We start from the raw sequence: 49,129 nt of genomic DNA, 5'->3' as shown, positions 1-49,129 counted from the left end.
GCCTCAAAACCCACAGCCCCTACGACCAGGCAACCGCCTGGTCGCACCGATCAAACGACCTCGCTGCTTGACAACAAACGTCCAGGGATGTCTGATCCCAGGGCCAGTCCAGCAGCCGCGCGCCCAGGACCGCGGTCTCCAGGGTGAAGCGCTGGGTGGGGTCGTCGGGTGAGAAGCCGGTCAGCCGGCGGATGCGTTCCAGCCGGTACGTCACCGCCCGCGGGCTGATCCGCAGCCTCCGGGCCGCCGCCGCCTGGTTGCCGTGCGCGGCGAAGACCGCCTCCAGCGTCTCGACCAGTGGCTCGTGCCCGCCCCTCGCCTGGAGCAGCGGGCTCAGCACACTGGTCACCAGGTCCTCGATCGCGCCGCGATCGCGCAGCAGCACGGGGAAGACCAGCAGGTCGGCGGCCTTGACCACGTCGAGCGTGAGCCGGAGCGCGTCGGCCAGCTCCAGCGCCCCGGCCGCCTCCCGGAAGGAGGTCACGACGCCGCCCGGCCCGCGGTGCGGCCGTCCCACGCCGACCCGCCATCCGGCCGGGAAGCGGGCGCGTACGTGATGGGTGAACTCCCCCACGGCGGCGGGCAGCGTGGCGGGCACGACGCACACCAGCAGCCCCTCGCGCACGGCCACCAGCACGTTGTGCGAGCCGAACCGGGCGATCAGGTCGCGCTCGATGCGGTCCTGGTCCCCGTCGCGCAGCCCGCGGGCGGCGGCCACCACGTACGACTCGGCCAGCCGGAGCCCGAAGTGCTCGGCCCGCTCGGCCAGCCGCTCGGCCCGTCCCTGGAGCAGGTCGTCGACGAACTCCCTGCGGGCCGTCTCCTCGCCCCTGATGGCGGCGAGCTGGGCCAGCTCGTACCCCTCCATGAGCGCCGAGACGGCCCTGCGCAGCGCGGGCAGCACGTGCGGCAGGCCCTCGGCGGCGGCGAGCGCGCCGTCCACCAGCGTCCGCAGCGGGACGCCCTGCTCGGCGGCGCGCGTGCCGTCGGCGCGGCAGACGTCGAGCGCCTCCCGCGAGGGCGGACGGCCGGAGGCCGCCCCCGCCAGCACCTGACGATGCCCGCCGAGCAGGTCGGCGGGCATCCTGGAGAGCACCATCACACTCCTACGTCACGCCTGTCGAAGGACAGGATCGCGGTGAGCGCGAGCACTGCCGTCGCTCCCGCCAGCACAAGGTAGTCCCCGACCGGCAGGCCCTCATAGAGCGGCCGGCCCTCGGCGTAGTAGTGGAACGGCGAGACCCACTTCAGCCAGGCGATGGCGTCCACGCCGCGGCCGAGCGTGACGACGATGTACCCGGCCGCCACCCACACGCCGACGACGGACGAGGCGATCATCCTGCGCCCGGTCACCGCGCCGACGGTCAGGGCCACGGTCCCGAAGAACAGCGCGAGCAGCAGCACCCCGACGTGCGCGGCCAGGATGCGGTCGAACGGCACCCCGATCTCCGCCGCGTCGCCGGCCGCCCACGCCACGGCCAGCGTCACGGCGGACACCGCCAGCAGCGCCAGCGCCAGCGCGCAGAAGCGCTGGAGCACCAGCCGCTTGCGGTCCACCGGCAGCGTGACGACCAGCTCCAGCGTCCCGGCCTCCTCCGGCTGGGCGATCGCCCGGTTGGCCGTCATCGTGGCGAGCACGACGAACAACATCGGGACGAAGAGCTGGTAGACGACCGTCTGCAGGAAGTTGACGCCGAGGGCCAGGTCCGGCATGCCGCCCATGAGGTCCCTGAGCGGGCCGGGGTACTTGGCCAGGGCCTGCTGGTTGAACGTCCTCGGGTCCTGGCTGACGCTGCGGAAGATGCTGATGTAGAGGGCCATGAACGCGCTGATGCCGACGGTCCACCAGATCAGGGCCCGCCGGTGGTCACGCAGACTCTTGGCGATCATGGTGCCGTTCCTCCTCGCTGTAGTAGGTCAGGAAGATCTCTTCGAGGTCAGGCTCGGCGCTGACCAGGTGCACCACGGTGAACCGGGCGGCGGCCTTGAGCAGGGCGTCCGGGCGGCCGTCGATCGTGCACCGGACGCTGGCGCCCTCCACGCGCAGGTCGCGCACCCCCGGCAGGCCCTCGAACGCCGACGGCGGCACGGGGGCGTCGAAGTGCAGCTCCATCCGCCGTACGGCCTTCTCGCGCAGCGCGGCCACGTTCTCCACGGCCACCAGACGGCCCCGGCGCACGATGCCGACCCGGTCGGAGACGCTCTCCACCTCGGCCAGCACGTGCGAGGACATGAGGACGGTCCGGCCGGACGCGCGCACCTCCCGGACCATGGCCAGGAACTCCTGCTGGACGAGCGGGTCGAGCCCGCTGGTCGGCTCGTCGAGGATGACGAACTCCGGCTCGTGCATGAACGCCTGGATCAGCCCGACCTTCTGCTTGTTGCCCTTGGAGAGCTTGCGCATCGGCACCGACAGGTCGGCGTCGAAGCGTTCGGCCAGCTCCTCGATGCGGCTGCTCGGCACCCCGCCGCGGACCCCGCCGAGGAAGCTCAGGTAGTCGCGGGCCCGGTCGCGTCCTTCGAGCGCCAGCTCGCCCGGCAGGTAGCCGATGCGGGCGCGGGTGGCGGCGGCGCGCGGGTCCTGGCCGAGCACGCGGACCGTGCCGCGGGTGGGCCTGATCACGTCGAGGAGCAGCCTGATGGTGGTGGTCTTGCCGGCGCCGTTGGGCCCGAGGTAGCCGAAGATCTCGCCGGGCCGGATCTCCAGCGTGAGGTCTTCGAGCCCGCGCCGCCCGCCGTAGTACTTGGTCAGCCCTTCGGCCTGAACCACTGCTGTCATGCCGGAATCGTCCCGCCGGGGCGCCGCCGGGGTCATTGGCCGATGTCGGCAGCGTCCCGCCCGGTTCCCTTCCGGGACACGGCAACGGGACACGGCAACGGGACACGGCGCAGGCGACGGCGCAGGACACGGCGACCGGAAATGGGGCAGGGTGAGGTGCGTGGAGACGGCGTTCGTACTCGGTGGCGGTGGGGTGCTCGGTGCTCACGAGGTGGGCATGCTTCAGGCGCTCGACGACTTCGGCATCCGGCCCGACCTGGTCGTCGGCACGTCGGTGGGCGCGCTCAACGGCGCGCTCATCGCCGCCGACCCCGCGCGGGCGGTCGCCCGGCTGACCTCGTTGTGGCGGTCCGACGTCGTCCGTACGGCGTTCGCCGGGTCGTGGGTGACCAGGCTGTCCACGCTGGCCAGGACCGGCACCCACCTGCATCCCAACGGTCCCCTGCGGGAGGTGCTGGCCGGGACGGTGCGCACGGAGCTGATCGAGGAGCTTTCGGTGCCGTTCCAGTGCGTGGCGGCCTCGGTCGAGCGGGCCGCGGCCCACTGGTTCACCAGCGGGCCGTTGGTGGAGGCGGTGCTGGCGTCGTGCGCGGTGCCGGGGCTGCTGCCGCCCGTGAAGATCGGCGGGGAGCACTTCTTCGACGGCGGGCTGGTGCACAGCATCCCCGTCGGCCGGGCCGTGCAGCTCGGGGCCAGGCGGGTCTACGTGCTGCACGTCGGCCGGATCGAGCGTCCGCTGACCGCGCCGCGGCGGTTCTGGGAGGTGGGGATGGTGGCGTTCGAGATCGCGCGGCGTTACCGGTTCGCCGAGGAGATGGCCACGTTGCCGCCGGGGGTGGAGGTGCACGTGATGCCCGCGGGGGTCGCCGAGCCGCTGTCATCTCTGCGCTACCGGGACCTGTCCCAGATCTCCACCTACATCGACCGGGCGTACGAGGCTTCTTCCCGCTATCTGCGGACAGAAGGAGGATGAAGACCCGACCTCAGGGAGGCTGACCTAGGGAGGCTGCTGTTGCTCCCCCCGCGTATCGTGCGCCGGATCGTCCTGGCTCCGCTCGTGATCGTGGTCACCGTGTTCATGCTGGTGACGCTGCCGTTGTGGCTCCTGGTCACGTTCGGCGCCTCCTTGCGCCTGCCACCGCCCCAGCGCAGGGGGCTGCGGTTCGTCTGGTTCGGGGCGGCCTGGCTGACGCTGGAGTCGGCGGTCCTCATCGCCTGCCTCGGGCTGTGGCTGTCGGGGGCGTTCGGGCGGGCCCGGCGCCAGGAGCGGCACTACGCGCTGATCCGCTGGTTCCTGTCGAAGGTGTACGCGGCGGCCGTGCGGATCTTCCGGTTGACCCTGGTCGTCGAGGAGCCGCCGCCGACCCCGCAGGAGCGCGCCGCCCGGCTGAGCCGCCCGATCGTGGTGCTCTCCCGGCACGCCGGGCCGGGCGACTCCTTCCTGCTGATCTATCACCTGCTGTCCCGGTACGAACGCCGCCCCCGGATCGTCATGAAAGCCGCCCTCCAGTACGACCCGTCGCTCGACGTCGTGATCAACCGCCTGCCGAACGCCTTCGTGCCGCGCCGGTCCGGCCGCGAACGGGTGATCGAGGAGATCCGGCGGCTGTCGGCGACCATGGACGAGCGCGACGCGCTGGTGATCTTCCCGGAGGGCGGCAACTTCACCCCGCGCCGGCGGCGGCTGGCGATCCGGCGGCTGGAGGAGAAGGGGCTGGCCGAGGAGGCGGAGCGGGCGCGCGGCATGGACCACCTGCTGCCGCCCCGGCCGGGCGGGGCCATCGCCGCGATCACCGCCTGCCCGGAGGCCGACGTGATCTTCGTCGCGCACACCGGCCTGGACGACCTCGTCACGATCGGCGACGTGTGGCGCAGGCTGCCGTACGCGGCGCGGATCACGGCCAAGTGGTGGCGGGTGCCGGCGGCCGAGGTGCCCCGGGACCGGGAGAGCCAGGTCCGCTGGCTGTACTCCCAGTGGGAGGAGATCGACGCCTGGATCACCACCCAGCGGTCGGCGCGGGATCAGGAGACGCCGGGTCAGCAGACGCCGGGTCAGGAGGCACCGGATCAGGAGGCACCGGGTCAGGGTGAGGGGGCGCCCGGCGGCAGGTAGGGGACCGGGGCGGGGCCGTCGCGCAGCAGGCCCAGGAGGGCGTCGGTGTCGAGGTGCTCCTCGATCAGGTCGCCCAGGGCGTCGAGGCGGGCCTCGCGCAGGCGGGCGAAGTCGGTGTCCGGCGCGGGGACGAAGGCGCGCCCGGCCCGGTCGGCGACGTCGGCCAGGAACGCCCGCCGGAAGGCGTCGTTCTCCAGGGCGCCGTGCCAGGTGGTGCCCCACACGTCGCCGGCGCGGCAGCCGTCCAGGAAGGGCTCGCCGCCCTCGACCGTCGCCCGGCCGTGGTGGATCTCGTACGCGCTGACCGGCTCCCCGTAGGCCCGCCCGACCGGCCGTCCGAGCCGCTTGTCCGGCGCGAACTCGACCCGCACCGGCAGCAGCCCGAGCCCGTCCACCCGGCCCGCCCGCGACTCCACCTCGTCCACGATCTCCCGGCCGAGCATCTGGAACCCGCCGCAGATCCCCAGGACGGGCCCGCGCCGGGCGAGGAGGGCGTCGGCCAGGCCGGTACGCCGCAGCCAGGCCAGGTCCTCGACCGTGGCCCGCGAGCCCGGCAGCACGACCAGGTCGGCGTCGTCCAGCTCGACCGGGTCGGTCACGAAGCGCACCACCACGCCGGGCTCGGCGGCCAGCGCGTCAAGGTCGGTGAAGTTGGAGATCCGGGGCAGCCGGACGACCGCCACGCGCAGCGTCTGCCTGCCCAGCGGCCGGCCGGTCGCGACCCGGCGGGAGTCCAGGGCGAGGGAGTCCTCGACGTCCAGCCAGAGGCCGTCGAGCCAGGGCAGCACGCCGTACACCGACCGGCCGGTGAGCTTCCTGATCATGTCGAGGCCGGGTTCGAGCAGCTCGCGGGCGCCCCGGAACTTGTTGACCACGAACCCGGAGACGAGGGCCTGGTCGGCCGCGTCCAGCAGCGCGACCGTGCCGTGGAAGGCGGCGAACACGCCGCCCCTGTCGATGTCGCCGACCACGACGACGGGCAGCCCGGCGGCCCTGGCCAGGCCCATGTTCGCGATGTCGCCGCGGCGCAGGTTGATCTCGGCGGGGCTGCCGGCGCCCTCGCAGATCACCACGTCGTACTGGGCGCGCAGCCGTTCCAGGCAGGCCAGGGCGGTGGTCCGCAGGAGGTCCTTCAGGGCGCCGTACTCCATGGCGTCCACGTCGGCGACGGGCTCGCCCAGGAGCACGACCTGGCTGCGGCGGTCGCTGCCCGGTTTGAGCAGGACGGGGTTCATGTCGGCGACCGGTTCGAGCCCGGCGGCCTGGGCCTGCATGGCCTGGGCGCGGCCGATCTCGGCGCCGCCGGCGGTGACGTAGGAGTTCAGCGACATGTTCTGGGCCTTGAAGGGCGCGACGCGCACGCCCTGGCGGGCCAGCCAGCGGCAGATCCCGGCGGTCACCACGCTCTTGCCCGCGTCGGACGTGGTACCGGCGACCAGCATCGCCCCCGAGACCTGCGCTGCGTTCATGCAGATCACCGTACATGAACCCCAAACTGCGAAATTTCCCAGAAAACGGCCATTTACGAATCGTGTGACTTCTGCCACTCTGGCTAGAACGTTCGCCTAGAACAGCATTCTAGATTTTCCTACTGGAAGGGTGAGCATGGTCAGGACGTTGGGATCGCCGCGCGCCGGCGCCATCGACGCGCAGACCCGGGCGCCGTTCGGCTGGGCGCCGCTGGTCGTGCTCTTCATCGTCGGGCTCGTGGACCGGATCGAGTACAACCTGCTGTCGGGGGTGCTGCCGCTCGTCCAGAAGGAGTGGGGCTTCAGCGACACCGCCGCGGGCTCGATCCCCACCGCGGCGGCGCTGGCCGCCGCGATCGTCTCCCTGCCCGCGGGCTTCCTCGCCGACCGGTTCAGCCGTACGCGGATCATCGCGGTGGTCGTCCTGCTGTGGGCCGTCGCCACGCTCGGGTCGGGCCTGGCCACCGGCTTCGTGATGTTCTACCTGATGCGGGTGCTGCTCGCGGCGGCCGAGAACATCGACAACCCGGCGGCCGGCAGCCTGCTCGCCGACTACTACCCGCCGGTCAGCCGGGCCAAGGCGTACGGGCTGACCCGCGTCACGACCTACCTCGGCGGCGTCGGCACGCTGCTGGGCGGCGTGCTGGCGGAGATGTACTCGTGGCGCACCGCGTTCCTGGTCATGGTGGTGCCCGGCGTGCTCACGGCGGTGCTGTGCTGGTTCCTGCGCGAGCCGGGCCGCGGCGACCTGGACCGGATGGTGGCCGGAGCCCCCGTCGGGTCGTCCGCCGGGGCGGCCCGGCCCGCGACGCCGAAGGCGCCCTTCTGGCAGCAGTTCGGGCAGGTCATCCGCATCCCGACACTGCTGTTCGTGTGCGCCGGGCTGGGCCTGCTCACCCTCGGCCTGGCCGGCGTCTTCTACTGGCTGCCCACCCTCATGGTCCGCGAGTACGGCGTCGGCGTCGGCGCCGCCGGCTCGCTGAGCGGCCTGATCACCATCGCGGGAACGCTGGCCGGCACCCTGGTCGGCTCCTGGCTGGGCCGCAGGTGGCACGGCACCCGCAAGGGCGGCAGGCTGCTGGCCGGCGGCGGCGGCATCACGGCGGGCGCGGCGGTGCTGGCCGGGGCGCTCGCCATGGACTCGATCGGCCCGATGACGGCGCTGGTCCTGCTGGCCTGCTCGCTGATGTCGATCGCGATCCCGAACATGACGGCCTGCGTGGCCGACGTCGTCCCGGCCGCCGCGCGCGGCCTCGGCTTCGCCGTCCTGCAACTGCTCATCACGGCGGCCGGCGCGTTCGGCTCGCTCGTCGTCGGCATCGCCTCCGACCGGTTCGGCTCGCTGATCGGCGGCATGTACCTGCTGGTCGTCCCCATGATCGTGGGCGGCCTCCTGACGCTCGGCGCCCGCGCCTCCTTCGAGCGCGACGCCGGCCGGGTCATGGACGCCGCCCGCGCGGGCTAGGGCAGGCAGACGGTCAGCGCGCCCGGGGCCACCTCGGCTTTCAGCTTGGTGGTGGCCTCGCGGTCGCCCCCGTCCAGCTCGTACGTCAGCGGCGACCCGAACCGGGCCGACACCTTGCGCGCCCGGGTGATGCGCACGAACGGCGAGTCCTCCGACCGCCCGGCGGCCATCTTGCCCATCACCCTGGCCCACTGGATCGGCCCCTTGGCCGTGGACAGCCCGACCTCCAGCCAGCCGTCGTCCGGCCGGGCGTCGTCGAACGCCTCGACCCCGCCGGCGATCGTGCCCACGTTGCCGAGCAGCAGGCAGCTCGCCTCCCCCTCGAACCAGGTGGCCCCGTCCACCTTGACCTTCATCGGCACCAGGGGCCCGCCCACGTGCCGGACGGCGGCCTTGACGTAGCTCAGCCTGCCGAACTTCCGCTTGGCCTTGCCGTCGGCCTCGGCGATCATCTCGGCCTCGAACCCGGCGCCGGCCATGACCGCGAAGTGCTCGCCGTTGAGCAGCCCGAGGTCCAGCTCGGCGCGGCGGCCCTCGAAGCCGATCCGTACGGACTCCTCCAGGTCGGTGGGGATGCCCAGGTTGCCGGCGAACAGGTTGGCGGTCCCGGCGGGCAGGATCGCCATCGGCACGCCGGAGCCGGCCATGGCGTCGGCGCACCGTTGCACCATGCCGTCACCGCCCCAGACGAACACCAGCTCCGCGCCCGCTTCGAGGGCCTTGCGCACCTTCTTGGGCGCCTTCTTGCTCTTGGGCACCTCGTGCCAGATCAGCTCGCCGACGTCCCGCTCGGTGAGCAGCACGCGCAGCCGGTCCAGCCCGGCGCCGAGGATCTTCTTCTGATGTGCGACAACTGCGATAGTGGGGGACACTCCTTCCGCACTACCCGTGGTTTGCGGGGTTATGAATGGGTTTCGCGCGGGTAGCGGTGGCCGAATGCGCATCCAGGACTGGTTCCTCACCGACGAGGAACGCGACAACCGGGCGACCGGGCTCGACGCCTGGTCCAGCGGCAACGACGTACGACCGCTCATCCACGGCGCCACGTACTTCGCGGAGCTGAACAGCCGCCTGGAGGCGCTGCGCGAGGACGACCTGCTGCTGTTCGCCGACTGGCGGGGCGACCCCGACGAGCGGCTGACCGACGACGGACCCACGGTGGGCGCGGCCCTCGGCGCCGCGGCCGAGCGCGGCGCCATCGTCAGGGGCCTCATCTGGCGCTCCCACCTGGACCGCCTGCGCTTCAGCGCGGCCGAGAACCGGCACCTGGGCGAGAGGATCGAGAACGCGCACGGGCAGGCGATGCTCGACACGCGGACCAAGCCGGGCGGCTCGCACCACCAGAAGTTCGTCATCCTCCGGCACGACCGCGACCCCTCGGCGGACGTGGCCTTCGTCGGCGGCATCGACCTGTGCCACAGCCGCCGCGACGACGCCGACCACCTGGGCGACCCGCAAGCCTGCCCGATGCCCGACGTGTACGGCCCCCGCCCGCCCTGGCACGACATCCAGCTCGCCATCCACGGCCCGGCGGTCGCCGAGGTGGAGAAGACGTTCTGCGAACGCTGGGAGGACCCGGCCCCCGAGACCAGGGACCCGCTGCGCCGCCTGCGCGACCATGTGAGCAAGCTGGACGACGCTCCCCCGCTGCCCGACCCGGGCCCGCCGCCCCCGCGCGCCGGCACGCACCACGTGCAGCTCCTGCGCACCTACCCGGCCCGGCACAGCGCGTACCCGTTCGCGCCGGACGGGGAGCGCAGCATCGCCCACGCCTACCACAAGGTGCTCGGCAGGGCCCGGTCGCTGGTGTACCTGGAGGACCAGTACCTGTGGTCCACGGACGTGATCGAGCCGTTCGCGCGGGCGCTGGAGCGCGAGCCGGAGCTGCGGATGATCATCGTGGTCCCGCGCCACCCCGACCAGGACGGCTGGCTGGCCGGCCCCGCGAGCCTGATCGGCCGGGTCGAGGCGCTGAACCGGCTGATGAGGGCAGGCGGCGACCGGGTCGCGATCTACGACCTGGAGAACCACCAGGGCACCCCCGTCTACGTGCACGCCAAGGTGTGCGTGGTGGACGACGTGTGGGCCTCGGTCGGGTCGGACAACGTCAACCTGCGCTCGTGGACCTACGACTCGGAGCTGAGCTGCGCCGTCCTGGACGAGCGGGAGGACCCGAGGCCGCCGCACGGCGCCCTGAGGTTCGCCCGCGACCTGCGCCTGGCGCTCATGGCCGAGCACCTGGACGAGAAGTCGGAGGCCCGGCTGGACGAGCTGTGCGACCCGGTCGCCGCGTTCGACGCGTTCGCCGGGTCGGCGGCCCGGCTGGAGGACTGGCACTCGGCCGGCTGCCGGGGTCCCCGCCCGTCCGGCCGGTTACGCCCCCACCCGGCCCCCACGCTGTCCCGGGTCCGCAAGGCGATGGCCATGCCGCTCTACCGGTTCGCCGTCGACCCCGACGGCCGGCCGCCGGAGCTGCGGAGATCGCGGAGGTTCTGATGAAGACGTTCCTGCTCCACAGGCTGGGACCGCGGCTGACGGTCGCGGCGTTCGCCGTCGCGCTCCTCATGATCCCGTTCTCCCTGCTGCTCGTCGTGGCCAAGATGCCGCTCAACGGCCTGGACTCCGGAGTGGCCCGCGAACTGCACGAGTACGCGCTCGCCCATCCCGGCGTGACCAGGGTGCTCATCGTCTGGACCGACCTGTTCGGCCCGTGGCCGTGGCGGATCGCGGTGGCCGCGTTCACGGTCTGGCTGCTGGTGCACGGCAGGCGCAGGCTGGCGCTGTGGGCCATCACGACCGTGACCGCGGGTGGCCTGATCGGGCTCGGCCTCAAGATCCTCGTCGCGCGGGTGCGTCCGCACCTGCCGGACCCCGTCGCGCTGGCGCCCGGCGACTCCTTCCCCTCCGGCCACGCGGTCAACGTGACCCTCGGGGCCGGGGTCGTCACCCTGCTCCTGCTGCCGATGTTGCCCCGGTGGGGGCGGCGGCTCGCCTGGGTGCTGGCCTGGTTCGTGGTGGTCTCGGTGGGCTTCACCAGGATCGCCCTCGGCGTGCACTGGGTGAGCGACGTCGTGGCGGGGATCGTGCTGGGCGTGGCGGTGATCGCCGCGACCGCGGCGGCGTTCGAGACGTGGCGGCGCGACACGGGCCGCCGGCCCACCGCGCCGCTGACCGAAGGTATGGAACCCGAACCGGTGAAGGTGCCCGATGAGCAAAGCTGAGCATGTCCGGTACTACGCGTTGTCGCTGGTGTTACCTCTGGTGCTGATGGGCGCCGTCACGTACGGCATGGGGCTGCTGATCGTCGGCGTCCCCCAGCCCGGCGACGTGGCCGTGAGCAAGGAGTTCGCCTCGATCCGCACGTCGCTGTGGAACACGCTCACCGACTACGGCACCAGCCTGTCGGACACGCCGTACGTCGTGGCGTTCACGGCAGTGGCGGTGATCCTGTTCCGGCTGGTCTACAAGCGCTGGCGGGAGTCGATCTTCATGATCGCCGCGGTCTGGGGCCAGTCGCTGGTCTTCCTGGCCACCACCGAGCCCGTCGGCCGCAGCCGTCCGCCGGTGCACCACCTCGACCCCGCGCCGCCGACGTCCAGCTTCCCCTCGGGACACGTCAGCGCCGCCGTCGCGTTCTACTGCGGGCTGGCGCTGGTGCTGACGACGCACGTACGCAACCGGGCCCTGCAGGTGGTGATCTGGACGATCGGGATCGCGGCCCCGCTGATCGTCGCCTTCTCCCGGCTCTACCGCGGCATGCACTTCTTCTCGGACGTGACGTGGGGGCTGCTGCTCGGGGTGTTCTGCGTGGTGGTGGCCGCGCGGTCGATCCTCTACCGGACGTGGGACAGGCGGCCGGCGGCCGAGCGGGACGACCACCGGTCTCCCGCCTCCGTCCGGGACTAGAAGACCGGCGGTGGCGGGCGGGCTCGCGGCGCGCCCGCCACCGGCCGGGTCAGACGAAGGCCCCGAACCCGGTCACGGCCCGGCCGACGATCAGGGTGTTGATCTCCCTGGTCCCCTCGTAGGAGTAGATCGCCTCGGCGTCGGCGACGAACCTGGCGATGTCGTGGTCCAGCAGGATGCCGTTGCCCGCCAGCAGCTCGCGCGCCCAGCCGACGACCTGGCGCATCTGCGACGTGCAGTACGCCTTGGCCAGCGCGGAGTTCTCGTCCCGGTAGATCCCGGCGTCCTGGAGCTGCGCCAGCCGGACGACCATGCCGAAGCAGGCGGTGGCGTTGCCCAGCATCCTGACCAGCAGGTCCTGCACGAGCTGGAACGAGCCGATCGGGCGGCCGAACTGCTCGCGCTCCTTGCTGTAGGTCAGGGCGATCTCGTACGCGGCGATCATGATGCCGACCGCCTGCCAGGCGACCCCGCTGCGGCTGCGGCGCAGGACCCTGGCGGTGTCCCGGAAGGAGCCGGCCTCCTGCAGCCGGTCGGACTCGGGGACGCGGCAGCCGCGCAGCGTGATGTCGGCGTTCTGGACCGTGCGCAGGGCCATCTTGTTCTCCATCTTCGTGGCGGTGAACCCGGGGGCGCCCTTCTCCACCACGAAGCCCTTGACGTGGCCGTCGTCGGCGTCGCGCGCCCACACGACGACGAGGTCGGCGAACGTGCCGTTGCCGATCCAGCGTTTGGCGCCGTCGAGCACCCACGTGTCGCCCTCGCGCCTGGCCGTCGTGCGCAGGCCGCCGGCCACGTCGGAGCCGCCGGTCGGCTCGGTCAGCGCGAACGCGCCGATCTTCTCCATCCTGCTCATCCCGGGCAGCCAGCGCCGGCGCTGCTCGGCCGAGCCGCACTCGGCGATGCTGCCCATGGCCAGCCCGGTGTGCACGCCGAAGAACGTGGCCATGGACGCGTCGGCGTGCGCCATCTCCAGGGCGAGGAAGCCGCTGAGCAGGCCGCTCGGCCTGGGCCCCGGGCACTCGGGATGGGCCAGGCCCGCGATGCCGAGGTCGGCGTAGCCCTTCACCAGCTCGACGGGGAACTCCGCGCGCACCCAGCAGTCGTTGGCGACGGGCACGACCTTCTCCCGCAGGAACGCGCGCACCCGCAGCAGGAGCTCGCGCTCGTCGGCCGAGAGCAGGTTCTCGAACTCGTAGAAGTCCCCGGTCAGCAGTTCGGACATGACCTCGCGTCCTTCCTCGGGCCGGCGCGGCGGGCTCTGTGGTGCGCCCTACCCCTCCCGCCGCAGGCCACACGGACGGTCCGGCCCGGTACGCCGCGCGCTTACCATACGGCCCATGACCACCCACGGATTCACGCTCACCGCGGAGGGCCCGTTCGACTTCGGCTCGGCGCTGCGCTTCGTCGAGGACTGGCCGGCCACCAGCGCGCTGCCCTCCGACGGCCGGACGCTGCGCTTCGCCTACTGCGCCGAGTCCGACTGGCTGCCGATCGGGGTGAGCGTGACCGCCGCCCCCGGCGGCGTCGCCGTCACCACCACCCGCGCCCCCGGCCCGGCGATCCGGGGCGAGGTCGCCCGCATCTTCTCCCTCGACGTGGACGCCACCGGATTCGCCGCGCTCGGCGAGGCCGACCCGGTGCTCGGCGACGTGCAGCGGGATCGTCCGGGGCTGCGGCCGGTGTGCTTCTGGAGCCCGTGGGAGGCGGCCTGCTGGGCGGTGATCGTGCAACGCTCGTCGATGCTCGTCGCCTCGCGGATCAAGCAGCGCATCGCCGACCGGTACGGCGCGACCGTCACCGTGGACGGGCAGGCGTACCAGGCGTTCCCGCCGCCCGTGAGCCTGGTGGACGCGGGCGGGCTCGGGCTGCCCGTCCAGAAGGAGGAGTGGTTGCGCGGTCTGGCCAGGGCGGCGCTCGACGGCGTGCTCACCACCAAGCACCTGCGCTCGCTCGCCCCCGAGGACGCCCTGGCCGAGCTGCGCGCTGCCCGGCGTGGGGCCGTTCTCGGCCGGTCTGATCCTGATCCGCGGGGCGGGCGCGCCCGACGCGTTCCCCGGCGACGAGCCCCGGCTGTTCGGCATCCTGCGCGAGGCGTACGGGCTGCCCGAGGACGCCCCGGCGGGCGCCTACCGCAAGATCGCCGAGTCGTGGCGGCCCTACCGCTCGTGGGCCTCGTTCCTGTTCCGCGCCACCGGTTACCGGGCAGCCCAAGACTGAGCCCGCGCGTCCGAAGATCCTTAGAGTGGTCGCCATGACGGACGACGCCGACATCCGGGCCGGCGACCACGACCGCGACCAGGTGGCCGACCGGCTGCGGCAGGCGGTCGCCGAAGGCCGTGCGCTACCGCCACGCCCTCTGATCTCTCACAGGGACGTCAGGGCGGCCAGTTCGCGCCACTCGGGCAGGGGCACCTCGCCGGGGCGGTCGGTGAGCACCTGGAGGCACACGTGGTCGGCGCCCGCGTCGAGGTGGGCCCGTACGCGCTTCTCGATCGCCGCCGCGTCGCCGTGGGCCACGATCGCGTCCACCAGCCTGTCGCTGCCGTGCTCGATCTCGTCCTCGCCGAAGCCGAGCCTGCGCAGGCTGGCGGCCTGGTGGGGGGCCGCGGTGCGGTAGAAGGAGACGTGCTCGGTGGCCAGCTCGCGGGCCCTGGCCGGGTCGGGGTGCAGCACGACGGCCTGCTCGACGGCCAGCAGGGCGCCGGGCCCCATGGCCTCCCTGGCCTGCGCGGTGTGCTCGACCGGCACGAAGTACGTGTGGGAGCCGAGCGTGCGCCGGGCCGCCAGGTCCAGCATCTTCGGGCCGAGCGCGGCCAGCATGCGGTGCGGCGCGCGTTCCGGGGCCGGTGAGCTCAGCGGGATGGCGTCCATGGCGTCGAGGTAGCTGCCCATCGTGGACACCGCCCGGCCGCGGCTGGGGATCGCGTAGCCGTCCATCTGGATCGACTCGTCGGTGACGCGGTGGCCGCCGAGGCCCAGGACGTACCGGCCGGGGTGGGCCTCGTTGAGCGCCCGTTCCGCGGCGGCCATCGCGATCGGGTCGCGCAGGGCGATGTTGGCGATGCCGGCGGCCACCGTGATCCGCCTGGTCGCCGAGAGCAGCAGCCACGACTGGCTCACCGAGTCGCGGCCGAACCCCTCTCCGAACCACACCGCGCCGTAACCCAGCTCCTCGATCTCGGCCGCGGCCTCGCGAAACTCCCCGGCGGGGCGCTCGTCCAGGGCGAACGTCCACAGGCCCACCTTGCCCAGGCGGGGGCCGTCGTCGTGGTGGGGGTTGTCGGTCATGGGTCACCGTCCCGTCTATGCGGAGAACTTCTCCGGTTACGTCGGGGACTATAATCGGAGATGTTCTCCGATTCAACCCGCGGGAGTGTCCAGTGCCGGCACGGGCGATGCGCGCCGACGCGCGCCGCAACTACGACCAACTGGTGGCGGCGGCCATCGCCGTGGTCGCCGAAGAGGGGCCGGACGCCTCACTGAACGAGATCGCCAGGCGGGCCGGCGTCGGGGCGGGCACGCTCTACCGGCACTTCCCCACGCGCGAGGCGCTGCTCGTGGCCGTGTTCGAGGGGCGGCTGGCCCGCCTGTGCGCGCGGGCGGAGGAGGCGGGCGAGGAGCTGCCGCCCGGCGAGGCGCTGGTGGCCTGGCTGCGGTCGCTGGTCGCGCACGCCATGACCGACCGGGGGCTCGGCGCGCGGATGATGCTCGCCCAGGACGGCGCGGGGCTCGACTGCTGGGCGAGGTTGCGCGCCGCCGCCTCGCGGTTGCTGCGGCCCGCGCAGGAGGCGGGGGCCGTACGCGGGGACGTCGAGGTGGCCGACCTGGTGGAGCTGGCCGCGGGCATCGCCCAGGCCACCCCCGACCCGGCCCGCGCCGACCGCCTTCTCACCCTCACCCTGGACGGCCTGCGCCCCCGCCCCTGACCCCGCCCGGCCGGCCTCCGCCCGCCCGGTGAACCGCCGCCGCGAACGCGGACATCCCGGCGGTCCAGGCGGCTTCGACGTCGGCGCCGGGCGGGAAGCGTCCGTCGAGTTCGAGCATCACCAGCCCGTGGGCCAGCCCCCAGACGGCACGCGCGGCGGCCTCGCCACGCACGATCCGGACCAGCGGCGACGCGGCCCGCTCCTCGACCCCGGCGGGCAGCAGGTCGCGCGGCAGCGGCCCGGCGCTCATCAGGCGGTACAGATGCGGATGAGCCAGCGCGTACGCCCGGTAGGCCCGCCCGAGCACCACCAGCCCCCCACCGTCCGAGCCACCCCCTCCCCCGTCACGCTCGGCGCGTTCGAGGACGGCGGCCAGCTCGGCGAGGGCGATGGCGATGAGCCCGGCCTCCACGGCCGACTTGTCGGGAAAGTGCTTGTAGAGCGACGGCGCGCGGATCCCGAGCCGCGCGGCCAGCGCACGCATGGTCAGCGCCTCCGCCCCGCCCGCCTCGACCAGCTCGCGCGCCGCCGCCACGATCTGCCCGGCGCGCGGCGACAGGTCAGCCACGCGCGCTCCTCGGCCCGTGACCGAGGAACCGGGCGACGGCGACGTAGGTCAGCCAGGCCAGCCCCGCGGTGAAGACCGGCACCCAGCCCAGCGGCGAGAGCGAGCATCCGACCAGCACGGCCAGCGGGATCCACGGACGGTGGGCGAGGTCGTGCGCCACCGCGGGCCCGCCGAACCTGGTCGCGTACGGCGCCAGCGCGAACAACGCCGAGCTGACCGGCGTGGCGCCCCCGTGCTTGGCCACCTCGAAGACGAGGAACGCGAGGCAGAAGACGGCGAGCACGGCCCACCCGGAACGGCCGGCCACCCGCCTGGCGGTCATTGCGGTCACGATGCCCTCCTCGGCTAACATTGTTAGCTACACTCTAGGCTAACGACGTTAGCCTGTCCAGGGAGCAATAGGGTGGAACCATGATCGATCGGGAGGTGGCCGTTCTCATCGGCCTGCAGGCCTCCGGCAAGTCCACCTTCTACCGGCGCTGCCTGGCCGCCACGCACGCGCACGTGAGCAAGGACGACTTCCCCAACGCGCGCCGCCGTCAGCACCGCCAGCTCCGGCTGATCCGCGAGGCGCTGGAGGAGGACCGGAACGTGGCCGTGGACAACACCAACGCCTCGCCCGAGGAGTGGCAGCCGCTCATCGTGGCCGGCCGCGAGCACGGCGCGCGGGTGGTGGCCTACTGGTTCCCGCCCAACGTGAAGGCCTCGCTCCAGCGCAACGCCGAGCGCCTGGGCCGGGCGCGGGTCCCGGAGGTGGGCCTCTTCGCCACGCTCAGGCGACTGCGCCGCCCACGCGCCTCCGACGGCTTCGACGCGGTGTACGCCGTGGAGTTCGACGGCCGCGGCGGCTTCCTGGTCCGCAAGCAGGAAGGCTGAGCGGACGCGGTCCGTCCCGTCAGGGGCGGCGGGTGAAGGGCGCCCTGGCGAAGCGATAGGCGATCTTGGCAGGGGTCAGCCGGCGTACGTGGGCGCCGTTGCGCGCCCGGCCGACCACCCGCTCGGCCAGCCACGGCGCCACGGTCTCCACCGGGTCGGCGAGGATCGCGAAGATCCTGGCCGCCCGCGCCCGCTCGGCCTCCGAGTAGCCGTGCGTGAGCAGGTCGGTGACCACCATGCCGGGGCTGAGCAGGCCCGCCGTCACCCCCTCGGGAACCTCCTCGGCCAGCGCCCGGGTCAGGTACGTCACGGCCCGCTTGGTGGCGCCGTAGACGCCGAGTCCGGGCACCGTGCGGCCGTCGCCGCCCAGCCCCTCCATGTTCCACACGTGGCCGCCGCCCTGCGCCGCCATGCCCGCCACCGCGACCGCGCAGCCGTTGACCGTGCCCAGCAGGTTGACCTCCAGCACCGCGCGGGCCTCGTCGGCGGGCAGCCGCCACAGCGGGAGCCGGTCGTGGGAGATCCCGGCGTTGTTGACCCAGATGTCCACCCGGCCGTGCCGCCGTACGGCCTCGTCCCAGAGGTCCTGGAGGCGGGCGCGGTCGGCGACGTCGGCCACGACGGCGGGCACGCCGAGCTCGGCCCCCGCCGCGGCCACGCGCCCGGGGCCGGTGCCGCACACCGTGACCCGGTGGCCCAGGGCGGTCAGCGAGCGGGCGAGGCCGAACCCGAGGCCGCGGGTGCCGCCCGTGATCACGATCGAACGGGACGCGCTCATGCCTCGTGCTCCTTCCTGGCCGCCACGGTCGCCTCGATCGCGTCCGCGAGGAACCTGCCGACGACCTCCTGCTCCGCCGGGGTGAACGCGTCGATCGCCGCGGTGAGGCGACGGGCCAGCGGGGCGAAGAACGTGCCCGCCAGCTCGACGGCCTGCTCGTTCATGACGACCTCGACCTTGCGGCGGTCGCCCGCGTCGCGCCGCCGTACGACGTGGCCGGCCTGCTCCAGCCGGCCGAGGAGGGCCGTCGTGGCGGGGGCGCTGAGGTTGAGCGCCGCCCCCAGGCCGCCCGGAGAGAGCGGGCGGCCGGCGAGGTGCGCGTCGAGGATGACCACCAGGGCGTTCATGTCGGTCCTGTGCAGCCGGTGCCCGACGGCGAAGCCCTCCACGAACCGGTCGCTCTCCACGTTTAGCCGGCGGATGAGGACCATCAGGTCGTACGCCGTCATGTCACCCCTTATATTTCTATCGTGGAACTATTCCATCATAGAAAGAAAACGTTGGCCGCGCTCCGTCCTGAGACGGTACTGGTCGCGGGGGTGGTCGCGAGCGCCGTCCTGACCGGCCTGATCTGGTTCCTCGGCCGGCGGCTGGACGACGTCGTGCTGCTGCCCGACCAGGGCGCGTCCTGGTACTACTGGAAGCTGCCCGAGCCCACCGTGTGGACCAGGCTGTCGGCCTGGGCGGGTTACGCCGCCCACCAGATCGTGTCCTGGTGGCTGATCCACTACGCCCAGACCCGGGTCCGCCGCTACTCCGCCGGCCTCCACCCGGTCAACGTCGTCGCGCTGGCGGTCAACACCGGGTTCGTCGCCCTGCACACGGCGCAGACCCACCTGTTCTACGACGGCCTGGCCCAGGACGTGTCGATCTACAGCTCCCAGGGCTCGGTCATCCTCCTGCTGGTGGTCGTCCTGATCATGGAGAACCGGCGGCGCGGCCTGTTCCTGGGCAGGCCCGCGCCCATCAAGCGGGAGATCGTCGACTTCGCCCGCCGCTACCACGGCTACCTGTTCAGCTGGGCGGCGGTCTACACGTTCTGGTACCACCCGGCCGAGTCCACGCCCGGCCACCTGATCGGCTTCTTCTACATGTTCCTGCTGCTGCTCCAGGGCAGCCTGTTCCTCACCAGGGCGCACACCAACCGCTACTGGACGGTGACGCTGGAGCTGGCCGTCGTGGTCCACGGCACCCTGGTGGCCGTCATGACCTCGGGCCCGGACGGGTTGTGGCCGATGTTCCTGTTCGGCTTCCTCGGCGTCTTCGTGATCACCCAGATGCACGGCCTGGGCCTGTCGCGCGCCGCCCGCTGGGCGCTGACCGGCTGCTACGCGGCGGCCCTGCTCGTCGTCTACGCCCTGCGCGGCGACCTCGCCGGCACCAACGAGGCGATCAGGATCCCGGCCATCGAATACCTCCTGGTCGGCGTGCTGGCCCTGCTCGCCTGGGGAGCCGGCCGCCTGTGGGCGCTCAGAGCGGGAGCGGGATCCGGTCGAGGAACCAGTACAGGCTGACCGCCACGATGGACAGCGACACCGCGGCCACCGCCCAGCGGGCCGCGGCCGTCCGCCGCAGGAGCACCAGCAGCGGGAAGAGCACGGCGATGATCGCGAGCTGGGTCACCTCGATCCCGACGTTGAAGCTCAGCAGCGACAGCAGCAGCTCCCACGACCCGCTCTCGCGGATGTCGAGCGCGCCCGCGAACCCCAGCCCGTGCATCAGGCCGAAGGCGAGGACGACGGGCAGCCGCCAGGCGCCCGGCCGGTCGCGCCCCAGGAGGTTCGCGAGCGCGACGACGACGATCGAGGCGGCGATGACCGGCTCGACGACCGCCGCGGGCACGTCCACCACACCCATCGCGGCCAGCAGGAACGTGATGCTGTGGGCGACGGTGAAGGCGGAGGCGGTGACCACGACGTCGCGCACGCCGCGGGCGCCGATGATCAGGGTGAGCAGGAAGAAGACGTGGTCCAGCCCGAGGACGAGGTGCTCGACGCCGAGCAGGAAGAACTCGCCGATCTGGCCGGCCGCCGCGCGTTCCGCCACGCGCAGGGCCGGGCTGCCCGCGGTCAGGACGGCCGAGCCCCGGTTGCCGTCGAGGTCGTAGCGCAGAAGCGTCTGGGTGCTGTGGACGAACGTCTCGGCGTCGGGGAACAGGGCGCTGGAGATCGTGTGCTCGCCACCGTCCCCCGGCGGGCAGGCGTAGGCCAGGGTCAGCGTCGCGAAGGCGGCCTTGCCGCGCGGGTGCACGTCCGCCCCGCCCGCCTGCCGGGGGACGCACGGCCGGCCGGCGCGGGCGACGGCGAAGCGGCGGGTGACGTAGCCGAACACGGCGTCGCGGTTGACCGCGAGCTGCCGCAGCTGCTCGGAGCGCTCCTTGGCCTCGTACGCCTCGGCGTAGAGCCAGGCGGACTTCATCAGCAGGTCGTACTCCAGGTCGAGCACGACTCTGACCTCCGTGGCCGTGCCGGTCACCTCGGCGTGGGCCTTCGTGGTGGCGTCGTGCGCCGCCGCCGGGGCGGGGTGCAGCAGGTCGGCCAGCGCTCCGCAGAGGATGACGGCGAGGACGACGGCGTACGGCCAGCGCCTGCGAGGCATGTCTTGTCTCTCCAGGTTCGGGGGGAAGGGCGCCGCCCCGGGCGCGGGCCCGGGGCGGCGGAGGGGACGGATCAGCGGTTGAACCAGCGGTACATGGGCGAGTCCCGGTCCCACTTGCCGGGACGTCCGTGCTCGTCCTTGGTGACGAACACGCTGGGCTCGGAGGCGGTGACGCCGCCGCCCGCCGAGCGTGCCGTGACGAACCAGGCGTAGGCCGTGTCGTCCTTGAGGTGCCTCCAGGTGACCGAGGCGACCTGGCCCGAGGCGGCGGTGCTCCTGGCGATGATCTTCGTGGGCTTGTAGAGCGCCAGGGAGTCGGTCTTGAAGCTCGTCGTCCGGGTGGTGAGGTCGACGGGCAGGACCATGTTGTCCTCGCGCCCGTCGTAGCGGCGCAGCGGGTCGAACTCGCCGGCGCCGAAGTCGCCGAGCAGCGGGGAGTAGGTGTCCACGCTCAGCTCGGCCCGCTTGACGTCGAACTGCAGCAGCCGGAAGTAGCTCGCCCCGAACTGGAGCTGGTCCTCCGGCTTGTAGCCGCCGATCTCGGTGAGCCCGAGCCGGTCGGCCGAGACCGTGTAGAACTGGTAGTCGGCCAGCAGCTCGACCACGCCGTTGCCGACCTGGCCGACCTTCGGCTTCACGTTGGTGCCCACGCCGTGCTCGTGACCGGCCAGGATGAGGAAGACGTTCGGGTTCTTCTCGACCACCGTCTTGTAGAGCATCGAGCCGTCGGGGGCGGAGAAGGCGGCGCCGCGGCCGTCGGGGTTGGTGCTCGGCACGAGGTAGTCGTGGGAGAGCAGGATGCCGTTGCGGCCGGGGAACTTCTTGAAGATCGAGTCGGCCCACTCGGCCTCCTCCCTGGTCACGCCGTACGACAGGCCGACGACCACGAAGTCCAGGCCGCCCGCGGAGAACAGGTCGTAGTGGTTCTGGTTGTCGCCCTCCTTCCACGGGCCGCCGTACTTGGCGTGCCGCCAGCCCTGGGAGGCGTCCTGGTAGCGGGACGGGCCGTAGTACTTGTTGTAGATCGCCTCCGGGCCGTCCTCGGTGCCCGACTGGTTGTCGTGGTTGCCGGCGATGACGCCGTTCGGGATGTCGGCCTCGTCCAGCACGCGCTGCTGCTTCGACGACACCTCGAACTCGCCGACGACCTCGCGCTGAGTGGCCTCGTCGGCGGGCTTGCGGATGTTGTTCTCGATGATGTCGCCGGTGTGGGCGACGTAGGAGATCTTGCGCTGGTCCTTGTTGGTGGTGATCCAGTTGACGATCCCGGCGTAGGCCGACTCCCACACCGCGCGCTCCTGCGCGCTCTCCTGCTCCACCGCGCCCTCGGAGATGTACTGGGTGTCGGTGAAGTGCACGATCGAGAAGTCGTACGTGGCGGGGTCGGCGAAGCCGTTCGGGTCGCCGGGGTCGATGTCGTCGGCGAACGGGTCCTCGCCGGTCACCATGACGTGCACCTGCTGCCGGTCCACGTACTCGGGGCCGACGACGGCCGTCAGGACGGTCCTGCCGTCGGCCGCGCCGCGGGCGCTGGTCAGCAGCTCCCATGCCTTGGCCTCGGTGTTCCACGCCCGCAGCGAGGCCAGGCGCTCGGGGTCCACGACGCCCTCCCAGCGCAGGACGGGCGAGTCCACGTGGCCCTGCACCTTGACGTCGTACCGCTGGTAGACGAGGTCGCGGCCGGTGGGGGCGTCGAGCGTCCTGCCGTCGCCGGGTTCGAGCCCTTCGGCCCTGACCCGCTGCTCGCCCGGCACCTTCAGCGTCGTGGGCAGCGTCGTGGCCGTGCCCTGGAACCCCTCGTCCGGGGTGAGGATCCTGGCCTCGGAGAACGTGGCCGACACCTGCCCCCCGCCGGGCTCGCCGACCTTGGCCGACAGCGTGACCGGGTCAGACACGTCGGCCGTGCCCAAGGCCGGGGTCAGCTCGGCGGGGACGTCCGGGATGCCGGCCGACTCGAACACGATCTCCTGGGCCGCGGTGTTGCCGAGCCCGTCGACGCCGGTGACCGACAGCGTGTGCCGGCCCGCCTTCAGCCCGGGGCCGACCTGGGCGCCGAGTTCCACGGCCTGGCCGTCGAGCTTGACGTCCGGCCCGGACACGACGCCGGAGGCGTCTTCGAGCTTGACGTCCAGGACGACCGTCGCGGTGATCTTCTCGTCCGCGGCGGGGACGCTCCTGGCGACCTTCGGCGCGGAGTTGTCGGTGATCAGGACGCGGTCGGCCGTCTCACCCGAGGTGGACCTGGCCGCCAGGGTGTGCCGGCCGTCCTTGATCGCGGTGGTGTCGAGGTCGGCGCGCAGGCCGCGGGCCGGGGCGTCCACCAGGAACTCCAGGTCGATCTCGGTCAGCGGGTTGACCGTGTCGCCGCAGTTGCCGTCGCCCATGCCGTACGAGGTTTTGATCATCTGACCGGTCGCGGTGCCCTGCGCCGGGGTCAGGACGATGTTCGAGATCGCGAAGTCGTCCCGGTTGGCGCCGCAGGACGTCGGGTACGTGCCGGCCACGAAGTCGATCGTGTTCCAGCCGGGCACGAGGTACTCGTTCGGGATCGGCAGGTCCACCCGGCGGCTCACGAAGTCGCCGTCGAGCACCACCTTCTGGCCGTTGACCAGCACGAAGCTCTGGTAACGGGCCTCGATCGAGTTGCTGCCCACGGTGAAGCCGAGCGTCGCCCGGCCCGAGCCGAGCGTCTCGGTGACGTGCACGGCGGGGGCGTCGATCGTGTAGCGCAGCTCGGCCTCGCGCGGGAGGGCCTGGTCGCTGCCGCAGTCGCCGTCGCCCAGCGCGTACGACGGCTTGACGTCCTGGCCGGTCACCGTGGCGCCGTCGAGGGTCAGGGCGAGGTCGGCGATCGTGAAGTCGTCGCGGTTGACGCCGCAGGACTCCTTGTAGTCGCCGGTGACGACCTTGATCGTGTTCTCGCCGGGCACCAGGAACCTGGCCGGGACCGCGACGGTCACGCGCCGGCCGGCCCAGGTGCCGCCCAGGTCGATGCGCTTGCCGTTGACCAGCAGGAAGTTGTCGTACTTGTCGTCGATCGAGTCCGCGCCCACGTCGAAGGCGAGCATGGCGGCGCCGTTGCCGAGCGTGGCCTTGGTGACCGGCTTGCCGCCGTCCACGGTCAGCGACTCGACGCCGCCCGCCCCGGTCGCCGGGACGGTCGCGTACACCGTCTTGGCGCCGGCCACGAGCGTGCCGTCGGTGGGCAGCAGCCGCGGCGCGCCGGCCGGGGCGTTGTTCACCGTCACGGTGTTCCTGACGGTCGCCCCGGCCGCGGTGGCGGCGCTGATGACGTGCTCGCCGTTGGCCAGCTCGGTGGTGTCCACGTCGGCGGCCAGGCCGGTCGTGCCGCGCGGGTCGGACTGGGTGAAGAACTTGAGCGTGGCGCGCTTGAGCAGCGTGGTGTTGCTGCCGCAGTTGCCGTCGCCGAAGCTGAGGGTGTAGGGGTTGTCCTCGCCGTCGGCCACCTCGCCGAGCAGTTCGAGGCCCACGTCGGACAGCACGAAGTCGTCGTGGTTCTGCCCGCAGGACGACTGGATCGTGCCGACCACGATCTCGACGGTGTTCTCGCCCTTGACCAGGTGCCCGTTCGGGATCTCGATGGTGGCCCGCTGGTTGACGAAGTTGCCGATCTCGGCCTTGTACGCGCCGTTGACCAGCACGTAGCTGTGGTACTGCGCCTCGGTGGAGTTCGAGCCGACGTCGAAGGCCAGCTTGGAGACGCCCACCGTCGTGGTGGCGGTGACGGGGGCGCCGTCGATGTCGAGCTTCGTGACGCTGTCACCGGCGGTGACCGGGACGGCGGCGACCTTCGCCGTGCCCTCCAGGTACGAGCCGGTGGCGGGGGTGAGCGTGGGCGGGGCGGGGGTGCTCGTCGGGGTGGGGGTCGGCCGTCCCCGGCCCTGCTCCCCCGGGTCGGCGTACGCCGCCGTCACGACGCCGCCCACCAGCACCGCCGCGAGCGCGGTGGTGACGGCGAGCCGTCCCCTGCTCCTTGAACCGCCCAATAACTGTCGTGCTGCCATCGGCTGCATCCGGTCCTTCCATGACGTTCACGGGCAGCCGTTCAGGCGGCGTGCCCTTCGAGCGGACACGTTGGAGCGCACGGGTGAACGTTGTGCATGGAGAGGCTGAAGGGGCGGGGAACTGTCTCCTCATTCTGGCCATCTGTCCACAGACAGGAACAACCCCGACACAAGAGACGGCGTGACCCGCGGCCCGGAGGCCGGGTGTCACGCCGTCATGCCGGGCAGGGTCAGCCCTGGTGGTGGCCCGGGAGGTTCTTGGTGTCCTGGGACTTGTTGGCGGAGGACTTCTTCTCCCCGGTGCTGCGGCTCTGGGTCGAGGAGCTCCGGCTCTTGTCCTTGTCCTTGTCCTTGTCGCCCGACTTCGTCTTGCGGGCCTTGTTCTGCGGCATGGCGGTTCCTTCCTTCGATACGGGGAGTCAGCGAGTCGCGTGGCTCCGTAACTGCGCGTGCCCGTGGCCCGGACGGTCATACGGCAGGCCGGTCAAGGTTTCCTCAATAAGCCGAAATATCCATACATTTGCCCCGGCAGGACGCCACTCTCGGGACGAGCCCCGCCCCCCGGACGACCGGGCGCCGGTCCTCAGATCTCGATCACGACCTTCCCCGGCACGCCGCGCTTGGCCCGGAACGCCTGCCCGGTCTCGGCCAGCGGATACACCGCCCCGACGTGGGCGCGCAGCAGCCCCGCCCCCGCCCGCGCGGCCAGCTCGGCGAGCTGGGCCCGGTCGGGCTCGACGATGAAGAACACCGCCCGACCCGCCTCGGGGACGACCGGCGGCGGCGCGGTGATCGAGACCAGCGCGCCGCCCGGCCTGACCTTCGCCGCCGAGCGGGCGAGCAGGTCGCCGCCGATCGTGTCGAAGACCAGGTCCACCGGCCCGACCGCCTCCTCGAACGACTGCCGCTCCAGGTCGACGAACTCGTGCGCGCCCAACTCCACCGCCAGGCCCGCGACGCGCCCCCGGCCGGTGGCGACGACGTGCGCGCCGGCTTCCCGGGCGAGCTGGACGGCGAGCGTGCCCGTGCCGCCGCCCGCGCCGTGGACGACGACCGTCCGGCCCGCCTCCAGGCCGCCGTGGGTGAACAGGCCCTGCCAGGCGGTCAGCCCGGCCAGGGGCAGCGCGGCCGCCTCGGTGAAGGTGACGTTCGCGGGGATGTGGGCGAGGTCGCGTGCCTCGGCCGCCACGTACTCCGCCGCGCCGCCGTCGCGGTGCCAGTCGGTCAGGCCGAAGACGCGGTCGCCCACGGACAGGCCGGTGGTGCCGTAGGCGACCTCGGACACCACGCCGGCCACCTCGTGGGCGGGGACGGACGGCGCCCGGTCCCGCCCGGCCCGGTCGGTCCACGTCCCCGGCCAGTCCAGCTCGTCGGGGACGAAACCGGCCGCGTGCACGCGTACCACCACGTCGCCGGTGGCCGGGCGCGGCATGGGCGCGTCCTCCAGGACGAGGTCGCCACCGGGCCGGTGAACGCGTATCGCTCTCATGGTCATCGCCTCTCCGTTCATCGTCATTGTCGACGACAGGACGCGACAGCGGCCGGAGTGTGACGGCGACGCGCCGCTCAGGGCCAGGCCCACCGGATGCCGACCAGGCCCGGCTGCAGGGCGGCGGCCATCAGGTGGACGGCGTGCTGGGAGTTCAGCGTCAGCTCGGAGGCGGTCAGCTCGCCGCCGCCCGGACCGCGCCGGGCGAAGCGGTGGATGCGCACCGGCAGCTCGACCGGGTCGAACGCCACGCGCAGCACGTACTGGCCGGCCGGGAAGCGGAAGCCGCGCTCGTAGAAGCAGGACTCGGCGCCGCTGAGGTCGGCGATCTCGTAGCGCAGCACGTGGGTGTCCCCGACCCGCAGCGACCGGTCGAACAGCAGCTCGGCGACCACCGTGGCGGTCGCGCCGTCCCTGGTGACGCGGCCGACGCGGCAGTCCTCAAGGGCGGTGACGGTGACGCCGTCCACGTCGCAGCCGGCGTCGCCGCGGTAGATCATGATGTAGCGGTCGGCGCCCTCCTCGTGGGCCTGCACGACCTGCGTGGTCTCGCGGGTGGTGAGGCTGCGGTCGGGGCCGATGCGCAGGGACTCGTACATCACGGCGATGTGCAGGCGGCGGTCGTCGGCCACCGCGTCCAGCTCGTCCAGCATGGCGGAGACCACCTGGGCGGGCCGGAACAGGGTCGAGTACGCCACCCCGGGCGCGCGGCCGCGCGGCTTCGGCGGCCCGAGCAGGCCGATCAGCGCACGCGGCGGCAGATCGAGGATCTCCTCCAGGGCCCCCACGGCCCGCAGCGACTCCTCGCGCTCCGGCCGGCGCAGCCCCTGCTGCCAGTAGCTCAGCGTGCTCACCCCGACGTGCAGGCCGCGCTGCGCCAGCCGGTGGCGCAGCCGTTCGAGGGTCAGCCCCCGCGCTCCGACCGCGGCCCGCAGGGCGACGTGAAAGGGGCCCGCGCGCAGCGCGGCCTGGAGCTCATCCGCCACGTTGTGAATGTTCACAGATTTCCACAGATTCGTCATCACTTCATGAACGTCATGAAATGTCACCTTCCACAGTGATCTGTCAGGGAAATCCGCTCCCCCTTGTACGGGCATCACCGCAGGTCGAACATCCTTCGCAGCACCCCCCAGCAGAAGGAGCGCCTATGTTCCGCCTGGCCGTGGCCCTCGCCCTAGCGGCGGCCACCTGGATCGCGAGCAGCCCCCCGGCCGAGGCCGCGACCTGGTACAAGCTGAACTTCACCCAGCAGTCGCAGCAGTACTCCAACTGGTGCTGGGCCGCGACGGGCAACTCCGTCGCCGCCTACTACGGGTACTCCTACAGCCAGAACCAGTTCTGCAACCTGGCCTTCAACCGCGGCGTCAACACGAGCTGCCCGAACAACCAGGCCACCCTCGGCAACGACCAGACGGCCTTCCGCCAGATCGGCATCAGCCCCGGCGTGTACGTCTACGACTACCTGACCTACGCCGCCATCGTCAGGGAGATCGACGCCGAACGCCCGATCATGGCCCGCATCCAGTGGACCAGCGGCGGCGGCCACATGGAGGTCATCTACGGCTACGACCAGAGCTCGTCGTACGTGTACTGGAGCAACCCGTGGCCGTCCAGCACCCGCTACAACTGGTCCACCTACAGCTACTACGTCTCGAACTCCTCGTTCTTCTGGACCCACTCGCTCGACTACATCGGCGCGTGAGGGAGGCCATCGACATGAAGCTCATCGCAGCGGTCGCGGCCCTGACCGCCCTGTTCCTGTGGGTCCCGAGCCCCGCGCTGGCCGACCCCGGCGCCCCCACCCAGTCCGACATCGACGCCGCCAGGGCCGCCGCCGCGGGCGCCGGCGACACGGTCGGCCGCTTCTTCGCCGGCCAGGGCAGGCAGACCAGCCTCGCCCCCGTGGCGGCGCGGATCGACGGTCCCACGGTCGCCGTCAACGACCTCAACCCGGACTTCGTCGCCGGGCGGTCGGCGGAGATCGCCCGCTTCGCCTTCCTCGCCACCGGGGCCACCGCGCCGGACGGGCAGACCGCCTCCGTCTGGACGACCCGCGACCGCCGGGGCACGTGGGTGGTCAGCAACATCGCCGGCGGCGACGACGAGCAGACGTACGCGGGCCAGACCGGCACCGTGTTCCGCGAGCCGCAGCTCAACGCCTGGTACGCCCTGCGCGACGGCACGGTCGTGCCGCTCAACGCCGAGGCGGCGCAGTCGGTCGGCCGGGCGGGCGTCCCCGTGGCCGACTACCGGCGGCTGGCACAGCAGCGCTACGCCGCCAAACTCCCCGGCAGCGCCTATGCCAGGGACGGCTACGCGGGCGGCTACGGCGTCCCCGGCCCGGGGGGCACCCCCCTGCCCTGGGTCGTGGGCGCCGTCGTCCTGCTCGGCGCGGCGATCACGATTCGCCTGCTGCGCGGACGCAGCACCTGACAAGATCCGCTGCACGGCCCGCGCCTCCGACGGCCATCTCGGCGGAGGCGCGGGCCTCCCTTTTCCGAGTAGTCCCTACTCATGCCGTCCACCGGCACGAGGCCGGCGTGAACGCGCGCTCAGGGCAGAACCCTCCGCTGACCCGTCTCGACCGGCGGGGGGCTCACCAGTGGCAGCAGGCCGCGTTCGGCGAAGACCTTCTTGGCCGCGAAGGTGGCGTTCAGCGCCCAGGGCATGCCGCAGTAGACGGCCGCGCTCAAAGGCAAACCGGACCTCCGGCGACGGTCCCCTCACCCTTCTCGATGCGCCAATGTCCGACTTATTCAATATCCGCGTGGTTTTGTTATAGATATCCACACTAATCCAGAGTTTCCGTGAAACTTCGTGGTTACTCGGGCTTGATGAACACCACAATTCCCCCGTTCTCACCGGCCCGCCGCCAGCCCAGGCGTTCGTACAGTCGAATGGCGTCGGGGGCGTGCACGGAGGTCAGCAGCCAGCTCCGGCTTTGGCCGCACAGAAGCTCCAGAATGCGGCCCGCCAGACCCCGGCCGCGGGCGCGCGGGGCGACCGCCAGCTCGTCCACCTGAAGCGCGCCGGCCAGCAGCCGGGACACCCCGTCCGGGCCGAGCGCCGCGAGCACCTTGCCGTAGCTGCGGGTCTCCGGCAGCGGGGACGCCGTCGGCCAGGCCGTGCCGAACCCGCACGGTCCCGCGTCCCCGACGGCCAGGACCGCGCGGAAGCCGGGCCGGACGGCGTCGGCGGCGAACCGGACGCCGAAGTCGGCGACCTCGCCCTCCCCCTCGTTCCACGGCGGCCCGGTGAACACCTCGCGGTAGAGGTCGATCAGCTCCGCCCGGCGCGCGAGCGCCTGGTCGCCGGTCAGCACTTCGAGCCGGACGTCCGTACGATCCGCCACGCTTCACCTCACTGTCTAGTTCAGGTACGGCAGTGACGATAGCGGACCTCGGACGCGACCGGCACCCCCGCGCCGGTCGCGCCGACGCCCCCGAGCGCATGTTCCCGGCGGCACCGCATTTTCGGGGCGACAGCGCTACGGAATGATCGAGTCACAGTAAAGCGACACCACCGCTCCTTGTCGCAATAAAACTGGACAAGTCGGCTGTAAGGGCCTGGTAAATCTGGTCAAGCTTTAGGAGCTCATGCCTGTCTTGTCAGAACTCCGAACTCAATGCGCGGGTAAGACTGCTCATGCCGGAGACCGACGGCAGTCGAGAAGTCCCGCGGCGGTTCTGGAAACTTCTGAACGGAAAGCGCGATGAAATCAATGATGAACAAGCCGGCGGCGGTGCTCGCCACGAGCGCGTTGCTGCTGCTGGGTGGCGGCCACGTGCCGGCACAGGCCAGCACGGCCGGCACGACGTCGTATCAGAGCCCAGCCGATGAGAAGCCGGTCCTGAGGGGCGGCTGCGGCTGGCGTCACTGCGGTCCTCGCTGGTGGGGTCCGCGCTGGTGGGGCGGTCCGCGCTGGTGGGGCGGCCACGACGAAGACCACGACGAAGACCACGGCCACCACCACCGCGTGGGCCCCCGTGGTCCTCAGGGTCCCCGTGGCCTGGAAGGCCGTCCCGGCCGCCCGTCCATCCACAAGCCGGACCGCCATGACCACGACCACGACGGCGACGACCGTGGCCACGACGACCACCAGGAAGACGACGACTGGGGCGAGTGGGGCGAGAACTTCGACGGCTTCTAAATAGCAGCCCTCGTCGAGGTTCCCGCTCAGACGGCAGGCGGGGTTCCCGGTGACATGGCGCGTACCGGCCATCCGGACGAAGACCGGCTCCCGGTCCGGCGACCGGCCATCGCGCCCATGTCCCGGCGAACCCCGCCCTCCAGCCGTCAGGACCCCCGCCCCACCAGCCCCCGGAGTCCCTCCAGACGCTCAAGCCACCCCCGCACCCCGTCGCCCCCGGCGGGCCACGCCGTGCCGCCGGACGGGAAAACGGACGGTAATGCCTTTTCCCATCGCCTGGGCTATGGTCGGCCTTATGAAGGGACCGTGCAGAGTGCCACGAGGCCCCGTCGCGCTGTGCTGCGTGGTGGGCCTGGTTCTGCTGTCCCTGCTGGTCGCCGGCCCCTCCTACGCCGACGGCCAGGCGGCCCCGCGATCCCTGTCCGCCGGCCACGCGTGGACCCCGGACAAGGGCGGCGACCGGATGCCGAGCCTGCCGCCCCAGGCGTCCAGCGGCCGTGAGCACCACGTGTTGTCGTTGTGGCCGCCGCTGCGCGGCGCGCGGCACGTCCCGGCCGCCCATCTCGCGCTGCTCCCGGCGCCCGGCCCCGACGCGGCCGCGTTCCGCGACCCGCAGCAGGTCGGTCACCGGACGGCGGGCTCGCGCAGCCCGCCGCTGATCTAGCTCCCTCCCTCTTCACGAGTCGCCGCCTCCCGGCCCGCCACAGCGCGCCGCGGGGCCGGTCGTCGCGCCCGGCCTTCGCACGGCCGGGTCCGCGCGTCGCCCGGCGGCCCGCGGGTTCCCGCGCGGCCGGAGGCCGCCGTCGTGGCGTCCCCGCGGACGCGCCTTTTCTCTCGTCCTTCGCGTACGAGTCCTCCCTTCCTTCGCGTACGAGTCCTCCCTGTCAGAGCAAGGAGCCGATCATCGTCATGTCCGACGCCGGAACAGTCCACGAACACTCACCGCGCACACCCGCGGTCCACCGCGCCCGTGTGGTGCTCGACCTGGGCACCTCGCGCACCCGTTCGCTGTCCCTGGACGGGTTCGCCATCGCCGACCGTCCCTCGGCGGTCGTCGTCCCGTCGCCGGAGAGCGCGGCCGGGATCCCGGTCCGCCCGATCCGCCGGGGCATGGTGGTCGACCCGGGAGCCTGCCTGCGGCTCGTGCACCTCGTGCTGCAGGACGCCTGGCTCTCCGGCGGCCGGCCGCTGGAGCACGTGATGGCCGCGGTGCCCAGGGCCGCGACGGGCAGCGACCGCCAGGCGGTGCGCGCGGCCGTCGCCGAGGCGGCCGGCTGCCAGGTGACGCTGGTCGAGGCGCCGCTGGCGGCGGCCGCCGGCGCCGGTCTGGACGTCGGGGGGCCGGGGCCGTACCTGCTGCTGGACGTGGGGGCGGGCATCGTCGAGGCCGTCGTCGTCGGCGGCGGCGCGGTCAGCGACGCGGCGGCGCTCCAGCTCAGCGCCACGACCAGCACGGGCCTGCTGCCGGACGCGCTGGACGGCGTCGTGGAGATGACCGCCGGCCTGCTGCGCCGCCAGCCCGCCCACCTGCGCCCGGCCGTCCGCGAGAACGGCCTGACCGTCACCGGCGGAGGCGCGCTGCAGACGCGGCTGCTCGACCGCCTGCACACCGCCCTTCGCACCCGGATCAACGCCGCGCCCGAGCCGCAGCACGCCACCGTCCGTGGCCTGCTGCGCCTGTGCCTGCGCCCCGCGGCACCCGTCACCGCCTTCTGAGACCCCCGCATCCGCGCGGAAAGGACAACACCATGACCGAACACCTCAGCACCGTGCAGCTCCAGTCCCTGCGCCAGGACATCGACGAGCAGCTGGAACGGCGCAGCCGCCACCTGCTCGGCCTGCAGGCCGAGGCCCAGGACGGCAGCGGCGCGGACGGCACCTGGCAGGAGCTGCTGGCCTCCCTCGCCACGGCCGACCGGGCCATCGCCGAGCTCACCCAGGCCCTCGACCGGCTGACGGCCGGCTCGTACGGCCGCTGCTCGCACTGCGAGGCGGGCATCCCGTTCGAACGGCTCAAGATCCGCCCGCTGGCCCGGTTCTGCATCAACTGCCAGCGCCGGAACGAGGCCGCCTGATCCCGGGACCGGCCGCCCCTCGCGGCATGGGGCGGCCGGTCCGCCGCGAGCGGCTCGCGTGGACAGGAATATGCAGACCGGTCTAGTGTGGGCCGCATGGCGGTCAAGGGGGACGAGACGCGGGCGCGCATCATCGCGGCGGCCCGCACGCTGGTGGAGGCCCAGGGCTGCCACGGCACCGGGCTCAACGAGGTGCTGGCGGTGGCCGGCGCCCCTCGCGGGTCGCTCTACCACCACTTCCCCGGCGGCAAGGACCAACTGGTGGGCGAGGCGCTCGCCGCCGCCGGACGGGAGGTCGACACCATGATCGACGACCTGTCCGGCACGTTCTCCGGCGCCCGCGACCTCGTGCCGGCCCTCCTCGACGCGCTGGCCGACAGGATGGTGGCGGCCGGGTACGCCAAGGGCTGCCCGGTGGCGACCGTCGCCCTGGAGGTCGCCTCGTCCAACGAGCACCTGCGGCGGATCTGCGCCGGCATCTACGAGGGCTGGCAGCGGAGGCTGGCCGACGCCCTGCGCGCCGAGGGGCACGGCGCGGCCGACGACCTGGCGGCGACCGTGCTCGCGGTGATCGAGGGCTCGCTGGTGCTGGCCCGCGCGAGCCGCTCCCCCCTGCCCGTCGAACGGGCCCGCCGCCAGGTCGTCAGGCTGCTGGCCTGAGCCGGCGGTTCGCCGTGCCCACAGAATATGCAGATCGGTCTAGAGAGGGACAGTCATGGAAGACGCCGTGGTGTTCGGCGCGACCGGCTTCATCGGCAGATGGACGGTCCTGCGCCTGCTGGAACAGGGCCGTACGGTGACGGCCGTCGTCCGCCGCGCGGACGGCGGGCTGCGCGGCTGGCTGCGCGAGCACGGCGTGCCCGCCACGCGGCTCACGGTCGTCGAGGGCGATCTCACGGCCGGGCCCGGCCTGGGACTGAGCGCGGCCGGCGGGGGCCCGGCGGGCGTGCGGGACGTGTTCAACGCCGCCGGGGTCTACCGCTTCGGCATGGAACGTGAAGAGGCCAGGGCGGTCAACGTCGAAGGCGCGCTCAACGTGCTGCACTGGGCCGCGGCCCGCCCCGGGCTGCGCCGGCTGGTGCACGTGTCGGGGTACCGCGTCGGGCTGGACCCGCGTCCGCGCCATCCGCTCCCCGAGGCCGAGCTCGCGGCCCTGTACCGGGACAAGGGGGCGTACGAGGGCTCCAAGGCCGAGGGGGACGCCGCCGTACGGGTCGCCGCGGCGCGGCTGGGCGTGCCGCTGACCGTGGTGAACCCGAGCAGCGTCATCGGCCATTCGCTCACCGGCGAGGCCGGCCAGTACCTGGGCCTGGCCGGGCTCGTCCGCGACCTGTGGACGGGCCGGCTGCCCGCGTTGCCGGGCGGCGCCCGGACGTTCGTGCCCGTGGTGACGGTGGATGATTTCGCCCGGTTCATGGCCGCCGTGCCCGAGCACGACCCCGAACCCGGCGGGCTGCACTGGGTGCTCGACCCCGCCACGCCCGACCTGCCCGACCTGATCCGGCTGCTCGCGGACCACCTCGGCGTCCGTCCGCCGCGCGTGCGCGTGCCGGTGGGCCTGATCCGCCGCCTGCCGTCCGCGCTGACCGGCGCCGACCCCGAGACGCTGGGCTTCCTGACCGAGGACCGGTACGACACGGGCTCGGCCGACCGGGTCGCCGCGTCCGCGGGGCTCCGGCGGCCACCGGTGGAGGACGCGCTGCGCCGCTGGGCCGACCGGCTGGTCGCGGACCGCTTCGGAGCCGCCCCGGCCGCGCGTCCCGGCGGTTTCCACGACGTCGCCGGGTCGCGCACCTACGTCGCCGGGGACCGTACGTCGCCGGGCCTGGTCCTCCTGCACGGGCTTCCGCTCGACGGCGAGTCCTGGCACGGCGTGCTCGACGACCTGGACGCAACCCCCGCCTCCGCGCACTCCGGGACACTCGTCGCCGATCCGCCCGGGTCGGGACGTTCCTCTCCCGGGGCACTCGTCGCCGATCTGCCCGGGTCGGGACGTTCCTCTCCCGCGGCGGCCACGTCGCCGGAATGGCTGGCCGAGCTGCTGGGGCCGGTGCGCACCCGTCCCGTGATCGTCGCGCACTCGGCCGCCGCCGCGCCGGCGCTCCGGTACGCCGCCGCCCATCCCGGCCGGGTCGCGGCCCTGGTCCTGGTGTCCCCCTACTTCCTCCAGCGCCGGCCGTCCGCGCTCATCCGGCTGCTCGCCGGCCCCCTTCTCGGCAGGACGGGCCCCGACCGGCTCGCGGCCACCCTTCTGGGCGCGGCGCCGCCGCCGGAGAGCGCGCGGCGGGCGGTCGCGAGCGCCGCGGCCGGGCTCCGCCGTCCCGGGGTGGCCCGGCGCACCGCCCGCGCGCTGCGGGCCGCGCACCTCCCCGCCGAACGCGCCGCCCTCCGTACGCTGCTCGACGGCCCCGTCCCCGTGCACCTCGTGGCCGGCGAGCTGGACCCGCTGACCGGCCACCCCGGACGCACCCCCGTCACCGCCCCCGTCACCGCCCCCGTCACCGTCGTGGCGGGGGCCGGGCACCACCCGCACCTCACCCACCCGGCCGCCGTCGCGGAAGTCGTGCGGCGGGTCCTCCTCCGGCATGAGATCATGACCGGCCCACTCCCGCAGCTACCGAGGGAACCATGAGCTCCTTCACCTACATCGAGCCCGACGACCCCCAGCCCGAGATCCCGCTCGCCGGCGGCGACGTCACCGAAGGCGTCGTACGCGTCGGCGACACCGTACGCCGCCCGGTCGGCCCCAACGCCCCGCTGGTCCACGCGCTGCTGCGGCACCTGGAGGAGGCCGGGTTCGCGGGCGCGCCGCGCTTCCTCGGCATCGACGCCGCCGGGCGCGAGGTGCTGACCTTCGTGCCAGGAGAGGTCGCCGGACATCCGAGGCCCGGGTGGCTGGCCGACGAGGAGCGGCTGGCCTCCGTGGGCCGGCTGGTACGCGCCTACCACGAGGCGGTGGCGGGGTTCGTCCCGCCCGACGGCGTACGGGCCGACTTCGGGTTCACCGAGCCGCCGGGCATGCCGCCCGCGCCGCCGTACCCGCCGGAGCTGGTCGGGCACCTGGACTACACGCCGGACAACATCGTGTTCCGCGACGGCGTGGCGGCCGGGCTGATCGACTTCGACATCGCCAGGCCGGCCACCCGGGTGGAGGAGCTGATGAACGCGATGTTGTACTGGGCGCCGCTGGCCGACCCGGCCGACGCCGACCCGCCCCTGCGCGGCCTGGACGTGCCGCGCCGCTGCCGCCTGCTCGCCGACGCGTACGGGATGTCCGGCGTGGACCGTTCGCGCCTGGTCGAGGTGGCCGTGCTGCGTACCCGGCGGTCGTGGTTCTCGATGCGGCAGATCGCCGAGGAGCAGGGCGGCGGCTGGGCGCGGATGTGGGAGGAGGGCGTCGGCGACCTGATCAAGCGGCGTGAGGCGTGGCTGGAGCTCCACGGCCCGGCGATCGAGGCCGCGCTGACCGCGCCCTGACCGCCGTACCGCCCCTACCGGTGGCGGGCCGCCCTACTGCCCGGGCGGCGGCAGGCGCAGGGCGAGCAGCGCGATGTCGTCGGTACGCGGCGACGGCGCGAGGGCGAGCACCTGCTCGCAGAAGTCCTGGAGCGGACGCCGGGCCAGCGTCGCGGCGTGGCGGCGCAGCCGGGCCAGGCTGGTGTCCAGGTTGACGCCGGGCACCTCGACCAGCCCGTCGGTGTAGAGCAGCAGCGTGCTGCCCGGCGGCAGCGGCACCAGGGCGTCGTGGCGGGTCACGTCGTCGAGGTGCACGCCCAGCAGCAGCGACTGGCCCTCCTCCAGGTAGCGGGCCTGGCCGTGCGCGGTGACCAGCAGCGGCGGCAGGTGGCCCGCGCTGGTCCAGCGCAACATCCGCGCGCCCGGCTCGCCCCCCGGCTCTGGCGGCTCGATCCTGGCCAGGATCGCCGAGGCCGTGGGGGCGTCGCTGGCCACCGCCATGACCTTGTTGAGCCGGTCGAGGATGAGGCTGGGCGACTCCTTGTGGTCGCAGGCCAGGGCGCGCAGCATGTTGCGGAGCTGGGCCATCTGCCCGGCGGCCTCCAGGTCGTGGCCCGCGACGTCGCCGATGGCGATCGCGGTGACGCCGTCGGGGAGCACGAAGGCGTCGTACCAGTCGCCGCCCACCTGGGAGCCGGCCGGGGCCGCCAGGTAGCGGGCGGCGAGCTGCAGGTGGTCGACCTGGGGCAGCGCGGTCAGCAGGTGGCGCTGCATGGTGTCGACGATGTCGCGCTGCTGGCCGAACAGGCAGGCGTTGTCGGCCGCCAGGGCCGCGGTGCGGGCGATATCGGCCACCACGTCCACGTCGGCCTCCGTGTACGGCCGCCCCGGGTCCGTCCGCGCCACCGTCAGGGCGCCCAGCACGCGGCGCGGCGTACGCAGCGGCGCCACGATCGCCGACGAGCCGCCCAGCACGTTGAACAGGGCGTCGTGCGCGGCGGCCAGCGGCCCGTCGGGCGGCGCGGCGATCTGCTCGGGGCCGAGCAGCAGGGCCTGCTCCCCTCGCAGCACCCGGACCAGCGCCGACCGCGAAGGCCCCTTCGGCAGGGACGGCAGCTCGCCGAACCAGGAGGGATCCACCGGCGTGGCCCCGGCGGCGGCCATGGCCAGGCGGCGCAGCTCGCGCGGCCCGAGGAACATGTCCACCGCCGCCCAGTCGGCCAGGCGCGGCACCAGCAGCCGGCCGAGCCGGGTCATCGCCTCGCGGACGTCCAGCGTCTGGGTGAGGACGGTGCTGATCTCGGTCAGCAGGCGGAACTGCTCGGTCAGCTTCTTGGCGCGGACGAGCTGTTCGGCCTGCCGTCCGGCCGCGTCGAGGCGTTCGACGACGTCGATGAAGACCACGACGGCCCCGGCGGGCTCGCCGTCGCGGTGGAGGGGCGAGGCCACCCAGGCCACCGGGAGCAGCCGGCCGCCGGCGGTGGCGAAGGTGGCGAACTCGCTGCGTACGGACCGGTCGTGCCGGCACACCGTCACCAGCTCGCAGCCGGAGCGGGGCGGGAGGCCGCCGTCGAGGCGGCGGTGCAGCGTCTGGTGCGCGTCGGCGCCGCGCAGCTCGTCGGCGGGGAAGCCGAGCAGGGCCGCCGCCCTGGGATTGACCCACGTGATGCGGCCGGTGAGATCGGTGAGGTAGACGCCCATGCCCGTGCCCTCGAACGCCGCGCGCAGCAGCCACTCCTCCGGCTGCGCGCCGGAACCGGAGCCTTCCGGTCGGTGCCCGACGTCGCCCCGATCAGCCATCATCACACTACGTTATCGGATGATTACTGACATGCCGACTTCGTGTAGCCGGGAAAGTGCCGGGCTCAGGACCAGGGGAAGGCGCCGCCGGCCGAGGTGCCGCTGAGGCGGCGGCCGGCGGCGCACGGGATCTCCGAGGGCACCAGCATGCGCAACCGCAGCCGCGAGCCGACGACGGTCCGCTCCACTGCGACCGAGTCGCACAGCTGCCGGATCACCCACAGGCCGAAGCCGTGGGACGCGGTCGGGTCGACGCCGGCGGCGTCGAGGTGGTCGGGGGTCAGGCGGCCCGCGGTGTCCAGGATCTCCACGCAGACACCGATCGCGTCCCGGGTCGCGGTGACCAGGCCGGCCGAGCCGCCATGGTCGAGGACGTTGGTGACGGCCTCGTTCACCGCGAGCACCAGGTCCTCCAGCCGCTCGCCGGACAGTCCGCCGTGGTGGCCGTGGACGCGCACCAGGTCGCGGATGAACGCCAGATCGGCGCTGATGGGACAGCGCAACTCCAACTCCACATGCATGATCGTCTCGTCTGTCGGACGTCGGGAAGGGGTACGCCGGCCCCGTTCAGCTTTCCCGTCGATCGATCGTCAAACGCGCCGGCCGCTCACGGGATGACGGCCTGGGCGAGGGCGATGCCGCACCAGGCCGCTCCGAGACCGGCGGCGACGCCGGCCACGGCGTTGAGCGCGGCGTAGGTGCGGGCGCCGGTCTGCAGCAGCCGCAGGGTCTCGTAACCGAAGGTGGAGTACGTGGTCAGCGCCCCGCACAGGCCCGTGCCCAGGAGAGCCTGCACGCCGTCGCCGGCGGGCAGCGCCAGCAGGAAGCCGAGCAGCGCCGACCCGGCCACGTTCACGGTGAAGGTGCCCCACGGGAACAGGCTGTCGTGCCGGGCCTGGACGGCACGGTCGATCAGGTAGCGGGCGGGCGCGCCCACGGCGGCGCCGAGCACCACCAGCAGCAACGTCGTCACGGCCGCCTCCCGTCGTGCGGGGCACGCGCGCCCTCGCCGCCGGCGGCGGAGGCGTCCTCGGCGCGGGTGGCGGAGGCGTCCTCGGCGCTGGTGGCGAACCGGCCGAACAGGCCGCGGCCGAGCGCCTGCCCGAGGAAGACCGCGGCCAGCGCCGTGACCAGCGTGACCGCCAGGTAGGCGAGCGCCGTGCGCGGCTCGCCCGCGGCCAGGGCCCCGTGGGCGTCGGCGATGGAGGTGGAGAACGTGGTGAAACCGCCCAGCACTCCCACTCCCAGGAACGGCCGGGTCAGCGGATGGGCCTGCCAGACCTCGGTGATGGCCACCATGAGCAGCCCGATCAGCAGGCAGCCGCTGACGTTGACGGCCAGCGTCGGCCAGGCGAAGCCGCCGGGCGGCACCGGGAAGGCGGTCAGGACGGCGTACCGGGCGAGCGCGCCGAGCACGCCGCCGGCCGCGATGACGGCCAGCGTGGCGATCGGGGCGCGGGCGAGCTCGCTGCGCTGGGCGGGCACATGCAGATCGACGTCGGGATCGACCGCGGCCCGCGGATCGACCCGCGTCCCTTCGACGGCGGACGCGTCGCCGGCCTCGGCGCCTTCGGCGGCGTGCGCGCCGCCCGGGCCGGGCCTGGGGGGACGGGCTTGGGTCATGAGGCATCTCCTACCAGCACATGAGCGTGGCACATCTCTGGCAGGGACCGTTGGCGGCCGACACCGCGGTTACCCCCGTACGGGCGGGAGGCGGCGGGCCCCACCGCCGCGGCTCCCGACGCGGGGAAGCCGTGCCCATCATACCGACGCCCTTCCCCCGGAGCGGCTCACCACCGGCGGGGCGTCCGTCCGTCAGCCGCTGCGTCCAGCGCGGGGCCCTGCAAGGGAACCTGGCGGTCCCGCACGTCGACCTTCAAGAAGATCGCTGGTCCGCTTGACCTGGAGTCCGCTCCAGCGCCCAGACTCCCCTTCCGGGGCCTCGTACAGAACGTGACGATGTGGGGAGACAGCATGAAGTACCGGACGATCGGCACGAACCCGGACACCCGCCGTGAGGTGAGCGTGCTCGCCCTCGGGGCGATGATGTTCGGCTCGGTGACCGACGAGAAGACGTCGTTCGCCATCCTCGACCGCTATGTCGAGGCCGGTGGGACGTTCATCGACACGTCCGACAACTACGCCTTCTGGGTGGACGGCGGCCAGGGCGGCCAGAGCGAGGAACTGCTCGGCCGCTGGCGGCGCAGCAACGGCGTCGGCGACGAGATCGTGATCGCCACCAAGCTGGGCGCGCGGCCGCTCGCGCCGGGCACGAGCTACGTCGACAACGCCGAGGGGCTGTCGGCCAGGACCATCAGGGAGTCGGCCGAGCGCAGCCGCGAACGCCTCGGCATCGACCGCATCGACCTGCTCTACGCCCACATCGAGGACCGCGCGGTTCCGCTCGCCGAGACCGTCGAGGGCTTCGGCGCCCTGGTGGCCGAGGGCACGGTCGGCCTGCTCGGGGCGAGCAACCACGCGATCTGGCGGGTGGAACGGGCCCGCGCCCTGGCCGCCGCGGCGGGGGTCACCGGGTACGAGCTGCTGCAGTACCAGCACAGCCTGCTGCGCCCGCGCTTCGACATGCCCGAGTCGATCTTCGAGGACGGCAGCCTCGGGCACGCCGGAGCCGAGCTGCTGAGCTACCTGCGCGCCGAGCCCGGCCTGACCCTGGTGGCCTACTCACCGCTGCTCGGCGGCGCCTACACCCGGCAGGACAAGCAGGTGCCGCCGGACTACGACCACCCCGGCACCCCGGCCCGCCTGTCCGTGCTGCGCGAGGTGGCCAAGGAGTGCGGGGCGAGCATGAACCAGGTGGTGCTGGCCTGGCAGATCGGCTCGGCGTTCCCGATCATCCCGCTGGCCGGGGCGTCGTCGGTGGCCCAGCTCGAGGAGAACCTGGCCGCCGTGGACCTGGAGCTGACCGGCGACCAGCGCGCCCGCCTCGACGCCGCCCACTGAGACACTCCGCCACCTCGCGTCGGGGCTGGCCGGGCGGATGACGCGCATCCTCGTCGAGGTGATCGACGCTCCGTACGAGGAGGCGGTCCCCCGGGCGGCGGCCGTCCTCGACCGCTTGAAGGGGTCGCCCGCCCCCCGCCTGCTGCACGGCGAGGGGCCGGCGACGTGGCCGCTCGTGGCGGAGGCCGTACGGCTGGGCCTCGCCACCCGGATCGGCCTGGAGGACACCCTGCTGGACCCGGACGGCGGTACGGCGGCGGACAACGCCGGCCTGGTCCGCCGCGCCCTCGCCCTCGCCCGCCCCGCCCGGTAGGCGAGAACGCGCGCGCCGGGCTGGTAGGGGCAACCCCCGCTTGAGGGTGGGTGGTGCCGTGACTGTGGCAAACCCGCCAATTCGGCAGAGTCGGGACATATCTTGATCAACTGCTACAAGGAGTCCCGATGCCTTCCTCCGCTACCCGGCGCGCACTCGCCTTGCTCGTGGTCGTCCCGCTGGCGCTCGCGCCGGTGGCTCCGGCGTTCGCGGCCGACCGCGCGCCGTCGTTGCAGTCGCGGCTGGACGCCCTCACCGCCTCCCCGGACGTGCCCGGCGCCATGGCCTACATCCGCCGGCCGGACGGCAGGACCGCGACGGTCGCGTCCGGCACCGCGCGACGCGGCACCGAGCAGCCCATGCCCGGCGCCGACGGCCGGTTCAGGGTCGCCAGCGTGAGCAAGTCGATCATCGCGGCCACCGTGCTGAAGCTGGCCGACCAGGGCAAGGTCAACGTGGACGAACCGGTCGAGACGTACCTGCCCGGCGTCATCCGCGGCAAGGGCATCGACGGGCGGGAGATCACCGTGAAGATGCTCCTGCAGCAGACCAGCGGCCTGCCGGACTTCACCTCCGTCGCCGACTGGTCGAAGATCGACAAGCAGGACCTGCTCAAGCCGGCGCTCTCCCTCGAACCGACGCCGCGCGGCCGGTTCGCCTACTCCAACACCAACTACATGGTCCTCGGCCTGGTCGCCCAGGCGGTGACCGGGCGCGACTTCCGCGCGGTCAGCCGCGACCTGGTGCTGAAGCCGCTGGGCATGAAGGACACGTACTGGCCGGCCAAGGGCGAGACCGGCGTTCGCGGCCCGCACGCGCACACCTACGGCGTGCACCCGCTGCGCCCCCGGGACGGGGTCGTGGACGTGACCCGGCTGCCCGGCCACGCGTTCGGCGCCAGCGGCGGGCTGGTCTCGACGCCGCGCGACCTCGACACGTTCTGGCGGTCGCTGTCCGTCAAGTCCGGTTCGTACGTCACCGTCGACCAGCCCGGCTGGCCCAAGGGCGCCCGCTACGGCTACGGCGTCATGGAGATCCCGCTGAGCTGCGGCGGAAAGCTGTGGGGACACGGCGGCGACATTCCGGGTGTGTCCACCTTCAGCGGACGCGACCGCGCGGGCCGTACGGCCACCGTGTACACCACGGGCTCGGCCAACGGCGGCAAGGCCCGCGACCACCTGCTCGCCGCCTTCGACACCGCCCTCTGCGCCGGCTGAGCGGGGGACACCGTGGAGCAGACCGTGATCCACGCCTACCGAATCGGGTGACCGTCGAGCCGGCGAAGGGCCCAGGAGGGGCCGGAGTGAGCACTCTTGGGAAATTTCCGATTTTGCCACCATTCGCACTCGCGACCCGCGATGATCAAGGTCGGCCGAGTGCCCACGGGGGCGCACCGACCGTTGATTGGAGCACCATTTTGCGAACAAGACTCCCTCTGCTCGCCACTGCCTTCATGGCGCTGGCGGCATTGGTCCCGGTCCCGGCGGCGAACGCCGCGACGACCGCGACGACCACCACCAAGACCGCGACCAGCGCGATCACCTGGGCGCCCTGCGAGGAGGAGCCCAGCGCCGAGTGCGGCAAGCTGACCGTCCCCATCGACTGGTCCAGGCCGGGCGGGCCCTCGATCGACCTCGCCGTCGCCCGCCGCAAGGCCACCGACCCGGCCGCCAGGGCCGGCTCGCTGGTGATCAACCCCGGCGGTCCGGGCGGATCCGGCGTGGAGGCCGTCTACGGCGCTCCCGGGTCCTACACCGAGGAGCTGCAGCAGCGGTTCGACATCGTCGGCTTCGACCCGCGCGGCGTGGGCCGCAGCCACCCGGTGATCTGCTCGGCGTCGGTCTACAACCAGATGCCGCCCACCGTCATGCGCAGCCAGGCCGACTTCGACGCCTGGAACGCCTTCACCAAGAAGCTGCACCCGGACTGCCGGGCCCGTACCGGCCCGCTCTACGACCACGTGGACTCCGTCTCCGTGGCCCGTGACATGGACGCCCTCCGCGCCGCCCTCGGCGAGGAGAAGCTGACCTACTACGGCATCTCGTACGGCACCCTGATCGGCCAGATGTACGCCGAGCTGTTCCCCGGCCGCGTCCGGGCGCTCGCCCTCGACAGCAACATGGACCACAGCCTCGGCCTGAAGGGCTTCTTCGCCACCGAGGCCCTGGCCGTCGAGGACGGGTTCGACCAGTTCGTCGGCTGGTGCGAGCAGGACCCCAGTTGCGTCCTGAACGGCCGCGACATCCGCGCCATCTGGAAGAGCCTGCTGGACAAGGCCCGCCGCGGCGAGCTGGTCTACCCCAGCACCGGCCAGCGGGTGACCGAGCTGCAGGTCATCTACAACGCCGCGCTGGGCAACGAAGGGCCCGACTGGCGCACGCTGAGCGAAGTGATCAACTGGCTGAACGGCGGCCCGGCCCCCGAGTGGGTGCCCCCGCTGCCCGGCCGGGGCCCGGTGGACGGCGACGTCGCCGAGCTGCCGACCAGGATCCTGTGCCAGGACTACAACCTCAAGGTGAGCAGCTACGCCGAGTACGCGGAGCTCATGCGCACCGCGGGCTACCTGGCCCCGGACACGAAGTACCACCCGTACCCGACCGACGACCTGCCCATCTGCCTCAACTCCGGAGCCCCGGTCAACCCGCCGCACACGCTGCGCTACACCGGGCAGGCGCCGCTGCTGCTCGGCAGCTCGATCCACGACCCGGCCACGCCGTGGATCTGGTCGGCCAACGCCACCCGACAGCTCGGCCCGAAGGCCGTGCTGCTCACGTACGAGGGCTGGGGTCACCGCATCTACGGCAAGGACAAGTGCCAGACCGACATCATCGACCAGTACCTCATCGCCCTGACCGTCCCGCCGCAGGGCACCCGCTGCGCCGTGGGCACGCCTGAGGAGACGCTCAGGAAGCAGACGAAGCGGGCGTGGCCGTCCGACTCGCTGCCCTGGGCCGGATAGTCCGCACGACATGGGTACGGCCCCACATCGGGGGCCGTACCCATCCCCACAAAGGGATATTTGCCCCGGCGAACCCCTCGTTATGGATAATTCAGCGTAAGAAGGTAGCTGACGAGGGGGGATGAGCCATGATCGAGGTCAAGAGCATCGACAAGCCCGACGAGCGGCGCGACTTCCCGAAAGGCCACCTGGAGATCTGCGAGCTGAGTGGCCTGACCTTCGGGATCGCCACGTTCGAGCCGGGATGGCACTGGTCGGAGTCCGTGCAGCCGATCGCCGGGACGCCGTCCTGCCAGGTGCACCACAACTGCTTCGTGGTCTCGGGGCGGATGCGCCTGCGCATGGACGACGGCACCGAGGCCGAGGCGGGGCCGGGCGAGGTCTTCGTGTGCCCGCCCGGACACGACGCCTGGGTCGTCGGGGACGAACAGGTCGTCCTGTACGACTTCGCGGGCGGCGCAGCCGAGTACGCCAAGGCGAAGAACGGCTGACGCCGCGCGCGGTCTAGGCGGGCGCGTGCGTCCGCCTGGGAATGATCTCTTCCAGGGCCTCGGCGACGGTGGCGCGTACTCCGAGGCGTCCTTCCAGACCGGTGATGCGCATCAGTCTGGCCGGCTGCGGGGTCGGCGCGGCGACCATCACCGTCCGTCCCGTGGCGGTGATGCGTTTCCACGCGCCGATCAGCGCGCCGAGACCGGCCGAGTCCATGAATCCGACGTCGGACAGATCGATCAAAGTGACGGCGGCCGGCGTGCCGTCGAGATAGCCGGTCGCCCAATCCTCGATGGCGCCGGCGGTGTGCAGGTCAAGGTCCCCGGCCGGGTGCAGAACGACGGTTTCTCCTGCGGAGTTCGCGAGGAGCCGGAAAGTGTCGACTTTCACTGCTATCACTTCCCTTCTTGGTCCGCTCTCCCCTGCCCATCGGCCGACAAACCCCGCGACCTGCCCGTACGGCGCAGCGTCGCTGCTCAATGCGCCTTTTTTCGGAGTGCAATTAGCGATGCCCCGGGACGCCATTCCCGGCTCGAATGCGCGGCCATTTTTTCGACGCCGGACGCATGCCCATACATAAGTAAAGAAATGCTGGGCAGCGTCAAGGAATCGTGATCGCCGACGTTCGAGGAGAGTGAGAACCATGGTCCTGCTCGGGCTGCTGCTCATGGCCGCCGGATCGGCCGCCGTGGTCGTCCTGTTCACGCAGACGACGACCACCGCCGCCGCCGCGCTGACGCTGATGGGCGTCACCTTCCGGGTCGGTGACCTGGAGCTGTTCAGCGCCGGGGCCGCCACCGCCGCCGCGTTCATCTTCGGCGCCTTCCTGATCGCGGCCGGGACGAGCCGCAAGCTGGCCCGCCGCCGCGAGCTGCGCCGCCTCCTGGCCGAGCGGACGGACGACCACCCCGCCACGCCCCAGGACGACCACCTCACGACGCCGCAGGACGACCATCTCACGACGGACCGGGACGACCGCCTGACGACGGACCCGACCGGTGACCGTCTCGTGGCCACCGACCGGACCGACCGGACCGACCGAACCGACCGAACCGACCGGACCGCGTCCGTTCCGGCCGCGCGTCGCCGGACGCCCGCCGATCGCCTGGTCGCCGGCCGCCGCCGTCCCGCCACCGGCTGACCCCGTGGCCGGCTCAGGCGGGCAGGGCCTCGGCCGTGGGGACCACCAGGCCGAACAGGTCGCCGATCGTCGTCAGGGCGGCCTCGTGCAGCGCGTCGGCGGGCAGCGGCGCGCCGCCGGGGCCGGCGAGCGTACGGGTGGCGCAGGCGTCGGCGACGACCGTGGGACGGTAGCCCAGCCGGAAGGCCCCCTGGGCGGTGAAGGTGACGCACATGTGGGTCATGAAGCCGGCCAGGACCAGGTCGGGCCCGGACTCCAGCCCCGTCAGCACGTCCTGGAGCCCGGTCTGGTGGAAGACGTCGGGGAACGTCTTGACCACCACCGGTTCCCCGTCACGCGGCGCGACCCGCGCGCTGATGGCCCCGATCTCGGCGCGGACGTCGTACGGGCTGCCGGGGCCGCCGTCGTTGACGACGTGCACGACGCGTGCCCCGGCGGCGCGGGCGCGCTCCAGCAGGCGGGCTCCGGCCGCGAGGGCAACCGCAGGAAGATCGGATCGGCATCGACGGTGACCCGGGGGTGGTCGGCGGCCAGTTGCGCGGCGGTGGACCAGTGGGTGGTGGCGGTGACCGCGCCGGGGACCACCAGGGTGTCCACCTGGTCACCGACCTCGTCGAACGTCAGGTCGGCGACCAGCCGCACCCCGGCGGACGTGGTGACCTGGCCGCCCCGGGGACCGGCGAGCCGCACGTCGTACAGGGCGCGGCCGGCGACCCGGTTGGCCAGGGCGAACACCTCGGCCGGGCCGGTGACGTCGAGCAGGTCGACGTCCGGGAAGAGCGCGATGACGACGCGGTGGGCAGCGGGCATGACCCGATTCTCACCGAATCGGCGGAATGACCGCAACGACAGTTATCTGTCACATCCGGTCATCGAGCAGCACCTGGTCGAGCACGTGCGCGCCGATGGCGGCCATCGCGGGGTTGTCGGCCGAATGGGCGGCCAGGGCCGTGCCGATGACGAGGGCCCAGCCCCGCGCGCGTTCCCAGGTCGCCTGGTCGGCGTCCACGTGGGCGCGGAACACCGCGCGCCCGTCCTGGTCGAACACCAGCCAGGCGGCGGCCAGGTCGGTGGCCGGGTCACCGCTGGTCAGGTCGCCGAAGTCGAGGACGGCGGCCAGCTTCCCGCCGTCCAGCACGAGGTTCGCCGGGTGCGGGTCGCCGTGGAGCCAGAGCGGAGGGCCCGGCCAGGGCGGCAGCGCCACCAGCCGCTCCCAGAGCGGCAGCAGCTCGTCCCGCCGGGCGACGAACGGCATCCGCTCCCGCACCGCCCGGTCGCGGTGGGCCAGCGGGACGCCCCGCACGGGGTTGCGCGGCGCGTCGGACGGCGCCGGCCGGTGCAGGTCGTTCATGAAACCGGCCAGCGTCACGGCCACGACGGCCCGCTCGGACGGCGGCACGTCGGCGACCGTGCGCCCTTCGTACCAGGGGGCGATCGTCCACGGCCAGGGGTAGCCCTCGCCCGGCACGCCCAGCCTGACCGGCACGGGCAGCGCGACCTGGACGTACCCGGCCAGCACCGGCAGCCAGCGCTGCTCGTTGACGACGAGGTCGACGGCGACGCGCCGGCGCGGCAGGCGTACCGACAGGCCGTCGCCCAGCCGGTGAACGACGTTGTCCCAGCCGTTGGCGACGAGCGTGAGCGGGCCCGCCAGGTCGGGGTGCTGGGCGCGGATCAGCCGGTCGACGAGGGCGTCGTCGATGTCGATCTCCGCTTCGGGGGTGTTCATCCACGCCACGATAGTGCGGCGTCCGGGGCGCTCAGTCGGCGTGCAGGTCGGCCGGTTCGCCCAGGCGCAGGGCGAGCAGGGCGACGTCGTCGGTGAAGCGGTCGCCCCGGTGGGCCAGCAACAGCTCGCACATCTCCTCGATGGGCAGGTGGCGCAGTTGGGAGGCGGTGCGGGCCAGGCTCTCCATGCCCTTGTCGACACCGTGCGCGCGGTCCTCGACGAGCCCGTCGGTGTAGAGCAGCAGGACGGACCCGGCCGGGATGATCTGCTGGTGGTCCGGCCGGGCCAGGTCGGGGGTGACGCCGAGGGGGTGGCCGCCCTCGGCCCGCAGGTAGCGGGCGGGGCCGCCGGTGGGGAGCAGCAGCGGGGGCAGGTGGCCGGCGGTGGCCCATCGCAACCGCCAGTCGGTGCCGCCGTACTCCTCCAGGCGGGCCAGCAGCACGGTCGCCATCGGGCCGCCGTGCAGGGCGTGCAGGATCTCGTCGAGGCGGCGCAGGATCTGGGACGGCGGCTCGCAGTGCTCGTAGGCGAGCACCCGCAGCATGTTGCTGATCTGGCTCATGACGGTGGCCGAGCGCAGGTCGTGACCCATCACGTCGCCGACCATCAGGCAGGGCACGCCGTCGGGCAGGACGATCGCGTCGTACCAGTCGCCGCCGATGCGCGGGACCGTGCTGGAGGGCAGGTAGCGGGCGCAGGCCCACAGGCCGTGCAGGTCGGGCAGCGACGGGAGCAGGCTGCGCTGGAACTCCTCGGTGTTGCGGCGGATGCGCTCGTAGAGCCGGGCGTTCTCGATGGCGACGCCGGCCGCGCTGCCCAGCGCCGCGACGATCCGCTCGTCGTCGCCGGTGAACGGCAGGCCCGAACGTTTGTCCGCGAAGTACAGGTTGCCGTACGCGGTGCCGCGGACCAGGATCGGCGTGCCCAGCAGGGTGCGCATGACCGGATGGCCGGGTGGGTAGTCGCGGAAGCTGGGGTGGGCGAGCACGTCGTCCACGCGCAGCGGCCGGGGGTGGGCCATCAGCTCCTGCAGCAGGCCGTGGCTGGTGGGCAGGCGGCCGATGGCCTCGTACACCTCTTCGGAGACCCCGTAGGTGAACAGGTCGGCGAACTCGCCCTCCTCGTTGAGCACGCCGAGGGCGCCGTACCGGGCGTCGACCAGGTCGGCCGAGACCTCCACGATCGTGCGGAGCGCGGCGTTCAGCTCCAGCTCGGAACTGATCGCGAGGACGGCCTCCAGCAGGCGCGCCATCCGGCCGTGCAGATCCTCGATCTGCGTGAGGCTCGCCTGCAGCCGCCGGAGCTTCTCGGCGCCGAACGGCCCGAGGTCCCCGCCGTACGCACCGCCCTCCGGCCGCTGTCCGCCCACCGCACCCCCCGAGATGCCCTTGCCCAGGTCATGCCCCCGGCCACCGGCATGACACCTGGTCAGCGACACCGCGAGGGTGGCTCACAACACCTTGGAGGAGGGAGCCGTGTAGGTGTTGCAGGAGCCGGGGTCCCCGGTGGCGAAGCCGCGCTTGATCCAGGCGCGGACGGTGGCGGTCCTGCCGTACCAGCTGTACTTGCCCTCCTTGTCCCCGGTGGGGAGGGTGAGGAAGTAGTCCCAGTCCTTGCCGGACCTGCCCTCCAGGGGCCAGACGCTCTTGATGAACGCGCCGGACAGGCAGTCGAGCTGGAGGTTCCCGCGCCGCCCCTGCTCCCGCCCCTCGGCCTTGCTGGAGTACGGGATCACGTCGTAGGCGTCGGAGATTCCGACGAGGTTCTGCACCTGGTACCCGTACATATAGGCCGTCAAGTAGAACAGCCACAGGTCGCTCGGGTCGTCGGTCCAGTCCTTGCCGATCTGGACGGCCAGCGTGCGCGTCTTGCCGCAGTACCACATCTGCGAGTCGTCGTCGTCCACGGCCATGCCGCAGTACTTCTTGGGGATGCGGTTCATGTGCCGCACCTTCACCGGCTCGTACGGCAGCCCGGCCCCGGTCAGGTGCTGCTCCCAGGTGGTCTCCAGGCAGGCGACGACCGCGTCCACGTAGGCGCGGGCCTGCTTGAGGTTGT

At 72.7% G+C, this 49,129-nt stretch carries 52 protein-coding genes and 1 pseudogene (1 of these 53 cut by a window edge); 25 read left to right on the top strand and 28 right to left on the bottom strand.

Annotated elements, in window-relative coordinates; genetic code table 11:
- Positions 1-19: 19 nt before the first annotated feature.
- From ACIHAD_RS27145 to ACIHAD_RS27135, 3 genes are read right to left on the bottom strand one after another with little or no spacing between them, the layout of a single operon-like run.
- Positions 20-1,099: a PucR family transcriptional regulator gene (locus ACIHAD_RS27145; RefSeq protein WP_397357453.1), complete on the bottom strand. Its 1,080-nt coding sequence runs from the start codon at positions 1,097-1,099 to the stop codon at positions 20-22.
- The gene (locus tag ACIHAD_RS27140) at positions 1,099-1,890 is read right to left on the bottom strand and encodes an ABC transporter permease subunit (RefSeq protein ID WP_397357452.1); all 792 of its coding nucleotides are present in this window, start codon (positions 1,888-1,890) and stop codon (positions 1,099-1,101) included. Before ACIHAD_RS27140 ends, ACIHAD_RS27145 begins: the two co-directional genes overlap by 1 nt.
- On the bottom strand, positions 1,868-2,779 hold the full coding sequence (locus ACIHAD_RS27135; RefSeq protein ID WP_397357451.1) for an ATP-binding cassette domain-containing protein: 912 nt from the start codon (positions 2,777-2,779) through the stop codon (positions 1,868-1,870). The genes ACIHAD_RS27140 and ACIHAD_RS27135 overlap by 23 nt, the downstream gene beginning before the upstream one ends.
- Positions 2,780-2,939: 160 nt before the next feature.
- Here ACIHAD_RS27135 and ACIHAD_RS27130 point away from each other — a divergent pair, with 160 nt between their 5' ends.
- Both ACIHAD_RS27130 and ACIHAD_RS27125 read left to right on the top strand, forming a co-directional pair.
- The gene (locus ACIHAD_RS27130; RefSeq protein WP_397357450.1) at positions 2,940-3,752 is read left to right on the top strand and encodes a patatin-like phospholipase family protein; all 813 of its coding nucleotides are present in this window, start codon (positions 2,940-2,942) and stop codon (positions 3,750-3,752) included.
- A gap of 39 nt (positions 3,753-3,791) precedes the next feature.
- On the top strand, positions 3,792-4,892 hold the full coding sequence (locus ACIHAD_RS27125) for a 1-acyl-sn-glycerol-3-phosphate acyltransferase (protein ID WP_397357449.1): 1,101 nt from the start codon (positions 3,792-3,794) through the stop codon (positions 4,890-4,892).
- On the opposite strand, the gene ACIHAD_RS27120 is transcribed toward ACIHAD_RS27125, so the two are convergent.
- Positions 4,862-6,361, bottom strand: a complete 1,500-nt coding sequence (locus tag ACIHAD_RS27120; protein WP_397357448.1) for a cobyric acid synthase — start codon at positions 6,359-6,361, stop codon at positions 4,862-4,864. The two genes, ACIHAD_RS27125 and ACIHAD_RS27120, sit on opposite strands and share 31 nt — an antisense overlap.
- 136 nt (positions 6,362-6,497) lie before the next feature.
- Between ACIHAD_RS27120 and ACIHAD_RS27115 the strand changes: the two genes are divergently transcribed.
- A complete protein-coding gene (locus ACIHAD_RS27115; RefSeq protein WP_397357447.1) occupies positions 6,498-7,826 on the top strand; it encodes an MFS transporter in 1,329 nt (442 codons plus the stop codon).
- Here ACIHAD_RS27115 and ACIHAD_RS27110 read toward each other — a convergent pair.
- Positions 7,823-8,698, bottom strand: a complete 876-nt coding sequence (locus ACIHAD_RS27110; protein ID WP_397357446.1) for a diacylglycerol/lipid kinase family protein — start codon at positions 8,696-8,698, stop codon at positions 7,823-7,825. The two genes, ACIHAD_RS27115 and ACIHAD_RS27110, sit on opposite strands and share 4 nt — an antisense overlap.
- 64 nt (positions 8,699-8,762) lie before the next feature.
- Here ACIHAD_RS27110 and ACIHAD_RS27105 point away from each other — a divergent pair, with 64 nt between their 5' ends.
- From ACIHAD_RS27105 to ACIHAD_RS27095, 3 genes are read left to right on the top strand one after another with little or no spacing between them, the layout of a single operon-like run.
- Positions 8,763-10,322, top strand: a complete 1,560-nt coding sequence (locus ACIHAD_RS27105) for a phospholipase D family protein (protein ID WP_397357445.1) — start codon at positions 8,763-8,765, stop codon at positions 10,320-10,322.
- Positions 10,322-11,047, top strand: coding sequence for a phosphatase PAP2 family protein (locus ACIHAD_RS27100; RefSeq protein WP_397357444.1), 726 nt, complete (start codon positions 10,322-10,324; stop codon positions 11,045-11,047). Before ACIHAD_RS27105 ends, ACIHAD_RS27100 begins: the two co-directional genes overlap by 1 nt.
- On the top strand, positions 11,034-11,732 hold the full coding sequence (locus ACIHAD_RS27095) for a phosphatase PAP2 family protein (protein ID WP_397357443.1): 699 nt from the start codon (positions 11,034-11,036) through the stop codon (positions 11,730-11,732). Before ACIHAD_RS27100 ends, ACIHAD_RS27095 begins: the two co-directional genes overlap by 14 nt.
- Positions 11,733-11,781: 49 nt before the next feature.
- Here the strand turns inward: ACIHAD_RS27095 and ACIHAD_RS27090 are convergent, their stop codons facing one another.
- The gene (locus ACIHAD_RS27090) at positions 11,782-12,957 is read right to left on the bottom strand and encodes an acyl-CoA dehydrogenase family protein (RefSeq protein WP_397357442.1); all 1,176 of its coding nucleotides are present in this window, start codon (positions 12,955-12,957) and stop codon (positions 11,782-11,784) included.
- Between the two features lie 115 nt (positions 12,958-13,072).
- On the opposite strand from ACIHAD_RS27090, the gene ACIHAD_RS27085 reads away from it, so the two are divergent.
- Positions 13,073-13,990 (top strand): DNA-3-methyladenine glycosylase family protein, encoded by a 918-nt coding sequence (locus ACIHAD_RS27085; RefSeq protein ID WP_397357441.1) that lies wholly within the window; start codon positions 13,073-13,075, stop codon positions 13,988-13,990.
- Between the two features lie 109 nt (positions 13,991-14,099).
- Here ACIHAD_RS27085 and ACIHAD_RS27080 read toward each other — a convergent pair whose 3' ends face one another.
- Positions 14,100-15,023: a TIGR03620 family F420-dependent LLM class oxidoreductase gene (locus ACIHAD_RS27080; protein WP_397357440.1), complete on the bottom strand. Its 924-nt coding sequence runs from the start codon at positions 15,021-15,023 to the stop codon at positions 14,100-14,102.
- 92 nt (positions 15,024-15,115) lie between these two features.
- On the opposite strand from ACIHAD_RS27080, the gene ACIHAD_RS27075 reads away from it, so the two are divergent.
- Positions 15,116-15,661, top strand: coding sequence for a TetR/AcrR family transcriptional regulator (locus ACIHAD_RS27075; protein WP_397357439.1), 546 nt, complete (start codon positions 15,116-15,118; stop codon positions 15,659-15,661).
- Here the strand turns inward: ACIHAD_RS27075 and ACIHAD_RS27070 are convergent.
- Positions 15,630-16,229, bottom strand: a complete 600-nt coding sequence (locus ACIHAD_RS27070) for a TetR/AcrR family transcriptional regulator (RefSeq protein ID WP_397357438.1) — start codon at positions 16,227-16,229, stop codon at positions 15,630-15,632. The genes ACIHAD_RS27075 and ACIHAD_RS27070 overlap by 32 nt on opposite strands.
- Positions 16,222-16,560, bottom strand: a complete 339-nt coding sequence (locus tag ACIHAD_RS27065; protein WP_397357437.1) for a hypothetical protein — start codon at positions 16,558-16,560, stop codon at positions 16,222-16,224. Before ACIHAD_RS27065 ends, ACIHAD_RS27070 begins: the two co-directional genes overlap by 8 nt.
- Before the next feature lie 80 nt (positions 16,561-16,640).
- Between ACIHAD_RS27065 and ACIHAD_RS27060 the strand changes: the two genes are divergently transcribed.
- On the top strand, positions 16,641-17,105 hold the full coding sequence (locus ACIHAD_RS27060; protein WP_397357436.1) for an AAA family ATPase: 465 nt from the start codon (positions 16,641-16,643) through the stop codon (positions 17,103-17,105).
- A 19-nt stretch (positions 17,106-17,124) separates the two neighbouring features.
- On the opposite strand, the gene ACIHAD_RS27055 is transcribed toward ACIHAD_RS27060, so the two are convergent.
- Both ACIHAD_RS27055 and ACIHAD_RS27050 read right to left on the bottom strand, forming a co-directional pair.
- The gene (locus ACIHAD_RS27055; protein WP_397357435.1) at positions 17,125-17,883 is read right to left on the bottom strand and encodes an SDR family oxidoreductase; all 759 of its coding nucleotides are present in this window, start codon (positions 17,881-17,883) and stop codon (positions 17,125-17,127) included.
- Positions 17,880-18,332, bottom strand: a complete 453-nt coding sequence (locus ACIHAD_RS27050) for a MarR family winged helix-turn-helix transcriptional regulator (protein ID WP_397357434.1) — start codon at positions 18,330-18,332, stop codon at positions 17,880-17,882. The genes ACIHAD_RS27055 and ACIHAD_RS27050 overlap by 4 nt, the downstream gene beginning before the upstream one ends.
- Before the next feature lie 51 nt (positions 18,333-18,383).
- On the opposite strand from ACIHAD_RS27050, the gene ACIHAD_RS27045 reads away from it, so the two are divergent.
- Positions 18,384-19,397, top strand: coding sequence for a hypothetical protein (locus ACIHAD_RS27045; protein WP_397357433.1), 1,014 nt, complete (start codon positions 18,384-18,386; stop codon positions 19,395-19,397).
- Here the strand turns inward: ACIHAD_RS27045 and ACIHAD_RS27040 are convergent.
- The 5 genes from ACIHAD_RS27040 to ACIHAD_RS27020 all read right to left on the bottom strand — a co-directional run bounded on the left by ACIHAD_RS27040 (position 19,354) and on the right by ACIHAD_RS27020 (position 26,981).
- Entirely contained in the window at positions 19,354-20,481 is a 1,128-nt protein-coding gene (locus ACIHAD_RS27040; RefSeq protein ID WP_397357432.1) for a HupE/UreJ family protein, read from the bottom strand. The two genes, ACIHAD_RS27045 and ACIHAD_RS27040, sit on opposite strands and share 44 nt — an antisense overlap.
- A 71-nt stretch (positions 20,482-20,552) precedes the next feature.
- A complete protein-coding gene (locus ACIHAD_RS27035) occupies positions 20,553-24,506 on the bottom strand; it encodes a metallophosphoesterase (RefSeq protein WP_397357431.1) in 3,954 nt (1,317 codons plus the stop codon).
- A 230-nt stretch (positions 24,507-24,736) separates the two neighbouring features.
- Entirely contained in the window at positions 24,737-24,898 is a 162-nt protein-coding gene (locus ACIHAD_RS27030) for a hypothetical protein (RefSeq protein ID WP_397357430.1), read from the bottom strand.
- Positions 24,899-25,089: 191 nt separating this feature from the next.
- Entirely contained in the window at positions 25,090-25,995 is a 906-nt protein-coding gene (locus tag ACIHAD_RS27025; protein ID WP_397357429.1) for an NADP-dependent oxidoreductase, read from the bottom strand.
- A gap of 77 nt (positions 25,996-26,072) precedes the next feature.
- Positions 26,073-26,981 carry a hypothetical protein gene (locus ACIHAD_RS27020; RefSeq protein ID WP_397357428.1) on the bottom strand — a complete coding sequence of 303 codons (909 nt, stop codon included), beginning with the start codon at positions 26,979-26,981 and terminating at the stop codon, positions 26,073-26,075.
- A 161-nt stretch (positions 26,982-27,142) separates the two neighbouring features.
- On the opposite strand from ACIHAD_RS27020, the gene ACIHAD_RS27015 reads away from it, so the two are divergent.
- The gene (locus ACIHAD_RS27015) at positions 27,143-27,697 is read left to right on the top strand and encodes a papain-like cysteine protease family protein (RefSeq protein ID WP_397357427.1); all 555 of its coding nucleotides are present in this window, start codon (positions 27,143-27,145) and stop codon (positions 27,695-27,697) included.
- Between the two features lie 14 nt (positions 27,698-27,711).
- Positions 27,712-28,428 carry a hypothetical protein gene (locus tag ACIHAD_RS27010; protein WP_397357426.1) on the top strand — a complete coding sequence of 239 codons (717 nt, stop codon included), beginning with the start codon at positions 27,712-27,714 and terminating at the stop codon, positions 28,426-28,428.
- A 119-nt stretch (positions 28,429-28,547) separates the two neighbouring features.
- Here ACIHAD_RS27010 and ACIHAD_RS27005 read toward each other — a convergent pair whose 3' ends face one another.
- Together ACIHAD_RS27005 and ACIHAD_RS27000 are read right to left on the bottom strand one after the other, a co-directional pair.
- The gene (locus ACIHAD_RS27005; RefSeq protein WP_397357425.1) at positions 28,548-28,688 is read right to left on the bottom strand and encodes a hypothetical protein; all 141 of its coding nucleotides are present in this window, start codon (positions 28,686-28,688) and stop codon (positions 28,548-28,550) included.
- A 128-nt stretch (positions 28,689-28,816) separates the two neighbouring features.
- On the bottom strand, positions 28,817-29,347 hold the full coding sequence (locus ACIHAD_RS27000) for a GNAT family N-acetyltransferase (protein ID WP_397357424.1): 531 nt from the start codon (positions 29,345-29,347) through the stop codon (positions 28,817-28,819).
- A gap of 360 nt (positions 29,348-29,707) precedes the next feature.
- On the opposite strand from ACIHAD_RS27000, the gene ACIHAD_RS26995 reads away from it, so the two are divergent.
- The 7 genes from ACIHAD_RS26995 to ACIHAD_RS26965 all read left to right on the top strand — a co-directional run bounded on the left by ACIHAD_RS26995 (position 29,708) and on the right by ACIHAD_RS26965 (position 35,697).
- Positions 29,708-30,145, top strand: coding sequence for a hypothetical protein (locus ACIHAD_RS26995; protein WP_397357423.1), 438 nt, complete (start codon positions 29,708-29,710; stop codon positions 30,143-30,145).
- A 313-nt stretch (positions 30,146-30,458) separates the two neighbouring features.
- The gene (locus tag ACIHAD_RS26990) at positions 30,459-30,809 is read left to right on the top strand and encodes a hypothetical protein (RefSeq protein ID WP_397357422.1); all 351 of its coding nucleotides are present in this window, start codon (positions 30,459-30,461) and stop codon (positions 30,807-30,809) included.
- A 245-nt stretch (positions 30,810-31,054) separates the two neighbouring features.
- Positions 31,055-31,861, top strand: coding sequence for a rod shape-determining protein (locus ACIHAD_RS26985; RefSeq protein ID WP_397357421.1), 807 nt, complete (start codon positions 31,055-31,057; stop codon positions 31,859-31,861).
- Positions 31,862-31,893: 32 nt separating this feature from the next.
- Positions 31,894-32,220 (top strand): TraR/DksA family transcriptional regulator, encoded by a 327-nt coding sequence (locus ACIHAD_RS26980; RefSeq protein WP_397357420.1) that lies wholly within the window; start codon positions 31,894-31,896, stop codon positions 32,218-32,220.
- Between the two features lie 96 nt (positions 32,221-32,316).
- Entirely contained in the window at positions 32,317-32,880 is a 564-nt protein-coding gene (locus ACIHAD_RS26975) for a TetR/AcrR family transcriptional regulator (RefSeq protein WP_397357419.1), read from the top strand.
- Between the two features lie 55 nt (positions 32,881-32,935).
- The gene (locus ACIHAD_RS26970) at positions 32,936-34,852 is read left to right on the top strand and encodes an alpha/beta fold hydrolase (protein ID WP_397357418.1); all 1,917 of its coding nucleotides are present in this window, start codon (positions 32,936-32,938) and stop codon (positions 34,850-34,852) included.
- Entirely contained in the window at positions 34,849-35,697 is an 849-nt protein-coding gene (locus ACIHAD_RS26965; RefSeq protein WP_397357417.1) for a phosphotransferase, read from the top strand. The genes ACIHAD_RS26970 and ACIHAD_RS26965 overlap by 4 nt, the downstream gene beginning before the upstream one ends.
- 33 nt (positions 35,698-35,730) lie before the next feature.
- Here the strand turns inward: ACIHAD_RS26965 and ACIHAD_RS26960 are convergent, their stop codons facing one another.
- The 4 genes from ACIHAD_RS26960 to ACIHAD_RS26945 all read right to left on the bottom strand — a co-directional run bounded on the left by ACIHAD_RS26960 (position 35,731) and on the right by ACIHAD_RS26945 (position 39,099).
- A complete protein-coding gene (locus ACIHAD_RS26960) occupies positions 35,731-37,479 on the bottom strand; it encodes a SpoIIE family protein phosphatase (protein ID WP_397357416.1) in 1,749 nt (582 codons plus the stop codon).
- Positions 37,480-37,541: 62 nt separating this feature from the next.
- Positions 37,542-37,997, bottom strand: coding sequence for an ATP-binding protein (locus ACIHAD_RS26955; protein ID WP_397357415.1), 456 nt, complete (start codon positions 37,995-37,997; stop codon positions 37,542-37,544).
- Positions 37,998-38,083: 86 nt separating this feature from the next.
- Complete coding sequence (gene crcB, locus ACIHAD_RS26950; RefSeq protein WP_397357414.1) at positions 38,084-38,449, bottom strand: fluoride efflux transporter CrcB; 366 nt, start codon at positions 38,447-38,449, stop codon at positions 38,084-38,086.
- Positions 38,446-39,099, bottom strand: coding sequence for a fluoride efflux transporter FluC (locus ACIHAD_RS26945; protein WP_397357413.1), 654 nt, complete (start codon positions 39,097-39,099; stop codon positions 38,446-38,448). The genes crcB and ACIHAD_RS26945 overlap by 4 nt, the downstream gene beginning before the upstream one ends.
- 351 nt (positions 39,100-39,450) lie before the next feature.
- Between ACIHAD_RS26945 and ACIHAD_RS26940 the strand changes: the two genes are divergently transcribed.
- The 5 genes from ACIHAD_RS26940 to ACIHAD_RS26920 all read left to right on the top strand — a co-directional run bounded on the left by ACIHAD_RS26940 (position 39,451) and on the right by ACIHAD_RS26920 (position 44,200).
- Positions 39,451-40,437 carry an aldo/keto reductase gene (locus ACIHAD_RS26940; protein ID WP_397357412.1) on the top strand — a complete coding sequence of 329 codons (987 nt, stop codon included), beginning with the start codon at positions 39,451-39,453 and terminating at the stop codon, positions 40,435-40,437.
- A gap of 37 nt (positions 40,438-40,474) precedes the next feature.
- A complete protein-coding gene (locus ACIHAD_RS26935) occupies positions 40,475-40,750 on the top strand; it encodes a 3-keto-5-aminohexanoate cleavage protein (protein WP_397357411.1) in 276 nt (91 codons plus the stop codon).
- Between the two features lie 128 nt (positions 40,751-40,878).
- Positions 40,879-41,967 carry a serine hydrolase domain-containing protein gene (locus tag ACIHAD_RS26930; protein WP_397357410.1) on the top strand — a complete coding sequence of 363 codons (1,089 nt, stop codon included), beginning with the start codon at positions 40,879-40,881 and terminating at the stop codon, positions 41,965-41,967.
- Between the two features lie 200 nt (positions 41,968-42,167).
- Positions 42,168-43,709, top strand: coding sequence for an alpha/beta fold hydrolase (locus tag ACIHAD_RS26925; protein WP_397357409.1), 1,542 nt, complete (start codon positions 42,168-42,170; stop codon positions 43,707-43,709).
- 128 nt (positions 43,710-43,837) lie between these two features.
- Positions 43,838-44,200, top strand: coding sequence for a cupin domain-containing protein (locus tag ACIHAD_RS26920; protein WP_397357408.1), 363 nt, complete (start codon positions 43,838-43,840; stop codon positions 44,198-44,200).
- Positions 44,201-44,213: 13 nt separating this feature from the next.
- Here ACIHAD_RS26920 and ACIHAD_RS26915 read toward each other — a convergent pair whose 3' ends face one another.
- Positions 44,214-44,591 (bottom strand): STAS domain-containing protein, encoded by a 378-nt coding sequence (locus ACIHAD_RS26915; protein ID WP_397357407.1) that lies wholly within the window; start codon positions 44,589-44,591, stop codon positions 44,214-44,216.
- Between the two features lie 244 nt (positions 44,592-44,835).
- Between ACIHAD_RS26915 and ACIHAD_RS26910 the strand changes: the two genes are divergently transcribed.
- Entirely contained in the window at positions 44,836-45,342 is a 507-nt protein-coding gene (locus ACIHAD_RS26910) for a hypothetical protein (protein ID WP_397357406.1), read from the top strand.
- Between the two features lie 13 nt (positions 45,343-45,355).
- Here the strand turns inward: ACIHAD_RS26910 and ACIHAD_RS26905 are convergent, their stop codons facing one another.
- From ACIHAD_RS26905 to ACIHAD_RS26885, 5 genes and pseudogenes are all read right to left on the bottom strand, one after another.
- Entirely contained in the window at positions 45,356-45,763 is a 408-nt protein-coding gene (locus ACIHAD_RS26905) for an isochorismatase family protein (protein ID WP_397357405.1), read from the bottom strand.
- Positions 45,764-45,918: 155 nt separating this feature from the next.
- Positions 45,919-46,152, bottom strand: a pseudogene (locus ACIHAD_RS26900) (DJ-1/PfpI family protein); the annotation flags it as partial.
- A gap of 49 nt (positions 46,153-46,201) precedes the next feature.
- Entirely contained in the window at positions 46,202-47,071 is an 870-nt protein-coding gene (locus tag ACIHAD_RS26895; RefSeq protein WP_397357404.1) for an aminoglycoside phosphotransferase family protein, read from the bottom strand.
- Positions 47,072-47,102: 31 nt separating this feature from the next.
- Positions 47,103-48,440, bottom strand: a complete 1,338-nt coding sequence (locus ACIHAD_RS26890) for a PP2C family protein-serine/threonine phosphatase (protein WP_397357403.1) — start codon at positions 48,438-48,440, stop codon at positions 47,103-47,105.
- An 81-nt stretch (positions 48,441-48,521) separates the two neighbouring features.
- Positions 48,522-49,129, bottom strand: partial view of a neutral zinc metallopeptidase gene (locus ACIHAD_RS26885; RefSeq protein WP_397357402.1) — the 3' portion only. 190 nt of this gene lie beyond the right edge of the window; 608 of the gene's 798 nt are visible here — the last part of the coding sequence; its start codon lies off the right edge, out of view; its stop codon occupies positions 48,522-48,524.

This window comes from Nonomuraea sp. NPDC052265 (genome assembly GCF_044547985.1).
Lineage (GTDB): Bacteria > Actinomycetota > Actinomycetes > Streptosporangiales > Streptosporangiaceae > Nonomuraea.
Note: the sequence above shows the minus strand (reverse complement) of the source record. Positions and strands in the feature narration are given on the sequence as shown.

Excerpts from the sequence above, each read along its gene's own strand:
- ACIHAD_RS27145 (WP_397357453.1), bottom strand. The coding sequence starts at position 1,099 with ATGGTGCTCTCCAGGATGCCCGCCGACCTGCTCGGCGGGCATCGTCAG.
- ACIHAD_RS27140 (WP_397357452.1), bottom strand. The coding sequence starts at position 1,890 with ATGATCGCCAAGAGTCTGCGTGACCACCGGCGGGCCCTGATCTGGTGG.
- ACIHAD_RS27135 (WP_397357451.1), bottom strand. The coding sequence starts at position 2,779 with ATGACAGCAGTGGTTCAGGCCGAAGGGCTGACCAAGTACTACGGCGGG.
- ACIHAD_RS27120 (WP_397357448.1), bottom strand. The coding sequence starts at position 6,361 with ATGAACGCAGCGCAGGTCTCGGGGGCGATGCTGGTCGCCGGTACCACG.
- ACIHAD_RS27115 (WP_397357447.1), top strand. The coding sequence starts at position 6,498 with ATGGTCAGGACGTTGGGATCGCCGCGCGCCGGCGCCATCGACGCGCAG.
- ACIHAD_RS27105 (WP_397357445.1), top strand. The coding sequence starts at position 8,763 with ATGCGCATCCAGGACTGGTTCCTCACCGACGAGGAACGCGACAACCGG.
- ACIHAD_RS27100 (WP_397357444.1), top strand. The coding sequence starts at position 10,322 with ATGAAGACGTTCCTGCTCCACAGGCTGGGACCGCGGCTGACGGTCGCG.
- ACIHAD_RS27095 (WP_397357443.1), top strand. The coding sequence starts at position 11,034 with ATGAGCAAAGCTGAGCATGTCCGGTACTACGCGTTGTCGCTGGTGTTA.
- ACIHAD_RS27090 (WP_397357442.1), bottom strand. The coding sequence starts at position 12,957 with ATGTCCGAACTGCTGACCGGGGACTTCTACGAGTTCGAGAACCTGCTC.
- ACIHAD_RS27085 (WP_397357441.1), top strand. The coding sequence starts at position 13,073 with ATGACCACCCACGGATTCACGCTCACCGCGGAGGGCCCGTTCGACTTC.
- ACIHAD_RS27080 (WP_397357440.1), bottom strand. The coding sequence starts at position 15,023 with ATGACCGACAACCCCCACCACGACGACGGCCCCCGCCTGGGCAAGGTG.
- ACIHAD_RS27060 (WP_397357436.1), top strand. The coding sequence starts at position 16,641 with ATGATCGATCGGGAGGTGGCCGTTCTCATCGGCCTGCAGGCCTCCGGC.
- ACIHAD_RS27055 (WP_397357435.1), bottom strand. The coding sequence starts at position 17,883 with ATGAGCGCGTCCCGTTCGATCGTGATCACGGGCGGCACCCGCGGCCTC.
- ACIHAD_RS27050 (WP_397357434.1), bottom strand. The coding sequence starts at position 18,332 with ATGACGGCGTACGACCTGATGGTCCTCATCCGCCGGCTAAACGTGGAG.
- ACIHAD_RS27040 (WP_397357432.1), bottom strand. The coding sequence starts at position 20,481 with ATGCCTCGCAGGCGCTGGCCGTACGCCGTCGTCCTCGCCGTCATCCTC.
- ACIHAD_RS27035 (WP_397357431.1), bottom strand. The coding sequence starts at position 24,506 with ATGGCAGCACGACAGTTATTGGGCGGTTCAAGGAGCAGGGGACGGCTC.
- ACIHAD_RS27030 (WP_397357430.1), bottom strand. The coding sequence starts at position 24,898 with ATGCCGCAGAACAAGGCCCGCAAGACGAAGTCGGGCGACAAGGACAAG.
- ACIHAD_RS27025 (WP_397357429.1), bottom strand. The coding sequence starts at position 25,995 with ATGAGAGCGATACGCGTTCACCGGCCCGGTGGCGACCTCGTCCTGGAG.
- ACIHAD_RS27015 (WP_397357427.1), top strand. The coding sequence starts at position 27,143 with ATGTTCCGCCTGGCCGTGGCCCTCGCCCTAGCGGCGGCCACCTGGATC.
- ACIHAD_RS27010 (WP_397357426.1), top strand. The coding sequence starts at position 27,712 with ATGAAGCTCATCGCAGCGGTCGCGGCCCTGACCGCCCTGTTCCTGTGG.
- ACIHAD_RS26995 (WP_397357423.1), top strand. The coding sequence starts at position 29,708 with ATGAAATCAATGATGAACAAGCCGGCGGCGGTGCTCGCCACGAGCGCG.
- ACIHAD_RS26985 (WP_397357421.1), top strand. The coding sequence starts at position 31,055 with ATGTCCGACGCCGGAACAGTCCACGAACACTCACCGCGCACACCCGCG.
- ACIHAD_RS26980 (WP_397357420.1), top strand. The coding sequence starts at position 31,894 with ATGACCGAACACCTCAGCACCGTGCAGCTCCAGTCCCTGCGCCAGGAC.
- ACIHAD_RS26975 (WP_397357419.1), top strand. The coding sequence starts at position 32,317 with ATGGCGGTCAAGGGGGACGAGACGCGGGCGCGCATCATCGCGGCGGCC.
- ACIHAD_RS26970 (WP_397357418.1), top strand. The coding sequence starts at position 32,936 with ATGGAAGACGCCGTGGTGTTCGGCGCGACCGGCTTCATCGGCAGATGG.
- ACIHAD_RS26965 (WP_397357417.1), top strand. The coding sequence starts at position 34,849 with ATGAGCTCCTTCACCTACATCGAGCCCGACGACCCCCAGCCCGAGATC.
- ACIHAD_RS26960 (WP_397357416.1), bottom strand. The coding sequence starts at position 37,479 with ATGATGGCTGATCGGGGCGACGTCGGGCACCGACCGGAAGGCTCCGGT.
- ACIHAD_RS26955 (WP_397357415.1), bottom strand. The coding sequence starts at position 37,997 with ATGCATGTGGAGTTGGAGTTGCGCTGTCCCATCAGCGCCGATCTGGCG.
- ACIHAD_RS26945 (WP_397357413.1), bottom strand. The coding sequence starts at position 39,099 with ATGACCCAAGCCCGTCCCCCCAGGCCCGGCCCGGGCGGCGCGCACGCC.
- ACIHAD_RS26940 (WP_397357412.1), top strand. The coding sequence starts at position 39,451 with ATGAAGTACCGGACGATCGGCACGAACCCGGACACCCGCCGTGAGGTG.
- ACIHAD_RS26935 (WP_397357411.1), top strand. The coding sequence starts at position 40,475 with ATGACGCGCATCCTCGTCGAGGTGATCGACGCTCCGTACGAGGAGGCG.
- ACIHAD_RS26930 (WP_397357410.1), top strand. The coding sequence starts at position 40,879 with ATGCCTTCCTCCGCTACCCGGCGCGCACTCGCCTTGCTCGTGGTCGTC.
- ACIHAD_RS26920 (WP_397357408.1), top strand. The coding sequence starts at position 43,838 with ATGATCGAGGTCAAGAGCATCGACAAGCCCGACGAGCGGCGCGACTTC.
- ACIHAD_RS26895 (WP_397357404.1), bottom strand. The coding sequence starts at position 47,071 with ATGAACACCCCCGAAGCGGAGATCGACATCGACGACGCCCTCGTCGAC.